50 protein-coding genes (2 of these 50 running past the window's edge) are annotated in these 57,014 nt (G+C 71.3%); 25 read left to right on the top strand and 25 right to left on the bottom strand.

The features are described 5' to 3' along the window. Positions 1 to 89 carry the 5' end (the start) of a LacI family DNA-binding transcriptional regulator gene (locus ABZ794_RS04285; RefSeq protein WP_210785304.1) on the bottom strand. Its footprint begins 931 nt before the window's first position, so 89 of the gene's 1,020 nt are visible here — the first part of the coding sequence; it begins with the start codon at positions 87 to 89; its stop codon lies off the left edge, out of view. Positions 90 to 295: 206 nt separating this feature from the next. On the opposite strand from ABZ794_RS04285, the gene ABZ794_RS04280 reads away from it, so the two are divergent. After that, a complete protein-coding gene (locus ABZ794_RS04280; protein WP_357514142.1) occupies positions 296 to 1,921 on the top strand; it encodes a glycoside hydrolase family 43 protein in 1,626 nt (541 codons plus the stop codon). Positions 1,922 to 1,967: 46 nt separating this feature from the next. Here the strand turns inward: ABZ794_RS04280 and ABZ794_RS04275 are convergent, their stop codons facing one another. Continuing rightward, positions 1,968 to 2,219, bottom strand: coding sequence for a hypothetical protein (locus ABZ794_RS04275; RefSeq protein WP_357514140.1), 252 nt, complete (start codon positions 2,217 to 2,219; stop codon positions 1,968 to 1,970). A gap of 227 nt (positions 2,220 to 2,446) precedes the next feature. Between ABZ794_RS04275 and ABZ794_RS04270 the strand changes: the two genes are divergently transcribed. The 5 genes from ABZ794_RS04270 (at position 2,447) to ABZ794_RS04250 (ending at position 8,517) form a co-directional block, all read left to right on the top strand. Beyond that, entirely contained in the window at positions 2,447 to 3,652 is a 1,206-nt protein-coding gene (locus tag ABZ794_RS04270) for a chitosanase (RefSeq protein WP_357514139.1), read from the top strand. A gap of 130 nt (positions 3,653 to 3,782) precedes the next feature. Then, on the top strand, positions 3,783 to 4,175 hold the full coding sequence (locus tag ABZ794_RS04265; RefSeq protein WP_210785308.1) for a MerR family transcriptional regulator: 393 nt from the start codon (positions 3,783 to 3,785) through the stop codon (positions 4,173 to 4,175). Continuing rightward, complete coding sequence (trxA, locus tag ABZ794_RS04260; protein WP_305076091.1) at positions 4,145 to 4,492, top strand: thioredoxin; 348 nt, start codon at positions 4,145 to 4,147, stop codon at positions 4,490 to 4,492. The genes ABZ794_RS04265 and trxA overlap by 31 nt, the downstream gene beginning before the upstream one ends. 295 nt (positions 4,493 to 4,787) lie before the next feature. Beyond that, positions 4,788 to 6,038: a DUF222 domain-containing protein gene (locus tag ABZ794_RS04255; RefSeq protein WP_357514135.1), complete on the top strand. Its 1,251-nt coding sequence runs from the start codon at positions 4,788 to 4,790 to the stop codon at positions 6,036 to 6,038. Positions 6,039 to 6,624: 586 nt separating this feature from the next. Continuing rightward, positions 6,625 to 8,517: an ABC transporter ATP-binding protein gene (locus tag ABZ794_RS04250; RefSeq protein WP_238689998.1), complete on the top strand. Its 1,893-nt coding sequence runs from the start codon at positions 6,625 to 6,627 to the stop codon at positions 8,515 to 8,517. A 104-nt stretch (positions 8,518 to 8,621) separates the two neighbouring features. Here the strand turns inward: ABZ794_RS04250 and ABZ794_RS04245 are convergent, their stop codons facing one another. From ABZ794_RS04245 to ABZ794_RS04230, 4 genes are all read right to left on the bottom strand, one after another. Continuing rightward, positions 8,622 to 9,149, bottom strand: coding sequence for a PepSY domain-containing protein (locus ABZ794_RS04245; RefSeq protein ID WP_238689997.1), 528 nt, complete (start codon positions 9,147 to 9,149; stop codon positions 8,622 to 8,624). A gap of 106 nt (positions 9,150 to 9,255) precedes the next feature. Next, on the bottom strand, positions 9,256 to 9,810 hold the full coding sequence (locus ABZ794_RS04240; RefSeq protein ID WP_210781415.1) for a DUF5872 domain-containing protein: 555 nt from the start codon (positions 9,808 to 9,810) through the stop codon (positions 9,256 to 9,258). Between the two features lie 28 nt (positions 9,811 to 9,838). Continuing rightward, on the bottom strand, positions 9,839 to 11,125 hold the full coding sequence (locus tag ABZ794_RS04235; protein ID WP_210781416.1) for a HAMP domain-containing sensor histidine kinase: 1,287 nt from the start codon (positions 11,123 to 11,125) through the stop codon (positions 9,839 to 9,841). Beyond that, positions 11,122 to 11,817 carry a response regulator transcription factor gene (locus ABZ794_RS04230; RefSeq protein ID WP_091399570.1) on the bottom strand — a complete coding sequence of 232 codons (696 nt, stop codon included), beginning with the start codon at positions 11,815 to 11,817 and terminating at the stop codon, positions 11,122 to 11,124. Before ABZ794_RS04230 ends, ABZ794_RS04235 begins: the two co-directional genes overlap by 4 nt. A 102-nt stretch (positions 11,818 to 11,919) precedes the next feature. Between ABZ794_RS04230 and ABZ794_RS04225 the strand changes: the two genes are divergently transcribed. Then, entirely contained in the window at positions 11,920 to 12,384 is a 465-nt protein-coding gene (locus ABZ794_RS04225) for a septum formation initiator (protein WP_210781417.1), read from the top strand. Positions 12,385 to 12,420: 36 nt separating this feature from the next. On the opposite strand, the gene ABZ794_RS04220 is transcribed toward ABZ794_RS04225, so the two are convergent. Continuing rightward, positions 12,421 to 12,873 (bottom strand): MarR family transcriptional regulator, encoded by a 453-nt coding sequence (locus ABZ794_RS04220; protein ID WP_210781418.1) that lies wholly within the window; start codon positions 12,871 to 12,873, stop codon positions 12,421 to 12,423. Positions 12,874 to 12,991: 118 nt separating this feature from the next. Between ABZ794_RS04220 and ABZ794_RS04215 the strand changes: the two genes are divergently transcribed. Beyond that, positions 12,992 to 13,306 carry a hypothetical protein gene (locus tag ABZ794_RS04215; protein WP_210781419.1) on the top strand — a complete coding sequence of 105 codons (315 nt, stop codon included), beginning with the start codon at positions 12,992 to 12,994 and terminating at the stop codon, positions 13,304 to 13,306. Here ABZ794_RS04215 and ABZ794_RS04210 read toward each other — a convergent pair. The 5 genes from ABZ794_RS04210 to rpsD form a co-directional block, all read right to left on the bottom strand. After that, positions 13,300 to 14,376: a hypothetical protein gene (locus tag ABZ794_RS04210; RefSeq protein WP_238689996.1), complete on the bottom strand. Its 1,077-nt coding sequence runs from the start codon at positions 14,374 to 14,376 to the stop codon at positions 13,300 to 13,302. The genes ABZ794_RS04215 and ABZ794_RS04210 overlap by 7 nt on opposite strands. Further along, complete coding sequence (locus ABZ794_RS04205) at positions 14,373 to 14,720, bottom strand: PadR family transcriptional regulator (RefSeq protein ID WP_210781421.1); 348 nt, start codon at positions 14,718 to 14,720, stop codon at positions 14,373 to 14,375. The genes ABZ794_RS04210 and ABZ794_RS04205 overlap by 4 nt, the downstream gene beginning before the upstream one ends. 325 nt (positions 14,721 to 15,045) lie before the next feature. After that, positions 15,046 to 15,705 (bottom strand): HAD family phosphatase, encoded by a 660-nt coding sequence (locus tag ABZ794_RS04200; RefSeq protein ID WP_238689995.1) that lies wholly within the window; start codon positions 15,703 to 15,705, stop codon positions 15,046 to 15,048. Between the two features lie 764 nt (positions 15,706 to 16,469). Beyond that, positions 16,470 to 20,417, bottom strand: a complete 3,948-nt coding sequence (locus ABZ794_RS04195) for a ThuA domain-containing protein (protein ID WP_357514129.1) — start codon at positions 20,415 to 20,417, stop codon at positions 16,470 to 16,472. A 255-nt stretch (positions 20,418 to 20,672) separates the two neighbouring features. Beyond that, complete coding sequence (gene rpsD / locus ABZ794_RS04190) at positions 20,673 to 21,281, bottom strand: 30S ribosomal protein S4 (protein WP_357514127.1); 609 nt, start codon at positions 21,279 to 21,281, stop codon at positions 20,673 to 20,675. Between the two features lie 113 nt (positions 21,282 to 21,394). Here rpsD and ABZ794_RS04185 point away from each other — a divergent pair, with 113 nt between their 5' ends. Together ABZ794_RS04185 and ABZ794_RS04180 are read left to right on the top strand one after the other, a co-directional pair. Beyond that, positions 21,395 to 22,054, top strand: coding sequence for a DUF2470 domain-containing protein (locus ABZ794_RS04185; protein WP_357514209.1), 660 nt, complete (start codon positions 21,395 to 21,397; stop codon positions 22,052 to 22,054). 136 nt (positions 22,055 to 22,190) lie between these two features. Continuing rightward, on the top strand, positions 22,191 to 22,481 hold the full coding sequence (locus ABZ794_RS04180; protein ID WP_112678265.1) for a DUF1540 domain-containing protein: 291 nt from the start codon (positions 22,191 to 22,193) through the stop codon (positions 22,479 to 22,481). Between the two features lie 63 nt (positions 22,482 to 22,544). On the opposite strand, the gene ABZ794_RS04175 is transcribed toward ABZ794_RS04180, so the two are convergent. From ABZ794_RS04175 to ABZ794_RS04145, 7 genes are all read right to left on the bottom strand, one after another. Beyond that, entirely contained in the window at positions 22,545 to 23,318 is a 774-nt protein-coding gene (locus ABZ794_RS04175) for an ABC transporter ATP-binding protein (RefSeq protein WP_357514125.1), read from the bottom strand. Then, on the bottom strand, positions 23,315 to 24,388 hold the full coding sequence (locus ABZ794_RS04170) for an iron ABC transporter permease (protein ID WP_210781427.1): 1,074 nt from the start codon (positions 24,386 to 24,388) through the stop codon (positions 23,315 to 23,317). Before ABZ794_RS04170 ends, ABZ794_RS04175 begins: the two co-directional genes overlap by 4 nt. A 2-nt stretch (positions 24,389 to 24,390) precedes the next feature. Beyond that, positions 24,391 to 25,398 carry an iron ABC transporter permease gene (locus ABZ794_RS04165; RefSeq protein WP_357514123.1) on the bottom strand — a complete coding sequence of 336 codons (1,008 nt, stop codon included), beginning with the start codon at positions 25,396 to 25,398 and terminating at the stop codon, positions 24,391 to 24,393. 31 nt (positions 25,399 to 25,429) lie between these two features. Beyond that, a complete protein-coding gene (locus ABZ794_RS04160; protein WP_210781429.1) occupies positions 25,430 to 26,452 on the bottom strand; it encodes an ABC transporter substrate-binding protein in 1,023 nt (340 codons plus the stop codon). A 150-nt stretch (positions 26,453 to 26,602) separates the two neighbouring features. Then, positions 26,603 to 28,063 (bottom strand): GTPase, encoded by a 1,461-nt coding sequence (locus tag ABZ794_RS04155; protein ID WP_238689989.1) that lies wholly within the window; start codon positions 28,061 to 28,063, stop codon positions 26,603 to 26,605. Continuing rightward, positions 28,060 to 29,916, bottom strand: a complete 1,857-nt coding sequence (locus tag ABZ794_RS04150) for a dynamin family protein (RefSeq protein ID WP_238690128.1) — start codon at positions 29,914 to 29,916, stop codon at positions 28,060 to 28,062. The genes ABZ794_RS04155 and ABZ794_RS04150 overlap by 4 nt, the downstream gene beginning before the upstream one ends. A 115-nt stretch (positions 29,917 to 30,031) precedes the next feature. After that, entirely contained in the window at positions 30,032 to 30,913 is an 882-nt protein-coding gene (locus tag ABZ794_RS04145; RefSeq protein ID WP_238689988.1) for an IniB N-terminal domain-containing protein, read from the bottom strand. Between the two features lie 302 nt (positions 30,914 to 31,215). On the opposite strand from ABZ794_RS04145, the gene ABZ794_RS04140 reads away from it, so the two are divergent. The 7 genes from ABZ794_RS04140 (at position 31,216) to ABZ794_RS04110 (ending at position 40,623) form a co-directional block, all read left to right on the top strand. Beyond that, a complete protein-coding gene (locus ABZ794_RS04140; protein WP_210781432.1) occupies positions 31,216 to 32,472 on the top strand; it encodes an Hsp70 family protein in 1,257 nt (418 codons plus the stop codon). A gap of 5 nt (positions 32,473 to 32,477) precedes the next feature. Further along, the gene (locus ABZ794_RS04135) at positions 32,478 to 35,039 is read left to right on the top strand and encodes a LuxR C-terminal-related transcriptional regulator (RefSeq protein WP_357514119.1); all 2,562 of its coding nucleotides are present in this window, start codon (positions 32,478 to 32,480) and stop codon (positions 35,037 to 35,039) included. Continuing rightward, the gene (locus ABZ794_RS04130) at positions 35,036 to 36,988 is read left to right on the top strand and encodes a nitrate- and nitrite sensing domain-containing protein (protein WP_238689986.1); all 1,953 of its coding nucleotides are present in this window, start codon (positions 35,036 to 35,038) and stop codon (positions 36,986 to 36,988) included. Before ABZ794_RS04135 ends, ABZ794_RS04130 begins: the two co-directional genes overlap by 4 nt. Continuing rightward, positions 36,985 to 37,434 carry a roadblock/LC7 domain-containing protein gene (locus tag ABZ794_RS04125; protein WP_210781435.1) on the top strand — a complete coding sequence of 150 codons (450 nt, stop codon included), beginning with the start codon at positions 36,985 to 36,987 and terminating at the stop codon, positions 37,432 to 37,434. The genes ABZ794_RS04130 and ABZ794_RS04125 overlap by 4 nt, the downstream gene beginning before the upstream one ends. After that, on the top strand, positions 37,412 to 37,792 hold the full coding sequence (locus ABZ794_RS04120; RefSeq protein WP_091399588.1) for a DUF742 domain-containing protein: 381 nt from the start codon (positions 37,412 to 37,414) through the stop codon (positions 37,790 to 37,792). The genes ABZ794_RS04125 and ABZ794_RS04120 overlap by 23 nt, the downstream gene beginning before the upstream one ends. A 74-nt stretch (positions 37,793 to 37,866) precedes the next feature. Then, positions 37,867 to 38,604, top strand: a complete 738-nt coding sequence (locus tag ABZ794_RS04115) for a cellulose binding domain-containing protein (RefSeq protein ID WP_210781436.1) — start codon at positions 37,867 to 37,869, stop codon at positions 38,602 to 38,604. Between the two features lie 102 nt (positions 38,605 to 38,706). Continuing rightward, complete coding sequence (locus ABZ794_RS04110; protein WP_357514116.1) at positions 38,707 to 40,623, top strand: glycerophosphodiester phosphodiesterase family protein; 1,917 nt, start codon at positions 38,707 to 38,709, stop codon at positions 40,621 to 40,623. A 50-nt stretch (positions 40,624 to 40,673) separates the two neighbouring features. Here the strand turns inward: ABZ794_RS04110 and ABZ794_RS04105 are convergent, their stop codons facing one another. After that, the gene (locus tag ABZ794_RS04105; RefSeq protein ID WP_357514114.1) at positions 40,674 to 41,270 is read right to left on the bottom strand and encodes a hypothetical protein; all 597 of its coding nucleotides are present in this window, start codon (positions 41,268 to 41,270) and stop codon (positions 40,674 to 40,676) included. Between the two features lie 239 nt (positions 41,271 to 41,509). On the opposite strand from ABZ794_RS04105, the gene ABZ794_RS04100 reads away from it, so the two are divergent. Beyond that, on the top strand, positions 41,510 to 41,890 hold the full coding sequence (locus tag ABZ794_RS04100; RefSeq protein ID WP_210781439.1) for a YccF domain-containing protein: 381 nt from the start codon (positions 41,510 to 41,512) through the stop codon (positions 41,888 to 41,890). Between the two features lie 154 nt (positions 41,891 to 42,044). Next, positions 42,045 to 44,180, top strand: a complete 2,136-nt coding sequence (gene helR, locus ABZ794_RS04095) for an RNA polymerase recycling motor ATPase HelR (RefSeq protein WP_238689981.1) — start codon at positions 42,045 to 42,047, stop codon at positions 44,178 to 44,180. Here helR and ABZ794_RS04090 read toward each other — a convergent pair. Next, entirely contained in the window at positions 44,126 to 44,593 is a 468-nt protein-coding gene (locus ABZ794_RS04090; protein WP_210781441.1) for a hypothetical protein, read from the bottom strand. The genes helR and ABZ794_RS04090 overlap by 55 nt on opposite strands. A gap of 250 nt (positions 44,594 to 44,843) precedes the next feature. On the opposite strand from ABZ794_RS04090, the gene ABZ794_RS04085 reads away from it, so the two are divergent. The 4 genes from ABZ794_RS04085 to ABZ794_RS04070 all read left to right on the top strand — a co-directional run bounded on the left by ABZ794_RS04085 (position 44,844) and on the right by ABZ794_RS04070 (position 49,797). After that, entirely contained in the window at positions 44,844 to 46,880 is a 2,037-nt protein-coding gene (locus ABZ794_RS04085; RefSeq protein ID WP_238689980.1) for a serine hydrolase domain-containing protein, read from the top strand. A 42-nt stretch (positions 46,881 to 46,922) separates the two neighbouring features. Beyond that, positions 46,923 to 48,218, top strand: coding sequence for a histidine kinase (locus ABZ794_RS04080; RefSeq protein WP_357514110.1), 1,296 nt, complete (start codon positions 46,923 to 46,925; stop codon positions 48,216 to 48,218). Continuing rightward, the gene (locus ABZ794_RS04075) at positions 48,215 to 48,871 is read left to right on the top strand and encodes a response regulator transcription factor (protein ID WP_210781444.1); all 657 of its coding nucleotides are present in this window, start codon (positions 48,215 to 48,217) and stop codon (positions 48,869 to 48,871) included. Before ABZ794_RS04080 ends, ABZ794_RS04075 begins: the two co-directional genes overlap by 4 nt. A gap of 128 nt (positions 48,872 to 48,999) precedes the next feature. Continuing rightward, complete coding sequence (locus ABZ794_RS04070; RefSeq protein ID WP_357514108.1) at positions 49,000 to 49,797, top strand: SAM-dependent methyltransferase; 798 nt, start codon at positions 49,000 to 49,002, stop codon at positions 49,795 to 49,797. A 55-nt stretch (positions 49,798 to 49,852) separates the two neighbouring features. Here ABZ794_RS04070 and ABZ794_RS04065 read toward each other — a convergent pair whose 3' ends face one another. After that, a complete protein-coding gene (locus ABZ794_RS04065; protein WP_357514106.1) occupies positions 49,853 to 50,575 on the bottom strand; it encodes a cellulose binding domain-containing protein in 723 nt (240 codons plus the stop codon). 197 nt (positions 50,576 to 50,772) lie between these two features. Between ABZ794_RS04065 and ABZ794_RS04060 the strand changes: the two genes are divergently transcribed. Further along, positions 50,773 to 51,846 carry a hypothetical protein gene (locus ABZ794_RS04060; protein ID WP_357514104.1) on the top strand — a complete coding sequence of 358 codons (1,074 nt, stop codon included), beginning with the start codon at positions 50,773 to 50,775 and terminating at the stop codon, positions 51,844 to 51,846. Positions 51,847 to 51,883: 37 nt separating this feature from the next. On the opposite strand, the gene ABZ794_RS04055 is transcribed toward ABZ794_RS04060, so the two are convergent. The 3 genes from ABZ794_RS04055 to ABZ794_RS04045 all read right to left on the bottom strand — a co-directional run bounded on the left by ABZ794_RS04055 (position 51,884) and on the right by ABZ794_RS04045 (position 53,500). Further along, positions 51,884 to 52,981: a winged helix DNA-binding domain-containing protein gene (locus ABZ794_RS04055; RefSeq protein ID WP_357514102.1), complete on the bottom strand. Its 1,098-nt coding sequence runs from the start codon at positions 52,979 to 52,981 to the stop codon at positions 51,884 to 51,886. Positions 52,982 to 53,108: 127 nt separating this feature from the next. Next, complete coding sequence (locus tag ABZ794_RS04050; protein WP_210781449.1) at positions 53,109 to 53,276, bottom strand: phosphodiester glycosidase family protein; 168 nt, start codon at positions 53,274 to 53,276, stop codon at positions 53,109 to 53,111. Beyond that, the gene (locus tag ABZ794_RS04045; RefSeq protein WP_210781450.1) at positions 53,276 to 53,500 is read right to left on the bottom strand and encodes a hypothetical protein; all 225 of its coding nucleotides are present in this window, start codon (positions 53,498 to 53,500) and stop codon (positions 53,276 to 53,278) included. Before ABZ794_RS04045 ends, ABZ794_RS04050 begins: the two co-directional genes overlap by 1 nt. Before the next feature lie 326 nt (positions 53,501 to 53,826). Here ABZ794_RS04045 and ABZ794_RS04040 point away from each other — a divergent pair, with 326 nt between their 5' ends. Beyond that, positions 53,827 to 57,014: the 5' portion of a carboxyl transferase domain-containing protein gene (locus ABZ794_RS04040; protein WP_357514099.1), read on the top strand. Its footprint extends 2,275 nt past the window's final position; 3,188 of the gene's 5,463 nt are visible here — the first part of the coding sequence; the start codon lies at positions 53,827 to 53,829; its stop codon lies off the right edge, out of view.

The raw sequence follows: 57,014 nt of genomic DNA, 5'->3' as shown, positions 1-57,014 counted from the left end.
TTGATGACCCGGGAGACGGTGGGCACGGAGACTCCGGCCAACCGCGCGATCATGGCGATGGTGACGTTTCGGCCGTTCTCCGTGCCCACGGTCCCCCCTGCGGAGCTATGGATCTCCGAAACTTTCAATGCTTCGCCGGTAATGTCGATCGATGGCCGGCACGCTACGAGCTGTTGTCCCAGCGGTCAAGACCTCTGTCCTATTGCGAAGAGACCAGCTAGCGTAAGCAGGGCTTCCAGTGATCCGGGACCACGATTTTCCGGAAGTTCCAGACAGTCCGTCCAGAGGAGTGCTCGTGTCGACCGACATCGCTAACGTGGCGACCGCTACCCGGTCGATCCGCAATCCCGTCCTCGCCGGGTTTCACCCGGACCCGTCGATCCTGCGCGTCGGCGACGACTACTACCTGGCCACCTCGACCTTCGAGTGGTATCCGGGAGTGCTGGTGCACCACTCGCGTGACCTGGTGAACTGGCGCAGCCTGGGTGGGATCATCACCGACCGGCGCCTGCTCGATCTGCGCGGCTGCGGTGACTCCAACGGGGTGTGGGCGCCAGACCTGACGTACCACGACGGTCAGTTCCACCTCGTCTACAGCGACGTGGCCAGCTTCGCCAGCGGCTACTGGGATCCGCAGAACTTCCTGGTCACCGCCGAGGACATCACCGGCCCCTGGTCCGATCCGGTGAAGCTGCACGGGCGCGGGTTCGACGCGTCGCTGTTCCACGACGACGACGGCACGACCTGGCTGCTGGGCATGAGCGCGGACTGGCGGCCCGGCCGCGACCGCTTCGGTGGCATCGAGATCCAGCAGTACGACCGGGCCGCACGCCGTCTGGTCGGCAGCCCCCGCATCCTGTTCACCGGCTCCCCGGTCGGGGTCACCGAGGGTCCGCACCTGTACCGCCACGACGGCTGGTACTGGCTGATCACCGCCGAGGGCGGCACCAGCTGGGAGCACCAGGTCACAGTGGCGCGGTCCCGGGAGCTGTTCGGACCGTACGAGGTGGACCCGGACGGGCCACTGCTCACCTCCTTCGGGCGGCCCGACCTGCGGTTGCAGAAGGCGGGTCACGGCAGCCTGGTCCACACGCAGAGCGGCGAGTGGTACCTGGCCCATCTGGTCGGCCGCCCGTACTCCCCGCTGGGCAACTGCGTGCTGGGTCGGGAGACAGCGATCCAGCGGGTCGAGTGGCCGTCGGGCGGCTGGCCGCGAATCGCCGGAGGGGTGCCCGCGGACGACGTCGTCGCACCCGACCTGCCCGCGCACCCGTGGCCGGCGGAGCCCGAGACGGACCACTTCGATGGCCCCGAGCTGGGCCGGTGCTGGTCGACGCTGCGTCGGCCGGCAGCCCCGGACTGGGTCGACCTGCACACCCGCCCGTCGTACCTGCGGGTCCACGGCGGGCAGTCGCCGGTCGGTCGACAGGCACCCAGCCTGGTCGGGCGACGCGTCGGCGCACGGGAGTGCTCGCTGGAGACCGTTGTGGAGTTCGAACCGGCCGACCACCGTCAGCTCGCCGGGATCACCGCCTACTACAACACGCTCAACTGGCACCACCTCTACCTGACCCGGGCAGACGACGGCCGGACGGTGCTGGAGCTGCTCAGCTCCGACAACGGGCGGCGCACCGCGTACCCGGAGCTGACAGTCAATGTCGACGGCGTCACCCGGGTCGGCCTGCGGGCCGTCTTCGACGGGCCGGCGGTGCGCTTCGACTACGACCTCGGCGCCGGTTGGCAGCGGCTACCGGCCGAGCTGGACGCGACCATCCTGTCCGACGAGCACGCCGCGCTGATCATCGACGGTGAGCCGGCGGCGTGGGGCTTCACCGGTGCGTTTCTCGGCCTGTGGGTGCAGGACCTGGGCGGCGACGGCGTGCACGCCGACTTCGACCTGGCCACCTACCGGGAACAGTGACCACGCGGACGGCACTCGGCGGGTGCCGTCCGCGTGCCCACTCGTCCTACCTGGCCGGGGCGGCGACCGCCCGCAGCCGGCCGAGAGTGGTGCGGAAACCGTGGCCGGACGCGGCCGGGTCCTCGGCGTTCAGGCCGCTGACGGCAATGGTCTGCGAGCGGGTCGTGGCGACGGCCTCCGCGTCGGACCCGTTCAGGTCGAACACGCCGAAGTCGCCGCTGAGCGTCCGGAACGTCGGGGCAGCCGGGTCCCAGGCGAGGTAGAGCACCACGACCTGGCCGGCCTCGAGCTTCGACATGTGCGCCATGCATGGTGGCGTACCCGCGCAGCCTGCCCTTGATCGGCGAGGGCGCGACGTCGGTCGCCGTCCCGTCACGCCTTGCGGTCGTCGATTGACGAGGAATCGACGTACTGGTATCTGTTAATACAGTTTCCAGATGCTCGCGGGTGCCCGCCGAGGCCGAACCGTCGCGCCGGGCCACCGACCGGCTGGCGGCACGCCGCCCCTTCCCCGAGGAACACCCCATGGTTCACAAGAAAACAGCCGCCTACGTCGTGGGCACCCTGCTGATCGGCGTCGCCGCCGTCGGCTACGGCCTGCCGTCGGCGAGCGCCGCGACCGCCGGGCCGATCACCGGCCTCGGCGGTAAGTGCATCGACGTGGCCGGCGCCAGCTCGGCCAACGGCACGCCCGTCCAGCTCTACGACTGCAACGGCAGCGCGGCCCAGACGTGGACCGTCGGCAACACCGACACCTCGATCCGGGCACTCGGCAAGTGCCTCGACGTGACCGCCGCGTCGACCGCCAACGGCGCCAAGGTGCAGCTGTACGACTGCAACAACACCGGCGCGCAGAAGTGGACCGCCAGCAACGGCACGCTCGTCAACTCCGGCTCCGGCAAGTGCCTCGACGTCACCGACCGCAGCACCGCGAACGGCGCCCGGTTGCAGATCTGGACCTGCGGCGGCACCACGAACCAGCGGTGGACCCTGCCGGGCGGCGGCAGCACCCCCACGCCCACCACCCCGAGCGGGACCAACCTCGACGACCCGGCGAAGAAGAACGTCGCCATGCAACTCGTCTCGGCAGCGGAGAACTCCTCGCTCGACTGGCGCGCACAGTTCTCCTACATCGAGGACATCGGCGACGGACGCGGCTACACCGCCGGCATCATCGGCTTCTGCTCCGGCACCGGCGACATGCTCGAACTGGTCGAGGCGTACACCCGCACCAAGCCGGGCAACGTGCTCGCCGGCTACCTGCCGGCGCTGCGCAACGTCAACGGCACCCCGTCACACGCCGGTCTCGACCCCAACTTCCCCCGCGACTGGCGGACCGCGGCCACCGACTCGGTGTTCCAGGCCGCCCAGGAGGCCGAACGCGACCGGGTCTACTTCAACCCATCGGTACGCGACGGCAAGAACGACCAGGTCCGGGCACTCGGCCAGTTCGCCTACTACGACGCGGCGGTCGTGCACGGGTACGAGGGCATGCGCCAGATCCGCAACCGCGCCCTGAACCGGGCCAAGCCGCCAGCCCAGGGCGGCGACGAGCGGACCTGGCTCAACGCGTTCCTCGACGAGCGGGTCGTCGAGATGAAGAAGGAAGTGGCCCACTCGGACACCTCCCGCGTCGACACCGCCCAGCGGGTGTTCCTCAACAACGGCAACTTCAACCTGAACACGCCACTGGTGTTCGCCGTCTACGGCGACCAGTTCCGCATCGGCTAGTTCGGAGCCCGCAGACGCTCAGGGCGCCGCGAGGCGGCGCCCTGAGCGGTTCTCGGGACCGGGAGCAGCCTTGCCTTGACGCTGACGACAAGGTTTAGCCTGGTTGCGACAGGCTGGTCGAGGAGGTCTGATGCTGATCGGCGAGCTGGCGGAACGAGCAGGCACGAGCACTCGAACGCTGCGCTACTACGAGGCCCACGGGTTGGTACACCCGCAGCGTTCGGCGAACGGCTACCGCGTCTACGACGAGGCGGAGCTGCGGGTCGTCCGGGAGATCCGGGCGCTGCTCGACGTCGGCTTCGGCCTCGACGACGTCCGTCCGTTCGTCGCTTGTTTGCGAGCGGGCAACACGTCCGGCGACGTCTGTCCGGATTCCGTGCTGGTGCTGCGACGCAAGCTCGCCGAGGTCGACGACTACCTCGATCGGCTCGGAGCGGTCCGTCAGCAGTTGCACAGCCAGCTCACCCACGCAATTGCGCACCGGGAGGAACCATGTCCCAGGAGACGAGCGTCAGCTCCCTGATCACCGTCACCGACGACACGTTCGCCGAGCTGGTGCTAGCCAGCAACCGGCCCGTGGTCGTCGACTTCTGGGCGGAGTGGTGCCCGCCGTGCAAGATGATCGAGAAGAGCCTCGTCGAGCTGGCAGGGGAGTTCGGCGACCGGATGACCATCGCCAAACTCAACTCCGACGACAACCCGCAGGCCACGCGGCGCTACGCGGTCATGTCCCTTCCGACGCTACTGGTGTTCCGTGGGGGCGAGGTCGTCGGCTCGGTCGTCGGGTCCAGGCCGAAACTCCATCTGCGGCAGAGCCTGACCATGCACGCCGGCCTGTGACCTGCCACCGCCGGTCGAGTGCCGCCTCCTGCTGTTGAGCGTGGCGACGGTGGTCCTCACGGTGGCGGCACGGGTCCCCGCCGGGCGGGTGGTGGAGACGATTGTCGATGGCGCCGACATCGGCGTCGTGATCTGCGGGTGAGCTGACCCCTGCTGCTGCGACGGTGTCCTCGACCCGTACCACAGTCCCCAACCGCCGCCTGGGAGGAGTCCGGCACCGACGAGTCCCTGACGACCAGCCGGCACATCGATCTTGGTGACTGAAAATGTCGTACACCTGTTCTAGTGTCGGGCCATGGTCGAGGAGTTGGCGCAGGCAGACGATGCGATCGCTGCCTGCGCCGATGCCGCCGCCTGGGCCCTGCCGGAGCACGACCTGATCGCCGCGCTCGACGCCGCGCACCGCCTCCAGCAACGCCTCGCCGCCGTCACCCTCACCCTGATCCGTGAGGTCGACGGCCGCGGCACCGCCCGCATCCACGGCGCCTCCACCACCGCCGTGTGGCTGCGCGAACGCTTGCGACTCACCATCCCCGCCGCCCGCCGCCTCGTCGACCTCGCCACCGCCCTCGACACCGGCAACCCCGGCATCCGGCAAGCCCTAGCCGACGGGCACCTCAGCCTCGACCAGGCCCGGGTCATCACCGACACCGCCACCACCGTCCAGGCCACCGCCGGCACGCAGGCCGCCGACAAGGCCGTCAGCCTGCTCACCGACTGGGCCAGCCAGTTCGACCCCACCCACCTGCGCAAACTCGGCACCCGCATCCTCGACCACGTCGCCCCCGACATCGCCGACGCCGCCGCCCAAGCCGCCCTGGACGCCGAAGCCCGCCGCGCCGCCCGCGACCGGCACCTCACGTTGTCCGAACAGACCGACGGTCGACTGCGACTCACCGGCACCCTCGACGCCGAAACCGCCACCCTGTTCCGCGCCGCCATCGACCCACTGACCGCCCCGTCCGGACCAGACGACACCCGCTCCCCTGGGCAACGCCGCCACGACGCCCTCGCCGACATCTGCCGACTCGCCCTGCGCACCACCGAACTGCCCGAACACGGCGGCGACCCCGCCCAGATCGTCGTCACCACCAGCTACGACGCGCTGACCCGGCAGCTGAGCAGTGGCACCCTCGACACCGGCCTCAACCTCACACCCGAGGCCGCGCGCCGACTCGCCTGCGACGCCACCATCCTGCCCGCCGTCCTCGGCGGCACCGGCCAGGTCCTCGACGTCGGCCGACAACGCCGTCTCATCACCGGGCCACTGCGCCGCGCCCTGGTGCTCCGCGACCGCGGCTGCGCGTTCCCCGGCTGCGACCGCCCACCCCGCTGGTGCGACGCCCACCACATCCACCACTGGGCCAACGGCGGCCCAACCAGCCTCGGCAATGCCGTCCTGCTCTGCGGCCACCACCATCGGCACGTCCACCAGGCCGACTGGGTCGTCCGGCTCGGCGACGACGGACACCCCGAGTTCATCCCACCCGCCTGGCTCGACCCCGAACAACTCCCCCGCCGCAACCACTACCACCGACGAACGTAGGGGTAGGCAGCCGAGAACGATCGTCCATGTCGGGTCGACACCGTCGCCCACCGCACACCGCCTTAGGCATCCTAGGAGGCTGGTTGGCCAGGTACCCACTGTGCAGGCCGAAGCGTCGAGCGGCGCGTCTCGGGCGCATGCCGGCTGGGTCGAGAAGAGAGCTGCTCACAACGGCTCGCGCTGACCCGCAGCAGCTCACGACCACCTGCGACGGGCCGCAACGCCGCGTCGGCCTGCGGGCCAGGTGACGCCGTCGCAGGCCAGCAGGCGCCCGACGACCCGCAACAGCTCACGACCGCCCGCGACGGCCCACCACGACCCCGCAACGCATGCAACTGCCTACGCCGCCGGCGACGGCCCACGACGACCCGCAGCGACCCGCAGCGACGGTTCGTGGGCCAACATCCACGCGCCAACGCTTCACGGACGCCAGCTCGTCGTCGTTGAGCGCGGTACCACATGCCGTCGACGGCATCGACGCGGTCCTTGGCTACGAGCACCGTGAACAACCCGTAGCCACAGACTTGCGTGGCGACTTGACCTCAAGCTCGGGTGAGGTCCTAGCCTCCGGTATCGGAGGTTACGCATGAGCATGGAATTCACGGCGTGGACGTCTTTGCACCACGCGATGAACGCGCAGGAAGAACGACCGCTGTCCCGCGCCACCTTGAAGCGGATCGCGCAGTTCGCGCGGCCGCACCGGGCCCTGATCGTCAGGTTCCTGCTGTTGAGTGTGGTGACGGCGGTCCTCACGGTGGCGGCACCCGTTCTCGCCGGTCGGGTGGTCGACGCGATCGTCGACGGCGCCGACAGCGGCGTGGTGATCCGGTTGGCCGTACTGATCGCCGTGATCGCCCTCGCCGAGGCCGGGCTGGGTCTGGTGACGCGATTTCTCTCCGCCAGCATCGGTGAGGGGCTGATCGTCCAACTGCGGACGGCTGTCTTCGATCACGTTCAGCGCATGCCGGTGGCGTTCTTCACGCGGACCCGCACGGGTGCGCTGGTCAGCCGCCTGAACAACGACGTGATCGGCGCGCAGCGGGCCTTCAGCGACACCCTGTCGAGTGTGGTCGGCAACGCGGTCACGCTGATGCTGACGTTGGCCGTGATGCTCACCTTCTCCTGGCAGATCACGCTGTTGGCGCTCGTCCTGCTGCCCATTTTCGTTCTTCCGGCCCGCCGAATGGGTTCGAGGCTCGCTCAGTTGCAGCGTGAAGCGGCCGAGCACAACGCGGCCATGAGCACCCGGATGACGGAACGCTTTTCCGCACCCGGTGCCACGCTGGTCAAGCTGTACGGGCGGCCGGCCGAGGAGTCCGCCGAGTTCGCGGCGCGGGCCCGTCGGGTCCGGGACATCGGCATCCGCGCCGCGATGCTCCAGTGGGTCTTCATCACCGCGCTCACCGTCGTCGGCTCGCTGGCACTGGCCCTGGTCTACGGGCTGGGTGGTCTCTACGCCCTACGGGGCAGCCTCGACGCCGGGACGGTGGTCGCCCTAGCGCTGCTCCTGTCGCGGCTCTACGCACCGTTGACCTCACTGGCCAGTGCCCGGGTCGAGGTGATGAGCGCGCTGGTGAGCTTCGAGCGGGTGTTCGAGGTCCTCGACCTCAAGCCGCTGATCCTCGACAGGTCCGACGCCCGGCCACTTCCGGAAGGGCCGGTCGCGGTCGAGTTCGACGGGGTCCGGTTCGGTTACCCCTCAGCGGACAAGGTGTCGCTCGCATCCCTTGAGGACGTGGCGAAGCTCGACACGCGTGGCGGTGAGGAAGTGCTGCACGGGGTGTCGTTCCGCGCCGAAGCGGGGCAGATGGTGGCGCTCGTCGGCTCCTCCGGGGCGGGCAAGTCGACTATCGCGCAGCTCGTGCCTCGCCTGTACGACGTCGAGGACGGCGCGGTGAAGCTGGCCGACGTCGACGTACGTGAACTGTCGGCCGAGTCGATCCGAACGGCGTTGGGCGTGGTGACCCAGGACGGGCACCTCTTCCACGAGAGCATCCGCGCCAACTTGGCGTTCGCCCAGCCGGACGCGACCGAGGACGAGATGTGGGAGGTGCTCAGTCGGGCCCGCCTCGACGACCTGATCCGCTCACTTCCCGATGGGCTCGACACCGTCGTGGGCGAGCGCGGATACCGCCTGTCCGGCGGTGAACGGCAACGGCTCACCATCGCGCGCCTGCTGCTGGCTCGTCCGCGCGTGGTCATTCTCGACGAAGCCACAGCGCATCTCGACTCCACCTCGGAGGCGGCGGTTCAGGACGCCCTCGCCGAGGCGCTGACCGGCCGGACGAGCGTGGTCATCGCGCACCGGCTCTCCACCATCCGGGCGGCCGACCAGATCCTCGTCGTGGAGGCAGGACGCATCGTCGAACGCGGGCGACACAGTGACCTGCTCGCGGCTGGTGGCCGCTATCACGAGTTGTACAGCACCCAGTTCGCCCAGGACCAGCCGACGGTCCAGGAGCAACGCGTCGCCATCTGACGCCCGCGGTGGTCGGTCCGCTCACGAGGGACAGCCCGACCACCGCGTCGCAGCGCGCCGCCGCTCACCCCAAGGGAAGCACCCGGGGTGAGCGGCGACCGCGGTCAGTCGTTGTCGTTGTCGTCGTCGTCCTTGTCGTCGTCGTCGTCAGCGTCGTCAGCGTCGTCGGCGTCATCGGCGTCGTTGTCGTCGTCGTCGACCGGCTCCTGCTCGGCCTTGACCACCGAGCCGTTGTCCCGGTCGACGTCCACCTCGTGCTCGGTGTCGCCGACGACGATCTCGACGCTCCACACCGGTCGGCCGTTCTCCTGCTCGGCTTCGACCTCGACGATCTGACCGCCACCGGCCTTGGCGAGCGCGATCTCACCGGCGCGCTTCTCGTCGACAGCGCTACCCGCGGGCGCGCTGCCGGTCGACGGCGTACCGGTCGACGGCGTACCAGATGGGGTTCCGGCCGACGGCGAGCTGGTGACCACCGGCGCGTCGGTGGCCGTCGGCGCGACGGTCGCCGCGGCGAGTGCCGTGCCGCCGGTCCGCGAGTCGTTCGCGGCGTTGACGCCGAGCGCGACCCCGGCCACCGCCAGCACCGCCGACCCGCCGACCGACGCCAGGAGCAGATTGGTGCGCTTCATCGTGGTGTCCACCTTTCCTCGGTTGTCGACTTCGAGGATCGGCCAGATCGGGATAGCACCGCGCTGTCCGGACGCTAACGGCGGGTTAAGGCGGTCGGGGGCCGGGTCAGCCGCGCCGGTTGAGTTCCGCTTCCAGCCGCTGGACGAGCGTCTTGCGGTCCTTGCTGGCGCGCTCGTTGCGCAGCGCGGTCTTGAGCTGGCGCGTGTCGAGGCCACGGACCAGCTTGGCCGCCTCCGCGACCGACATCTCCGTCATCCGTCCGGCCGTGGTGGCGTCCCGACGCGCCCGTTTGGCCGGCCCGGTGTTGGCGACATACTGCTTGCCGGATCGGGACGCTTCGCGCTTCTTCGTGTCGGTCGCGCGCTTCTGGTTCTCCGACATCTCCTCCCATGCCTTCTTGGGCAGGTAGCGACTCGTCGTGGCGCCCTTGCGCGCACGGGTGTCGCCCTCCTTCGTCTGCCATTTCTCGTTGCCCCAGCGCTGGAGAGACTTCTGCCGCTCGTCCTTTTCGCCCAGGAATCCGCCGCCGCGCTTCTTGTACTCCTGAGTGACCAACTGTGACTTGCGCGCCGACCACTGCCCCGGCCGGCCGCCCTTGTCGGAAGCCTTGATCTCTTCCTTGATCTGCTCTCTGAGCTCGGGTTTCGTATACCGCGCCATGACTGGCAGCTACCCGGCACCGCAGGGCCTATGCGTCCCGCGGCGACGTCGCAGGCCCGAGCCGGAGCACCACCTGCGCGCCGCCTTGCGCGCCGGCCCGCAACTCCAGTCGACCGCCGGCGGCCTGCGCCGCGCGTCGGGCGATGTCCAGGCCGAGGCCGGTGGACCCGGCCGCGCTGGCGCCCCGCCGGATCGCGCCGGCGGGCATGCCCGGGCCCTCGTCGGCGACGGTGAGGACAACCTCGCCCGCCTCACGGGCCAGCCGGACGGCGAACGGCGTCCCGTCGGGGGTGTGCGCGAAGACGTTGCCGAGCAGAGCGTCCACGGCCGCCGTCAGGTTGTCGGCGGCCACACCGACGGGAAGAGGGCCGGGCGTCAGGTCGAGGGTGACGGCCCGGCCGGTGTCCTCGGCCAGCACCGACCAGAACGCGACCCGGTCGGCGACGATCGCGGCCGCGTCCGAGGAGGCCGGTTGCGCCGGTGCGTGCCGCCACCGGGCCTGCCGGATCAGCCCGGTGACCGCGCGTTCGAGCCCGTCGGCGGCGGCGGTGATCCGGGCCGCGTCGTCCGGGTCACGCAACGACTCCGCCTCCAGCCGCAACGCGGTCAGCGGCGTACGCAGCTGGTGGGACAGGTCGGCCACCTGTTCGCGCTCCTGCACCAGGAGCACCTGGATGCGGGTCGCGAGATGGTTGAGCGCGCCGGCCACCTCGCGCAGCTCGGGCGGACCGGCCGGCGTGACCCGGGCGTCCAGTTCGGCGTTGGCCAGCCGGTGTGAGACGGCCGAGAGGTCGCTGATCGGCCGGACCAGGGTGCGCGCCAGCCGGTCGGCGACCAGCAGCCCGATCAGCACGAGGATCACGCCGAGCAGCGCCAGCACCAACCAGGCCCGGGTGACCCCGGCGGTCAGCTCGTGCTGCGGCACCGCGATCCGGATCACCCCGGTGCCGTCCGCCCGGCCCTGCACGGCGATGACCACCTCCCGGCCGGCCGCCGACTCACCGGTGAGGCTCTGTCCGCGCGCGGCGAGGGCCACCGCGGGCGTACGCGGTGTCTGGGCGCCGAGCACCGTGCCGTCGGGTAGGAAGACGCTCACCGGTCGACCGGAGTCCACGGCGAGCTGCTCGACGGTGAGCCGGATGGTCGCCGCGTCGGCGGTGCCGACCACCGGCACCAGGCTCTGCGCGTCGGCGGTGGCCCGAACGGTGGCCCGGTCCTCGGCGACGGTGCGCACCAGCAGCGCCAACGGCACCAGGAACGCGATGAGGGTGAGGACGCTGACCGCGGCTACCAGCAGCGCGAGACGTGCCCTCACGGCTGCGCCGCCGGGGCTTCCAGACGCACCCCGACACCACGTACGGTGTGCAGGTAGCGAGGCTGTTGGGCGTTCTCCCCCAACTTGCGGCGCAACCAGGACAGGTGCACGTCGACGGTCTTGTCGGCGCCGCCGTACGGGATCTGCCACACCTCCGTGAGCAGCTCACGTTTGGTGACCACCTGACCCGGTCGGCCGGCGAGGTGGTGCAGCAGATCGAACTCACGGGGCGTCAGCTCGACCGCCACCCCGTCCAGGGTCACCTGCCGCGCCCGGGGGTCGACGCGGAGCCCGCCGACAACGAGCGCCGGGACCTGCCCGTCGGCGCCGGAGGGACCGCGCCGCAGCACCGCCCGGACGCGGGCGTCGAGCTGCGCCGCGGTGAACGGTTTGACCACGTAGTCGTCGGCGCCCGCGTCGAGCACCCGGACGATCTCGGTCTCGTCGTCGCGCGCCGTGGCCACGATGACCGGCACCGAGCTGACCGCGCGCAGCATCCGCAGCAGCTCACGGCCGTCCAGGTCGGGCAGGCCCAGGTCGAGCACGACGAGGTCGGGTCGGTCCTCCAACGCGTCGCGGAGCCCGGCCATCGCGGTCGAGGCCGCCGCCACCGCGTGGCCGCGTTCGCGCAGGGCCCGGATCAGCGGGGTACGGATCGTCAGGTCGTCCTCGATGAGCAACAGGCGGGCCACAGCTGGCAGGCTAACCGCTGCCACCGGCAGTGCGGCGCACGTTAACCACGCCTTAGCGAACGGATGTGCAAACGACAAGGACGGATCGGGGATAGTCAGGGGATGGGCCGTCGTTCGCTCCTCGTCGCCACCGGTTGGGTGGCCACCGCCGCCATCGCCACCCTGATCGGCCTGGGCGCGATCCGGTTGGTGGGCGAGAGCCTCACCGGCACCCCGGGCGGGGTGCGCAGCGAGGCCGAGATCGAGCGGGCGCTCGCCGCACCGGAGCCGGTGCCCACCGGCACCACGGGCACCGCCTCGGCCGGGCCGGGCACCACGGGCCCCGCCCCGAGCGCGAGCGCCGGGGCCCGTCGGGGGTTCGCCACGGACGGCGGCACGGCCGTCGCCGAGTGCGGCGTCGGCGGCGTACGCCTCGTCTCCTGGGCGCCCGCGCAGGGTTACCGGGTCCGCGACGTGGACCGGGGCCCGGACGACGACGTCGAGGTCACGTTCCAGGGGGCGACCCGGGAGTACGAGTTGAAGGTCCGCTGCATCGGCTCGGAGCCGGTGGCCGTCGCCGACGACTGACGACCTGAGAGCAGGTGAGGTGAGTGTCGCGGCGGTTCAGCGGCTCCGCAGCGCGTCCACCAACCTTCGGAGCGTCGCGCGTGCATTCTCGAGATCGCTGAGGCTGAGACCCGCTCGGTCCACGGCGGCCCGGCGGTCGGCGTCCGAGCGTTCCAGGAGGCCGGTGAGCGTGGCCAGCCCTGCTGTCGTGAGTGTCACCAGTGGCGCGCGGCGGTGATCGGGGTTGTCGTGCAACTCCACCATCCCGGCTCGGGCCAGGTCGTCGACCACTCGCTGCACGCTCTGTCGAGCGAGGCCAAGTCTGCGCGCCGCGCTCGCGACGGTGCGGGAGCCGTCGGAGAGCACGCTCATCACGTGCCATCGGGCGGCAGTCTGTCCCTCTTCTCGGGCCAGCTCCTCGCTTGAGCGCCGAGACTCGCCGGCCAGCTCGTACACGTCCGCCATCAGCAGCCGATAGGCGTCGACCCGGTCCTGCTTCCGTTCCGTCATCGGCAGCACGTTACCGAACATTGACAGTCTGGCACCAGACTGACAGCATACTGTCATGATTCTTCGACTGTGGAGCGGGTGGACGGAGCCCGCTCTCGCTGACGCCTACGAACGGTTGTTGACGCAGGACATCGCGCCCTCGATCCTTGCCCGGCGCGTGGCCGGGCTACAGGAGCTTCGGGTTCTGCGTCGTTCCCCGCAGGAGCTGGATCCCGCCAAGGGCAGCGAATTTCTCACCGCCATGACCTTCACCGACTTCGCCGCGGTGGCAGCCTTCACCGGCGGCGATCCGTCAACCTCCGTTGTCCCGCCCGCTGCCCGTGATCTGCTCGGGCGCTTCGATCGGCAGTCCCGGCACTATCTCAGCCGAGCGGTGTTCCCCGAGGGCCATGGGAGACCCCACGGTCGGGTGAGCAGTCTGCCGCTTCACTGACCCATTGGCTGCTCGCGGTCGGCGTTGCGGCCGAGGGCGACCATGCGCAGGGTCTCCTCCCGACGGCGGACGAGCAACGCCCCGGCCAGGAAGGTCACCGGCGCGACGAGCACCAGCATCGCCCACTGCGCCGGCACCAGGGGGACGACGTGTCCCATGTGCATGGTCGAGGTGACCCAACCGGCGAGGGCACTGTCGATCACCAGGGCGAGGGCCGCCACCGGCAGGAGCATGACGACGACCCGTCGGCGTACCTCCGGAGTGAGCGTGGCTACCGCGATCACCATGGCCGACGCGGCGGCCGCCAGGCCCGCGACGTAGAGCCAGAGGACCAGCTCACTGCTCGCCTCGATGTCGTAGAAGACCTGATAGGACGTTCCGCCGACGAATACGAATGCGGGACTGGTCACCCGGTTTGTCACCAGCAGCGCGACGATCGCGGCCGGTGCGAGCAGCAGGGCCAGCAGTCGGCGTACGCCCAGCAGCGTGATCGCCCGGCGGCGCGGCGCCGGCACGGTGAGCGCGGCGGCTACCACCACGGCGAGGGCGAGCTGCGGCAGCGTGTCCACCACGTAGGTCGGGTTGTCACTGGTCTGCGGGGCGACCAGCGCGCCCCAACCGAGCACGCCGGCCCAGGCCAGACCGGCGGCGACCCAACGCCATCCGACCAGCACCGTGGCGCAGACACCCGCCCAGCCGGCGACGCGCAACCAGTCGACGAGATCCGGGCTGCTCGACCCGAACGCGGGCGGCATCTTCGGCGCGAGGACGAGCTGGTCGAGCAGCGCCTTTCCGGCGAGGGCCAGCAGAACGACCCCGACCAGCAGGCCGGTCACCGTCGCCGCGTCCGCCCAGCTTGGCTCGGTGAACCCCCGTGCGCCCACCCGCAACCGCGCCCGCAACCCGGCGCCGACCAGATTCCGCACGTCGGCGGCGGCGGGTCGTCGCTGGCCCGGCCGCGCGCCGGCGAGGAGCACGGCCAACATCTCGTCCTCGTACACCCGACGGTGTTCCCACGGATAGGCGGCCAGCAGCCGCCGGTAGCGGCGCTCCAGATCGTCGCTGCTCACGCCGCTCCCCCGTCAGTCAGGAGGCCACTGCGGCGCAGCCGCACCCGAGCGGCGTCCGCGTTGTGTCGGAGGCGGGACGCCTCCTCGGTGAGCCGCCGCGCGCCCAGGGCGGTGAGGCGGTAGTAGCGGCGCAGCCGCGACTGCACCACCTCTTCGCGCTCGACCTCGATGAGGCCGTCGGCGCGGAGCCGGTCGAGGACGGCGTAGAGGGTGCCGGCGCGTAGGCGCACCCGTCCGTCGGAGATGCGCAGCACGTCCTCGATGACGGCGTACCCGTGCATGGGCGCCTCCGCCAGCGCGGTGAGCACCAGGAACGTCGGTTCCCGCAGTGGAGACTCAGCCATGCCAGGAAGCATATACCGATAGCCGGTATATGCAAGGACGGCGAGAGCTGGGGGACGAACGCGGCCGGCACGAAGATCCGCAGTCGGTGGAAGCATCGCTCCAGCAGTGACGTGAAGCGTCGGATGACGTGTTGCGGTGCTCCATCCGGCCGGGTGTCTCGCATCCGGATCAGTGCGGTGGTCGGGCTGGCGTTCGCCGACTGACGACTCTCACTGGCGCCGGAAGCACTCGGAGGGCAGGCGGCGGAAGTCTCGTGTTCTCTCTCGCTGACGTACCGGGTGCGCAAGTTCCGAGCGGACGCTTCTCCAGCGTTTGATCCGCTTGTCAGCTAGCGGGCAAGGCGATGGTGTCCAGCCAGGCGCTGAGGGCGGGCGCGACGGCATGGAGGTCAGGGCCGTTGACCGTTTCGCTGGCGGCGGCACGAGCTTCGGGGGTCGCGTTGAATGCGATGGCACAGCCGACCACGCCGAACAGCGGTACATCCGAGCGCCCGTCACCGATGGCCGCGCAGTGCCGGAGTTCGACGCCCAGCTCGCTGGCCATCCTGATGGCGAAATCGCGCTTGGCCTGCTCGTCGAACTGCTCGGCGACCTCGCCGCTGTAGCGGCCGTCGACTATGTGCAAGCGCGGTCCGCACGCTCGGTCGAAGCCGAAGCGGCTGCACAGGTAGGCGCCGACGAAGTCCCACGCCAGCGTGGTCAGTACCGGTACGAGCGAATGGGCCCGGCACCACGAAACCGTCTCCGCAATGCCGTCCACCAGTGGCAACGACTCCAGAAAAGCCTGTGCTTCAGCGGGTGTCCTGCTTGCCCACCCACGAGCTTCGAGCACGCACGCCTCGTCACTTCTCAAGGTGCCAGCTGCGTAGCCGGCTTGTATTTGTGCGATCTCCTTGGCATTGCCGACGAGCTCGGCGAGGTGCTGGCCGCTACTGGTCGGCGTCAGCGTTCCATCGACATCAAAGAACGCCGCTCCACGGATCATGGCCGAGACAGTACCCGTCAGACGTGGGCTCCCGGGCAGTCACCTCATGCTGGCGGCTGCCAAGCGCAGGGGCCGCGAGCGCATCAGACCCCTTGAGCGGCATCGCATCCACTGATCCACGGCATCAGCTTCCCTGCGCCGCATCAGCTCCGCTCAGCCAGGAGTTACCGGAATAGCGACGACAGCTCGGGGTCAAGCTGGAGACCGATGACCTACGCCAGTACGGCGCGGCGTACGCGACGCTGGCCGTTGCACAGGAGTCGTACGACTCCGCGACGCCGTGGAGGACGCAGCCAACAAGCTCGATGGCCCAGATGACTCCGACGCCGGCACGAGCCTGTACTACATCTCCGACTGGCTTTAGGACGAACGGCCGTTCGTCAACTGGTGCCCGCCTCGCCGATCATGGGATTGTGGTGGGCGACAAAGCGCCCGTAAAACCCCAAGCCAGGCACCACCGCTCCATGATCGCAGAGCCCGAACCGATCCTGCTCCGCGATCTTGCATTTTCTGTCCCGACGCAAGGGGCACATCCACCCATATCAACAACAGAAACCGCAAGATCGACGCGGTCCTCTTGCTCGCCACACGTTGATCTACCACCAGTCCTTCTCCAGCAGAGGGTGACCCGCCGACCACAGCCCTAACGCAACGGCGTTGAGGAGTATTTGTCAGACGGCCCTCGGAGCTACTGAACATCACGTGATCGAGGCGAGCCCGCCCCCACCGCCCAATCGAGGGTGGGGGCGGACTCCGGTGGTGGTTCAGCTGGCGTACGCCTCCAACTCCCAGAGCGAGTGGCCGTATCCGGTGCCCCGGGCCGTGCCATGGATCCGCAGGTAGCGGCCGTTGGCGCCGAGGGCGGTGTGCTCGTCCACGCCGCCGTCGGCCCCGGTCACCGTCTTCACTGTGGTCCAGGTGGTGCCGTCATTCGAGGTCTGGATCTGGTACGCGCTGCTGTACGCGGCCTCCCAGCTCAGCTTGACCCGGCCGATCGCGGTGGCGCTGCCGAGGTCCACGCGGATCCACTGCGGGTCGGAGAACGTGCTCGACCAGCGGGTGGTGAGGCTGCCGTCCACCGCCTGGGCGCCGGACACGTCGGCCCCCTCGTTGCTGGACGTCGACGTGGGCTTGTTCAGCAGCAGGTTGCCGCCCGTCGGCGTTCCGGTGCCTCCGTACACCTCGAACTCGAACAGCGAGTAGCCCCAGGCGGTCCCCCGGGCCGTGCCGAGCAACCGGATGTACCGGCCGGACCCGCTGAGCCCGGTCAGGTCGTCCACCCCGCCGTCACCACCGGTCACCGTACGGATCGTGGTGAAGGTGACCCCGTCCGGTGAGGTCTGGATCTGGTATCCGCTGCCGTACGCCGCCTCCCAGGTCAGCTTGACCCGGTTGATGGCGTACGTGGCGCCGAGGTCCACGTCGATCCACTGTGGGTCACCGAAGGCGCTGCCCCACCGGGTACCGGCCACGCCGTCGAACGCGTTGGCCGCTGTGAACGCGCCCTCGAAGCTGGACGCGCGCGCCGGCTTGCCCCTGGCCAGGTTGGCGCCCGGCTCGGGATCCGGGTCCGGGTCCGGGTCCGGGTCAGGTCCGGGACCGCCGGGACTGGTGGAGAGAGTGAACTCGTCGATGTCGAAGTACGGGCCGGTGCCCTTGAAGACCAGGAACAGGGTTCGGGTGCCGGTCGGGGCGGTGACCCCACCGGTGACAGTGGCGAAGTTGGCGTACCCGCCGGTCGGCACCACGGTGGCCGAACCGACCAGCGGCCCGGTGGGCGAGTCGACTCGCAACTCCAACGTGCCGCCACCGCCGGCCGGCGCGCCGACCCGGGCGCTGAACGACTGGACGCCGGTCAGGTTGTACGGGCGGAACGAGATCCAGTCGTTGTTGTCGATGTAGCCGACCGCCGCGCCGCCGTGCCCTGCCGCCCCGGCGACGACCTGGACGCCGGACGAGTCACCGAAGTGCTCGGCCTGGCGTACCCGAGGTTGCAGCACCGCCTGGGTGTGCGTGGTCAGGGCGGGCTGGCCGCCTCCACCCAGGTCGGTGTACTCGGCGTCGATGATGCCGAAGATGTTCGCCGCCGTGTCGTGCTCGCCGTCGGCCGAGGTCTGGATGACCCCGGTGCAGCCCTGCACGCTGCCGAGCTGGTGGCCGTGCGAGTCGTGGCCGAGGACGTAGTTCACCTTGACCCGGGCACAGTTGATCGCGCCGTCCTGGGCGTCGCTGACGGTGACGGAGAACGGCACGGCGTCCCCGAAACTGAAGGTCTGCCCGTTCAACGGGGTGTTGACGGTGACCACCGGGGCACTGTTGCCGACCGTGACGACCACGCTCGCCGTGGCTGTCTTGCCGGTGGTGTCCCGGACCGTCAACGTCGGGCTGCGGGTCCCGTTGGTGGTGTACGTGAAGCTCGGGTTCGCCGCGGTCGAGTCGGTGGTGCCGTTGTTGTCGAAGTCCCAGGCGTAGGTGAACGGGTCGCCGTCCGGGTCGAGGGTGCCGGCCGAGGAGAAGGCCACTGTCAGCGGCGCGGTGCCGCTGGTCGGGGTGGCGGACACCTTGGCGATGGGTGCTCTGCCCTCACGCGCGTACTCGATGCGGTAGAGCGCCGAGTTGGCGTCGCCGTTGAACCAGCCGGTGCCGTAGTCGAGCACGTAGAGCGCGCCGTCCGGGCCGAACTCCATGTCCATGACCTGGGTGCCGGTCCACGGGAACGGGTTGATCTTCAGTGGTTGGCCGGACGAGTCGAGCTTGATGTTCTTGATCCAGCGGCGACCGAACTCACCGGCGAAGTAGGTCCCGTCGTAGTACTCGGGGAACGCCACGGGCGAGGTGTTGTTCGGGTCGTACCGGTAGACCGGCCCGCCCATCGGCGACAGGCCACCGCCGGTGAACTCCGGCGGCGAGCCGGAGCCGCCGTACGGCAACCAGGCCGAGACGGCCGGCGGCAGCTGGGTGATGCCGGTGTTGTTCGGCGAGTTGTTCACCGGCCCGCCGGCGCAGTTGAACTTCGCCCCGGACGGCCCGGACGGGAAGGTGTAGTCGTTGTAGGCGTCGTTGCGGGCGGTGCAGTACGGCCAGCCGTAGAAGCCGGGCCGGTCGATGCGGGCGAACTCGACGTTGCCCGCCGGCCCCCGGTTCGGGTCGGCGGTGCCCGCGTCGGGGCCGTAGTCACCGAGGTAGACGATGCCGGTGGCCTTGTCCACGCTCATCCGGAACGGGTTGCGGAAGCCCATCGCGTAGACCTCCGGGCGGGTCCGCGCGGTGCCCGGGGCGAACATGTTGCCGGCCGGGATGGTGTAGCCGCCGGCCGCGCTCGGCTTGATCCGCAGCACCTTGCCGCGCAGGTCGTTGCTGTTCGCCGAGGTGCGCTGCGCGTCGAAGGCCGGATTGCGCCCGGCTCGCTCGTCGATCGGGGTGAAGCCGGCCGAGTCGAACGGGTTGGTGTCGTCACCGGTGGACAGGTAGAGGTTGCCGGCCGCGTCGAAGTCCATGTCACCGCCGACGTGGCAGCACATGCCCCGGCTGGTCGGCACGTTGAGGATCGACGTCTCGCTGGCCAGGTTGATGGTGTTGTCCGCGTTGACGGTGAACCGGGCCAGCCGGTTGACGCCCTCCCAGACGGCGAATTCGGCCGGGGTGCCGGTGGCCGGCGCACCGCCGCCCGGGGTGCTCAGTGGTGGGGCGAAGTACGCGTACACCCAGCGGTTGGTGGCGAAGTTCGGGTCGGCCTTGATGCCCTGCAGACCCTCCTCGTCGCCGGTGTAGACCGGCAGAGTGGCGGCGATCTTGGTGTTGCCGGCGGCGTCGGTGTGCCGGATCACGCCGTTGCGGGAGGTGTGCAGCACGCCCCGGTCCGGCAGGACGGTGAGGCTCATCGGCTCACCGGTCTCGGCCGCGCCCTTGGCCAGCTCCACCTGCTGGAAGCTGCTGGTGACGGTGGGGCCACAGTCGGCGTCGACAGCGCCGGCGGCCGTCCGGATGCCGCCGAGCAGGTGCTGACGGAAGTTCGCCTCGCTGTACGACGCGTCGGTGTGCCCCAGGCCGGTGTACCAGGCCCGGCCGCCGGAGTAGTTCTGGCACCAGGAGATCGGGTGGTCGGCGCCCATGCTCCCCCCGGTGTAGGTGCTCTCGTCCAGGGTGGCCAGCACATGCGCGTTGCCGCGGGGGTTGGTGCGGTAGTTGTACAACTCGTCGAACCGGCTCCACCGCTGCGGCAGCGTCGCGGTGGACGGGTGCACCTGGTCGGCGACCTTCACCGTGACGTTCTGCTCGGCCGGGTGCGAGGCGAAGTACGCCCCGACCAGTCCCCCGTACCACTGCCAGTCGTACTCGGTGTCGGAGGCGGAGTGCACGCCCACGTACCCACCGCCGCCGGTGATGTAGCGCTCGAAGGCGGCCTGCTGGGCGGCGTTGAGCACGTCGCCGGTGGTGGAGAGCCAGATCACCGCGGCGAACCGGTCCAGGTTGGCGTCGGTGAACTGGGCGGCGTCCTCGGTGGCCTCGACGGTGAAGCCGTTGGCCGCACCGAGCTGCTGGATCGCGGCGATGCCCGGGGTGATGGATCCGTGCCGGAACCCGGCGGTCTTGCTGAAGACCAGCACGGTGAACGGTGCGGCGCTGGCCGTGGGTGGTGAGGCGACGATGCCGCCGGCCACGAGGATCGCGCTCAGCGCGAGGCCGAGCCACGATCTCAGGGATCTGCGCACAGTGGGGTCCTTTCGCGGTGCGAGGGACGGCGTGCGCCGATCACGCCTGGCGGTGGTGGGACGAGACATGTGAATGCATCGTTGCGTCCGGATCACGGGCGCGTCAAGCACTCTCCCACCATCCGTGAGAGCGTTATCTCCGCAGGTCAGGGGCGACCGTGTGGAGTGAGATCGAATAACGGTTTTCGGGCCGCGATCCAACCGCGGAGGGCCCCGGCGCAGGTGCCCGCACTCGGGGCCCTTCCCAACCCTCGGTCAGCGCGAGTAGTACTCGACGACGAGTTGCTCGTCGCAGACCACCGGGACCTCCGAGCGGAGCGGGAGCCGGGTCAGCCGAGCGGTCAGGCCGGGCAGGCTCACCTCAAGGTAGGGCGCGAGACGTTCCGGGGCGTGCGCCCCGGCCGCCGCCACGACGAACGGCGCCTTGCCCCGACTGCGTTGCGCCACCTCGATGACGTCACCGGGTTGCAGCCGCGCGGACGGCCGGTCCAGGCGACGGCCGTTCACAGTGACGTGCTGGTGGGTGACGACCTGGCGGGCCTGGTAGATGGTGCGGGCGAAACCGGCTCGCAGCACCAGCGCGTCCAGTCGACTCTCCAGCTCGACGATCAGCTCCTCACCGGTCTTGCCGGGCCGGCGCGCGGCCCGGTCGAACGCGCGCCGGAGTTGCCCCTCGTGCAGGTCGTACTGCGCCTTGAGCCGCTGCTTCTCCAACAGCCGGACCTTGTAGTCGCTGGTGGTGCGTCGGGCCCGGCCGTGCTGCCCCGGCGGGAACGGGCGGCGTTCGAAGTAGCGCACGCACTTCGGGGTCAGCGCGATGCCCAGGGCACGGGAACGCTTGACCTTGGGACGGGTCTGATTCATGCTTCGCCTCTCAAGTAAGGTAAGGCTAACCTTATTAGGAGATGATCGCCTTGAGCAAGCCCTCGACCAGCACGGCGGACCTCACTGACGAGGCGGGTGTCCGAATCCGATCGATGCTCGTCGCCGCCGACTCCCTCACCCTGCACATCCCGGGCGTCGAGGCGTACGTCGTCGGACGACACCTCGTGACGAGCGACGGGCGGCTGCGGATCGACCTACCGGTCGGCTGCCACCTGGTCGAACACCTCGCGCACCAGCGGGAGACTGTCGCGATGGTCGAGGTGACCGACCTGGCGCCCACTCCGGTCCGCGACCGGGTGCGCGGGCGCGCCACGCTCACGGGCTGGCTGACGACCGGGGCCGCCACGGCCGGGAGCGATCAGGAGCTGGTGACTGTCCTCGACCTCGCCACCGCCGAACTGACCGTCGACGGCCGCACCACATGCGTCGACCCGGACGAGTTCGCGACCGCCCAACCCGACCCGATGGCTGCCGTCGAGGCGGATCTGTTGTGCCACCTCGACCACCACCACCCGCACACCGTCGAAGGGCTGAGCCGGCTGATACCCGCCCGCCACCTTCAGGGCGTCCGCCAGGTCCGGCCGGTACGCCTGGACCGCCACGGTGTCGTACTCCGGTTGGAGCTGAGCACTGGTGACCGGGACGTCCGGCTGAACTTCCGGGCGCCACTGCGGCATCCGGCCGAACTCGGCGCGCGGGTCGAGGAACTGCTTCGGCACGCGCGCGGCTGCCGCGCCCGGCACGCCCGCTGACGATCGCCGCTCTCGTCGGCGGTTAGGCAAGGCTGGCCTATGCAAAACATCCCCAAAAGAGACGGCTGATAGGGAGTTGTCCCGTCGAGGCCGGGTATCACGGTGACCCGGCACCACCGACGGAAGCGAGATCGCCATGACCGACATGCTGGAGATGCCGCGGGTACACGAGTGCACAGTCACCGACTGCGGCTACAACCACGACGGTTGCCACGCGTTCGCCATCACCATCGGGCAGCAGAACGCCAGCTGCGCCACGTTCATCGACACCTCGGCGAAGGGCGGGCTGGACCGCGTCATCGCGCAGGTCGGTGCCTGCAAGCGAGACGACTGCCAGCACAACGCCGAGTTGGAGTGCCACGCGCCGTCCATCCGGGTGGGTCCGGGTCAGGACATCGCGGACTGTCAGACGTACGAACCGCGCTGATCCCGGCGCGACGCCAGTGAGGGACGGCCGCCACGGTCGTCCCTCATCCGCGTCCGAGGCCCGCTACGCGGGGACGACCATCGGCGTGCCGGCGATCGGGTCGGGTACGACGAGACAGCTGAGACCGAACACCCGCTCGACGAGGTCGCCGGTGACCACGTCGACCGGCGCCCCCTCCGCGACTATCGCACCGCCGGACATCGCGATGAGGTGGTCGCAGTAACGGCAGGCGAGGTTGAGATCGTGCATGACGATGACGATGGTCTTGCCGGACTCCGCGTTCAGTTTCCGCAGCAGCCGCAGCAGCTCGACCTGGTGGTTGATGTCCAGGTAGGTGGTGGGTTCGTCGAGCAGCAGCAGGTCGGTGTCCTGTGCCAGGGCCATGGCGACCCAGACCCGCTGGCGTTGGCCACCGGACAACTCCCGGATCGGACGGTCGATCAGATCAGCGGTGCCGGTGGCGTCGAGAGCCCGGGCGACGGCGTCGTGGTCGTCGTTGCTCCACCGTCGAAACCACCCCTGATGAGGGTAGCGACCACGGGCCACCAGGTCGGCGACGGTGATGCCGTCGGGCGCGACGGGAGTCTGCGGGAGCAGCCCGAGCACCTTGGCCACGTCGACGTTGCGCAGGTCAGCGAGGGGTTTGTCGTCGAGAAAGACGGCGCCGCCGCGCGGTGCCAGCAGTCGGGCCAGGCCGCGGAGCAGGGTGGACTTGCCGCAGGCGTTGGCGCCGACGATCGCGGTGACCTTGCCGTCGAGCACTGCGACGTCGAGGTGGTCGACGATGGTCCGGTCGTCGTAGCCGAGGGTGAGGCCCTCGGCGCGTAGTCGGGTCATCCACCCGCTCCTTGTCGGTTGGTGGTGGCCAGCAGCCACAGCAGGTAGGGCGCGCCGACCGCACCCGTCACCACACCGGTGGGCAACGGTGTGGGCAGCACGTGCACGGCGACGAGATCGGCGCTGAGCAGCAGCGCGGCGCCGACCAGGGCGGCGGGCAGGACGCCCTGGCCGGCGGGGCCGAGGAGTCGGTTGGCGATCGGCCCGGCCACCAGGGCGACGAAGGCGATCGGACCCGCCACCGACACCGCCAGGGCCACCAGCACGACGGCGGTGCCGAGCAGCCCGGCCCGGCTGAGCTCGGCCCGGACACCCAGCATCCGGGCGGCGTCGTCACCGAGTGCGAGGGCGCTCAGTGGCCGTTGCAGCAACGTGGCGACCGGCAGCAGGACGATCAGGGCACCGGTGAGCACCCACAGCTCCGTGGTGCTGGCCTGCCCGACCGACCCGATCAGCCAGTGCATGGCCTGGCGGGCCTCGAAGAGCTGCGCCCGGCTGAGCACGTAGCCGACCAGGCCCTCGAAGAAGAGCGCCACCCCGATGCCGATGAGGATGAAGCGGTAGCCGCTGACGCCGTCGCGCCAGGCCAGCAGGTACATCGCCAGGGCGGCGGCGACCGCGCCACCGAGGGCGAGACCGCTGACGACGAGCCCGCCGGCCTGGAGGAGCACGATCCCGGTGACGGCCGCCAGCCCTGCCCCCGAGGTGATCCCCACGAAGTCCGGGGACGCGAGGGGGTTGCGCAGCAACTGTTGGAAGATCGTCCCGGACGCGCCGAGGGCGAGCCCGACAGTCACGGCGGCGGCGGCGGTCGGCAGCCGCAGGCCACGGACGACGAAGTCGACGCTGGGATTGTCGGACAGGTGCAGGACCGAGGCGATCACCTCGGCGGCGCCGATGCGGAAGCTGCCCACCATCATGGTGAGCACGAAGAGGGCGGTGACCGTCACGGTCAGGGCACAGGTCACCACGACGGACCGGCCGGCTCGACGCCTCCGGTTGGCGCGCAGCGCCGCTGCCGTGCCCGACGGGGCGGAGCGACGGTCGCTCGTTGTCGTTGTCGTCACCATGTTCAGACCTCCGACAACCGGCCGTAGCGCACGATCGCGATGAACGCGGGCGCGCCGATCAGCCCGAGGATCACGCCGACCTGAACCTCGTCGGGGGCGGCGGCCATCCGTCCGAGCACGTCGGCGAGGAGCAGGACGATGGGCGCCAGCAGCATCGAGTACGGCAGGATCCAGCGGTAGTCGGGGCCGCAGATGAACCGCGCCAGGTGCGGTACGACGAGCCCGACGAAGACGATCGGTCCGCAGGCCGCGGTGGCGGCGCCGGCGAGGATCGCGACCACGGCGAAGGCGGCCACGCGGGTACGGGTCACGTTCTGGCCGAGGCCACGCGCGACGTCCTCGCCGAGCGCGAGGCCGTTGATGGCCCGCCCGAAGCCCAACGACGCGGCGAGGCCGATCAGCAGGAACGGCGCGACCCCGGTCAGGATCGGGGTGTACCGACCGGCGAGCGACCCCACCTGCCAGAACCGCAGCTCGTTGAGGGCGTCCACGTTCGTCATCACGATCCCGCTGGTCACCGAGGCCAGGCCAGCGGTGACCGCCGCGCCCGCCAGGGCCAGCTTCACCGGGGTGGCGCCCTCCCGGCCGAGCGAGGCGACCGCGTACACGAGGGCCAGCGCCGCGATCGCGCCGGCGAAGGCGAACCAGACGTAGACACCGACGCCACGCACCCCGAGCACCGTGATGGCCAGGACCACGAACGCGGCGGCGCCGGAGTTGATGCCCAGGATCCCCGCGTCCGCCAGAGGGTTGCGGGTGACGCCCTGCAGGATCGCCCCGGCCACCCCGAGCGCGGCGCCGACCAGGATGCCGAGCAGCGTGCGGGGTACGCGCATCTCCAGCGTGACGGTGCTGCTGATCGGCCCGTCGCTGTCGAGGCTGAACAGGGCGTGCAGCACCTCGGAGAGCCCGATCGAACGCGAGCCCATTGTCACGCTCAGGAAGCCGACGAGGGCGAGGACCGCGCAGAGGACGGCGAGCCCCGGCCCGAGGGCAGAGGCTCGCCGCACGCCTTCCGTCGAGGTGCGCGTCCCGATCTGGTTAGTTGCCGACATTCGGATCAGCGGCCTTGACCGCCTGGGTCAGCTTGTCCAGCTCGGTGGCGAAGTCCCCGTACGTGTGCAGCCAGAACGCCGGCCAGGAGACGGTGGCACCGACCTTGGCAGCCTTGATCTTGGACCAGGTCGGCTGCTTCGTGGTCCACTCGGCGTTGGCGGTGGGCGTGAAGGATCGGCCGTCCCACAGGATCAGGTCCGGCTGGTACTTGTCGGCGTTCTCCCAGCTGAGGTTCTCCCAGTACGGGAAGGCCGGGTCCGGGCTGGCCGGGTTGATCACCTTCAGGCCCCAGGTCTGCAGGTCCAGCAGCTCGGGCGCGTACTCGGGGTTCGCGACGTAGACCTTCTCCGTCGAGGGCGACATCGCCGCGACCGTCAGGTCCGGCTTGGCCGAGGTGGCCGCCTTGAACGCGGTCACCGCGTCCTCGAAGCGCTTCTTGTTCGCCGCGATCTGCGGGCTGGCCACGTCGGCGCCGAGGCTCTCGGCGAGGTCCTCGTACCCCTCGGCCAGCGCGACGATCGACTTGCCCTGCGTGACACCGACGACGGGAGCCAGTTCGGCGAGCTTCTTGCTCTTCTCGTCGACGCCCTCCTCCATGCCGCTGTGCGCCTTCTCGGCCGGCCACCAGTCGCCGACGATCAGATCGGGACGTAGCGCGGCGGCCTTCTCCACGTCGATCTTGCCCCACTCCTCGCCGAGGATCTGGATCCCGGTGAGGTCGAGGTTCTTCAGGTTCGGGTCGGTCTTGACCGACTCGTCGGCGTAGACGCCGACCGGCTTGATGCCGAAGGACATGAGCGCCGCGGCCTCGCCGGCGTGCGCGATGATCCGCGTCGGTGTCTTGTCGGCCTTGACGACCTTGCCCGAGCCGTCGTTGAAAGACCAGGGACCGGAAGCGGTGGCAGCGGCGGCGGTGTCACCGGTGCCCGTGTCGTTGCCACAACCGGTGAGCCCGCCGAGCACGGCGCTCAGCGCCGCGACGGCCAGGACCGGACGCCATGAGTGCATGGTGAAAGTTCCCGATCTTTCGAAGAGAAGCGAGCCATCCGGCCCGAAAGTTAGGTTAGGCTAACCAATGCTTCCGGTTTTGGCCAATGCCGGGTGCCCCCCACCTCGAAAGACGGTCAACCACCGCCGCGAAAACGGCGATCGGACGCTTCAGCGCCCGCCCGCGGCCAGCTCGGCGATCATCCCCTCGCAACTGCGGACCACGACCTGAGCGCCGCGCCGTTGCGCCAGCGGGAGCAGAGGGTCCTCCGCCCGGTCCCGCCACCGCCACTGCGCGTCGGAGGCGACCTCCCAGAGCTGCCGCACGTCGGCCTCATGCTCGACACCGAGTCGAGCCGCGAGGCCCACCCCGTCGCCGCCGACCAGCCGTTGCGCCTCGGCGGCCAACTCCGCGTCGAACCCCAGCCGGGTGTTCCGCAGTGCCACCAGCAGGCGCAGCTCCCGGAACTCGTGCGCACCGGCGAGGATCTGCTCCACCGCGCCGACCAGCTCGGCGGAGCCCCGGGTGGGCTCGGCCCGCAGCAGCGCCTCCACAGCGGCCAGCGCGGACCGCGCCTTCAGCGCGTCGCGGCGATCGATGAAACAACGCGTCACCGACTCGCGCAGCTCGGTGAGACCGCTGCGACGAATCAACTCCGCGGAGAGCTTCACCCGGCTGTCGAACCCGCTGCGCACCAGCGTGGCCGCCAGCCGGACACCGAAGACCCCGAACCGGCCCAGCAGCGCGGCGCGCACCTCGGTGTCCAGCCGTACCGGCAGCTCGCCACGGAGGAAGCGGTCGGCGGAGATGAGGTGGGTGTCCAGCTCCGCACGGGGCACCTGAGCCACTGTCGCGAGCGCGGCGAAGTCGGACTCACCGAGCATCCGGCCGGCCAGGCCGATCATGCCGCTGCACGCCACGACGTTCACGCTCAGCGCGTTCACCCTCGGGTCGCGGTAGTGCCGGCGGGCGAGCTGGCGGGCCGTGAGCAGACCGTCGATCCGGCCGCCGCCGGTCTCGTCGGCGCGGGACAACACCATGATCACGTTGACCGGAGCGGACTGTCCGACGGCACTGTCCCGTGCGGACTCCAGCACCCGCAGGTCGCTGTCGCGACCGTCGCGGGTCAGGTACAACACCGCGTCCGAGTCGCGCAACACCCGCTCCAACACCGGCGCCCGGCCCTGCTCGGCGCCGCCGGTGACCGCCGGGGTGTCGATCAGCGTGATCTGCCGCAGCGCCCGCGTCGGCCACCGCACCACGATGTCCCGCACCTCCCCCGCACCCCAGCCCAGATCCACCCGCAGCCCGGTCGCCGACTTCACCACTGCCAACTCCTGCGGTGGCTGCCCGACCGGGTAGGCGGTGGCACGCGGCGCGGCCCCGTCCTCGTACCAGGTGAAGGCCCCGTCGGCCCGCTCGACCGGCGCGACCTCCTCGCCCATCAACGCGTTGAGCACAGTCGACTTACCCGATCGCCACGGGCCGACGACGGCGATCCGCAGTGGCTGCTCCAACCGGGCCACCTGTTGCCGAAGCTCGGCGACGGCCCGGGGATTGTCCTGGTACAGCTCGATGGCCTGGTGCAGCAACCCCCACGCCGCCTCGTCCAGACGCACCCCCACCGTCATGCCTGCGGCTCCAGCAGGAGCGGGGCGGACCGGGCACCGGTCAACTGCTGAGCCTGCTCGTACACCGCCGCCAACCGGGTCATCTTCAACCGGATCTCGCGCTGCCGCTGCTCGCGCACTGAGGCATCGGTGTCGGCCTCCTGCTTCGCGCTGCGGAACGACTGCACGATGGCCTCCTGGAGTTCCTCGGTCAGCCCGGTGAAGTGGTCGCGCAGCATCCGCTGCACCTGCCGGGCGGCGTCGCGGCAGTCTCGGATGATCCGGACGAAGAAGTCGTCGACATGCCGCTGGATGGCCGTCTTGACCGTCGCCTGCCGACGACGGAGCAACTGCTTGCTCTCGTCACGGATGCTCTTGCCGCCGAAGAGCGCCCCGATGCCGACCGAGACCGGATTGATCATCGGCATGCCGGCCAGGGTGGTCGCCAGACCGAACATCAGCATGCCGCCGTACGAGCCCTTCATGCCGGTGAACAGCTTCTGGCCGGTGGTGAACCGGTCGATCGTCGGCCGTTGCAGCTCGGGCAGTCGCTCGCCGATGTCGTCCGGCATCGTCATCGACCAGGGCGGCAACACGTCGTAGCCGTACCTGTCGAAGTTGGCGGCCACCCGCCGGGCAATCCAGTCACAGCGCTGGATCAGCCACTCGTGGTTCGCCTCCGCCGCCTCCACCAGGCTCCGCTCCAGCCAGTCCTGGAAGGTGTCCCAGGCGACCAACGGGTCGGCGGTGTCGAACGCCTCGTCCACCGCGCGCAGGATCTGTCGGGTCCGGTCACGCAGGTCGTACTCAAGGTCGGCGAGCAGGTCGGTGATCTCGTCGGTCAACGTGTTCTGCCACCGGGTGGAGCACCGGCGCAGCTCGTCGACCTCGCGCTGCGCCGCGTGCAGCCGGGAGATCGGCCCGGACTGCTCCTCGGCCTCCTGGGTCGCCAACTCGGCACGCAACGGCGCGGCCAACTGCTCCACCACCGTCCGGGACACCGTCTGCACCGCCGCCCGGGCCAGGTGGTCGGCCTTGCCGGTCAGGTCGCGTTGCAGGCGGGCGATCAGCGCCGGGAAACCCGACTCCGCGTTGAGCACACGGTCGTCGGCCGCGGCCGCGCGCAGTCGCAGCGCCGCCGAGACCGGGATCAGCGTCGCCGGAACCCCCGCCTCGGCCAGGTGCTGCCGGTTGCGCTCGGCGACAGTACGCCAGTCCGCGACCAGATCGGTCTTGCTCTGCACCACCACCACGTTCGGATGCGACCGCATGATGTGCAGCAGCATGTTCAGCTCGGCGACCGACAACTCCCGAGTGGAGTCGGAGACCAGCAGCACGGTGTCCGCGCGGGCCGGTGCGGCGACCGAAGCGGCGGCGCCGATGCCGGCGACCTCGTCGGTGCCGGGAGTGTCCACCAGCACCAGCCCGGCACCGAGCAGGGCACGGGGCAGTCCGATCTCGACGTACGCCGGGCCGCCGCCCGGCCGACGTCCGACCAGGCCGGCCACGCCCGCCGCGACCTGGTTGAGCGCCACCGGGGTCCGCTCGACGGCCACCGCGTCGGCGGTGCCGGTGGGGTGCCCCGGGGCTGGTGGCGGCACCTGCGCCACCGCCGCGGTCGGGGCCTCGGCGTGCCGCACGACGGTCGGCAGGACTGTCGTCCGGCCGTCGCCGACCGGGCACGCCGGAGCATTGATGATCGCGTTGATCAGCTGACTCTTGCCCTGGTTCGGCTCGCCGATGACCAGGACACGCAGCGTCGGGTCCAGCAGTTGCGCGCGCTTCTGCCGCACCGTCTGGAGTAGGTCACCGCGACCGTGTGCAGTGCACGTGCGGGCGATCTCGTCCAGCACGTCCAACCAGATCCCGGCCATCACCGCACCAAGTGTGCGGATTTCGGCTTAATTATCAAGAGGGACCGGATGTGGAACCGGGAAGGGCCGGATCGCCCGAGACGATCCGGCCCTCCGCTCCGACCGGAGATCCGGGTCAGAGCAGACCGCCGGTGATACCCAGCAGCCCCTGATCGGACGAGGCGTGTGAGTCGCCGAGCACACCATCGGTGACCCCACCGGTCACGTCACCGACCGTGTCGGTGACACCGGGGAGGAGGCTGTCCACCTGGTGCGTCACGCCGCCCACAGTCGACGGCACGTCGAGCGGCGGGACCCCGCCGACGACACCGTCGCCATGCCCGAGGCCCAGCCCGCTGAGGGTGTCGTCGACACCCAGCGAGCTGACGACCCCGCCGAGCTGACCGTGGGTGCCGGAGAGGACACCACCGGTCAGGTCGCCGCCGATCAGGTTCGGGTCAGTGACGCCGAGCAGACCGCCCGGGTCGCCGACGGTGCCGGTGACGTCACCGAGCACCGGGTCCGCGATCGCGTCCACCGGCTGCACCACGTCGGCGTCGAGGGTGTGCGCCACGTCGGAGACACCGGCCAGGTCGGTGTCAAGGCCGTACGGGCCGACGCCCAGACCGATGCCCGGCAGCACGGTGACCCCGGCGGCGGCGGTCGACGGGTCGACAGCGATGGCGCCGAGCACGCCGGCCTTGACGTCCACGCCACTGGGCGAGCTGGTGACGCTGATCTGCTGCGCCACACTCTGCAACTGACCCACCACGTCGGTGGTGTCGGTGAGCAGCGGGTCCAGCCCGAGCTGCTCGACCGGCGAGGCCAACGGCGCGAGGCCCGCACCCGGCGCGTAGTCGACGACCAGCGGTACGACGTCCTGCACGTCCGCAGCGGTGATGTCGGTGAGCCCGGCGCCCCGCAACGCACCCTCGGGGTCGAGGTCGAAGGCCGACCGCGCGTCCGGGTTCGTCAGTAGGTCGAGCACGAAGTCGTGGAGCGTCTGCTGCGAGTCCATGTGCCGGTTCTCCTCGGATGTGGCATTGGCGGGGTGTCGTACGTCGACAGTGACGACGCTATTGCCGGGGGTCGCCCCCGGGCATCGGGGCTGAGCCCGCATCCGGGCCGGTTGAACTAGGGGCTCCCCCACCTCGTACGTTAGGGGGACAGGGGGAAACCGTCCCGGCGAGATTAGGGTCCCGACCAGGGACTGATCTCTGGTACGAACGTAGGAGCCCGCGGGGTTCGCCGGGGGTGGGTCGTCGGGGCAGCCGACGCCATCGCCACCGACCGGCCGACTCACGGGGAGAGACAGAGACGATGCCGTACGTCCTGGGGATAGACATCGGAAGCAGCAACACGGCCGCCGCCGTCGCACGGCGACGCGGCGCGACCTGGACCCGTCCCGAAGCCGTCCCGCTGAGCGCCGGCTCGCCTCTCATGCCGTCGGTGTTGTGCCTGGCCGAGGACGGTTCGCTGCGCGTCGGCGAGCCGGTGACCGACGACGGCAGCCGCACCACCCGGGACTTCGTCCACCGGATCGGCGACGACGTGCCGGTGCTGCTCGGCGGCGAGCCGTGCGCGCCGCAGACGCTGACCGCCGAGCTGGCGGCGTGGGTGGTGGAGCGGGTCCACGCCCTGGAGGGTGGGGCTGCCGAGGCGATAGTGCTCAGCCACCCGGCGGGGTGGCGCCCCTACCGACGGGAGGTGCTGCACCGGGCCCTGTCGGACCTCGGCCTACGGCACGTGACGTTGCTGCCCCGCACGGTCACGGTCGCCGAGAGCCACGCCGCTCGCGGGTTCGCGGGCAGCACCGCAGTGGTCTACGCCCTCGGGGGCAACAGTTTCGAGGCGGCGCTGGTGCGCCGCACCCCGCGCGGCACGTACGAGACGTTCGGCACCCCGCAGGGTCTCGACTCGATCGGCGGCGTCGACTTCGACGAGGCGCTCGCCGAGCATGCGCGTACCGTGCTGGCCCGGGAGTTGGCCGCGACCGGGCGTCGCGGGGCCCAGGTCGCGCTACGCGGGCTGCGCGCGGAGTGTGACCGGGTCAAGCGGGTGCTGACCGTCGACCTCACTGCCGACGTGGTGCTGACCCTGCCGAGCGGCCCGGCGCGGGTGCCGGTGACCCGGGCACAGTTCGAGGCCATGATCCGCCCGACGGTGCAGGCCACCGTCGACCTCCTGCTCCGGGCCGTGCGTAGCGCCGACCTGACTCCGGCGCAGCTCGACGGCGTCCTGCTGGCCGGCGGCTCCACCCGGGTCCCGCTCGTGACCGAACTGATCGGCGCGGCCCTCCCGGTGCCCGTCGAGGTGGAGCCGGACGCACAGTTGACAGCCGCCACCGGGGCGGCGATGGCCGCTTGCCAGGTGGTGTCACCACGCCCTCGCCAGCCGCCGGCCCGCGTTCCGGCCCCGGTCAGCGGCGCCGGGCGGGCCACCCTCCCGGCACCACGCCGAGCCCATCACACCGTTCCGGGCGATCCGCCACCGCGGCCCCCGGTCCGGGTCCTCCCACTGGAACTGCCGAAGCCGTCCCGCCTGGCGCTGGCCCGCGGCCGCGGACGCGAAGGATAACCCTGATGATCATGAATGACCTCGCCGCACCAGGGATGACCCTGGACAAGGGGTTGCAGGCGCTACTGGACACTGTCGCGCAGGATCCGACCGGCCCCCTCGTCGTCGGCGTCGCCGGCCCGGCCGGTCACGGAAAGACCGCGCTCCTCGCCGAGCTGGAGCGCATTCACCAGCGCGCCGGGATCGCCGTCCGCACGGCCGCCCCGGAGCCGGACGAGCCGGTCGACCCCGACACTGTGGTGCTGGTCGACGACGCGCACCTGCTCGACGACGCGCGGACCGAAGCGCTGCTGCGTCTGGTCGTCGGCCGGCGGCACCGGTTGGTGGTCGCCCACCGCCCGTGGCCCCGGTCGGCGGCGTTCAGTGAACTGGTCGACGCCCTGCGACGCGACGGGCAGGCCGTGCCGCTCACGCCGTTCACCCGGGAGCAGACCGCCGCCCATCTCGCCGCCACGCCCGAGCTGGGCCGCCCCGCCGACCTGGTCGACTACGTCCACACGCAGACCGCCGGCGTACCCCGGGACGTGGAACGGCTGGCCCGCGGCCTGGTCGGCGCGGAGACCCGGACCGGCACTGTGGACCCACCCCGGTCCGTCATCCTCGAATTCGGGCCGGACCTGGACGTCCAGCCCGCCGCGGTACGACGGCTGCTGCTCGCTGTCGCGGCCGGCGGGGCGCTGCCGGTGAGCATGCTCGGCGCACTGCTGGGCCGGGACCCGGCCGGGGTGGACGAACTGATCGCCACGACCAGGGCGGCCGGGCTGCTCGGCGCGGATGGTCGGCTCGCACCGATCGTCCGGCGGGCCGTCGCGACGCTCAGCCCCGCCACCGAGCGGACAGCGGTCTGGCGGCGGCTCACCGAGTTGCAGCTCGCTCGGGGTGGCGCGGTGTTGCCGCTGGTCCGCTCCCTGCTCGCGGTCGGCGCGCTCGGCGACTGCCCGGCCGCGACCCTGGCCGCCGCGGCGGACGAGGCGCTGGCCGACGAGCCGGCCTTCGCCGCCGAGCTGTTCGCGGCGGCCACGGCCGCCGGGCGGCCACCCAACGCGCAGCAGGCGCTCGCCGCCGCGCTCGCCGGTGACCTCGACGACGCGCTTCGGCTGGCGGACCGACTCCTGGCCACCGCCGCTCCCCCGGAGCGCTCCGAGGCGGCCGTGGTCGCCGCCACCGCCCTGGCCCACCGTGGTCACGTCGGTCGCAGCGTCGAGCTGTTCCGGTGGTCGGGCACCGCCTCGGCGGCGGCGTTCGCCATCGTCGGCGGGCTGGCCAGCGGTGACCCGGCCGCCCGCACCGAGTCACCGGCGGGTGACCCGGCCGGTGAACCCCCGACCCTGCACGCCAGCGCCGCCCGACTGATGGCCAACGGTGTACGGGAGAGCGTGACCGGCCCGCCGACCGCCGCGCTCTCCGCGCTCGTGCAGGCCGCCGCGCTGCTGGAGCCGGACGGCCGGGCGGCGCTGCTGCCGGACAGCCCGGCGGCCCTCGCCGCGTTGACGGCGGTGCACTGTGGTGAGCTGGAGATCGCCGAGCGGGTGCTGCACCGCGCCCTGGGCGCCGGTGTCGGTGGCCCGCTGATGGCCCGCCGCCACCGGCTGTTGCAGGCCTGGATCCTGATGGTCCGTGGCGAGATCCACGCGGCCGGTGAGCGGCTCGCCACCGTGACGCTCGACGGGCGACCACTGGAGTCACGCGACCAGCTCTTCGCCGCCGCGATCCGGATGGGAATCGCCCGGCGCAACAGCGACCTCGGGGCGCTGAAGCGGGGTTGGGGGCAGGCGCTGGAGGCCGTGGTGCGGCACCCCGTCGACCTGTTCACCCTGCTGCCGTTGGGTGAGCTGGCCATCGCGGGCGCGCGGCTGGGTGACCTGGCCCGGCTGGAGCCGTACCTGCACCAGGGGCGCGCGTTGCTCGACCGCCTCGACAATCCACCACTGTGGAGTGTGCCGCTGCACTGGAGCGGGCTGCACGCCGCGATCCTGACCGGCGAGCCGACGATCGCCGACGAACACGTCACGGCGCTGCTCGCCGCCGCTGGCCACAGCCGGTACGCGGCAGTGGTCGCCTCCGCCGCGGAGAGCTGGGTGGAGGTGCTCCGCGGGGTCGTCGACCCGGTTCGGGTGGAGGCCGCCGCCCGAGGGCTGCACGACACCGGGTTGTGCTGGGACGGCGCCCGCCTCGCCGGGCAGGCCGCCATCCGTACCGCGGACCGGCGGGCGATGACCACCCTGCTGGAGTGCGCCCGCGCGTTGCAGGGGCGGCCCTCCGGCGGGCAGAGCGGGCAGACACCGACGACCGGTGCGAGCACGGCACGGGTCGCCGGCCCCACGCAGCACGGTCTCAGCGACCGTGAGTACGAGGTCGCCGAGCTGGTGCTTGCCGGATTGACCTACCGGGAGATCGGCGATCGGCTCTTCATCTCGGCCAAGACCGTCGAACACCACGTGGCCCGGATGCGCAACCGGCTCAACTGCGCCAACCGCACCGAACTGCTGGCGTTGCTGCGCACCCTCGTCGCCGACCGGGCCAGCGACACGGCCGGGCAACCGTGGCCGCAGCGGGCGACCCGATGACCCGCAACGACGTTCGGCTGATCCGGACCAGGCTGGCCGTGCTGGCCGCCGTGCTGGTCACGCTCTGGTCGTACGCGGCCTACGTGTCCGGCCAGGACGCCGTCGACCTGCTGCGGGTCCGGGCGCTGGCGGACACACTGGGCCAGCCCATCGACCGCCTGATTCTGAGCCTGCAGACGGAACGCCGGATCACCGCCGAGACGATCGCCGGGGCGGGGCAGACGACGCCCGCGCTGGTCGGGGCCCGCGAAGGCACCGACCGGGCCGCCGCCGAGATCCGCGAGTTCACCAAGGGCCGAGACCTCCGGTTGCTCAGCGCCGGCAGCGTCCGTGACCGGGCCGACGAGCTGGTGCGCCGGCTCGACGGCCTGGGCACGACCCGATCCCAGGTGGACACCGGCCGGCTCGACCAGGGTACGGCGGTCGACGGGTACGACGAGGTCATCGACGTCGCCTTCCGGGTGTACGGCCCGGAGTGGGGCGCGTACGAGAGCGGGTTGGCCGCCGACACCCGCGCGGTGATCGCGCTGGCCCGCGCCCGGGAGTTGCTCGCCCGGGAGGACACAGTGGTCAGCGCGGCCCTGACCGGCGCGCGGTTCGGCGCCGACGAGCAGCGCCGGCTGACCGCACTCGTCACCATCCAGCGGAACGCGCGCACCGAGGCCGTGGCCGGGCTTCCGCCCGACGGCCAGGGCGAGCATCAGCGCCTCGCGGCCGGCCCCGAGTTCGCGGCTCTGCTCGCGCTGGAGGACCGGCTGCTGCTCCAGGCCGGCACCGCCAACGCCCTGGCCGGTCTCACCGTCGAGGGCTGGCGGGCCGCGGCGGACGCCACCCTCGGCGCGCTGCAGACACTGGTGACGAACACCGCCCGCAGCAGCGTCGAGCGGGCCACCCCCGGCGCCGCCGTGCTCATCGCGCGTACCGGGGCCGTGGTGGGGCTCGGCCTGATCGTCGTGCTCGTGCTCCTGCTGAGCTGGGCGGGCACCGTCCGACGCCTGACCGACGAGCTGACCAGGACCGACGCCGACCTCCCGACTCCGGTGCCGGACCCCCCGGCCCCGACCCAGCAACCGGCGACGCCGGGGGGTGACGCCGAACGGGAGCTGTTCCTGGGGCTGACCCGACGCAACCAGGTCCTGCTGCGCGAGCAGCTCAGCCTGCTGGACGGGATGCAACGTCGGGAACGGTCCACCGAGGAGACCGGCGAGCTGTTCCAACTCGACCACCTCGCCACCCGGGTCCGCCGCAACGTGGAGAAACTGATCACCCTGGCCGGCGCGACACCCGCCCGCCGCTGGCGACGCCCGGTGCCACTGCTCGACGTGGCGCGCGGCGCGGTCGCCGAGGTGCCGGACTACCAGCGGGTCCTGATCGCACCGCACTGGCCGTGGTCGCTCGCGGGGCCAGCCGTCACTGACGTCATCCACCTGCTGGCGGAGTTGATCGAGAACGCGCTGGCCTTCTCCGGGGCGGAGACCACCGTCCGGGTCAGCGGCGAACAGCGCCCGCAGGGGTGTGCCGTCCTCGTCGTCGACGACGGGCCCGGCCTGGACCCCGCCACGCTGGCCGAGGCGAACCACCTGCTCGGCAATCCGCCACCGGACGGCCCGCCCGCGGGTCTCGCCGGCTGGTACGCCGCCGCCGTGCTGGCCGGCCGCTGCGGTGCCCACGTCTCGCTGCGCCCCAGCCGGCGCGGTGGGACGGCCGCAGTCGTGCTCATACCCTCCCGGCTCATCACGGTCGCCGACACCGGCCGCACACCGGCCAGCGCACCACCCGACAGCCCGTACCCACCGGCCCGCACCGGCGCCGACCTGACCGACCCCAACGGCAACGGCGCGCTGCCGACGCGGGTCCGCCACCCCGGGCCGACCGGCCCGGAACACGGCAGGACCAGCCTCGACACGGTTGAGTTGCCGGTCGCCAGAACAGCAAGGAGACAACAATGACGTCTGCAGTGGTCACCGAGGACGGCCTGACCGACGCCCTGAACGACCTGGTCGACCGGGTGCACGGCGCGGAGTTCGCCGTGGTGCTCTCACCGGACGGGCTGCCGCTCGGCGGCTCGCGGCAGGTGGGGGCAAAGCTGGCCGAGCAGATCTCCGGCGTGGTCGCCGGACTGATCGCGTTGGGGCTGGCCGCCACCCGGACCTGTGACGCGGGCCGGCTGCGTCAGGTAGTGGTGCAGATGTCGCGAGCGTTCCTCTTCATCGCCACCATCCCGAACGGGACCATCCTCACCGTGCGGATCGCCGGTGACGACGTCGAGGTCGGTGACATGGCGTACGAGGTGGCGCTCTTCGTGGGGCAGGCCGAGCAGCACCTGCCGATCACGCTGGGCCCGGCCTCCTCGGTGACGATCGGGGACACTGGTGCACACCAGCGGCACCACTGACGAGGCGTGGTACGACGACGACGCGGGCCCGGTCGCCCGGCCCTACACGATGACCGGGGGGCGCACCGCGCCCGCACGCGGCCAGTTCGACCTGATCTCGCTGGTCGTCGCCCGGAGGGGGGTCACGCCTCCCACACCGCTCTTCCCCGAACAGGCGCGGATCGTCGAGCTGTGTCACCATCCAGTGTCGGTGGCCGAGGTGGGTGCCGAGTTGGATCTTCCGCTGGGGACGGTCCGGGTGCTGCTCGGTGACCTGCTCGCGGCGGGGCTGATCGAGACGCACGAACCGCCGATGCTGTCGGAGCTGCCGACCGAGGATCTGCTCGAGGCGATACTCGTCGGGCTTCGCGGGTTGTGACCGGGCAGGCGCCACCCCCGGCCCGGACGGCTCGCGGGCGCGCACCCGGCGACGAACTGAAGGAGAGACTGGCAGTGCCGGCAACACCACCCCAACCACGCCGTACCGTGGCGATCATCCTGCTGGATCGGGTCGTGGCCCTCGTCACGGCCACACGGCGGGTGCTCACCGGTCGGGAGGACGTCTCGCGGGCCACCTGGGTGGCCGTCGTCGCGGCGCTCGGGGTGCTGATCGCGACGGCCGTGTCCGTCGTCGGGGTGCTGCGTACGCCGGAGAAGTTGACGCCGGTGACCCTCGACCCGCCGCCGTCGGTCGAGCAGGTGGGCGCTTCGCCGTCGGCTACCCCCCGGGCGCAGGCGCGAGCGGCGGCCACCAGCCCGGCGGTGCCCGCTCCCCCGTCCGCCTCGGCCTCCTCGGTCCCACCGGCCGTCGCGTCGTCGACCCGGCCCACGCCGACCGGTGTGACCACCGGGCCCACCCCGGCGGCCCTGGGCGCGGCCTTCGCTATCACTGACAACGCCCTGCTCAGCTACGGCGCGACAGTGACGATCAGCAATCCCGGCTCGGTCCCGGCGCCGGGGTGGACGCTCGTCGTCACCCTGCCCCGGGAGTCGCTGGGGGTCAGCGGGGTCGAGGGGGCGCAGGCCAGCCGGGACGGTGCGGTGTGGACGTTCGTGCCGGACCCGAACACCGGCCAGGTGCCCGGCAGCGCCTCGGTCCGGGTGACGTTCCGGGTCAACGGATCGTTGACCGGTTCCGCCCCCGAGGCGTGCACCATCGACGGGGTCGCCTGCTCCGGCCTGCCGAACTGACCAATCCGGGTACACCCGGATCGAGCGCGGTACACCCGGCGTTCCGGCGGCCGCCATGCTTGATTGATCATCAGTTCGGGCGCGCTTCGTACCGTCGCGACCATGACTGTCCTACCCGCATCACCGTCGCCTCGCCGCGCCGGGTCACGCCTCGGCGCCCTGGGTACCCGGGCCGCCGCCTCCGTCGCCGCTCTCGCCGTCACCGGCGCTGCCGTCGCGGTCGCCGTCGCGACCTCGTCACCCGCCACCGCCGAGCCGGGCGGCGTCGTCGTCTCGGAGAACTTCTCGGCCGGGTCGCTGCCCGCCGGTTGGCACGCGGTCGACGGCACCTGGAAGGTCGAGAACGGCCGACTGTACGGAACCTCCGCCAGCTCCAGCGAGAACAACAAGATCACCTTCGGTCGGCACCTGAACGACTTCCGCCTCGAGGCGACCATGCGCTTCGAGTCGGTCTCGGCCGCCACCCGCTGGGCCTCGCTGGGCATCGACGTCCCCGCCAGTGGCGCGACCCCCTGGTGGATCGCCACCATGCGCAGCGGGACCACCGCCGCCAACGGGCTCGAATTCGCCCAGCGGACCACTGCCAACGCCTGGGTCGTGACGAACACCGCTTCCGCCCCGTCCGACGCCGGCACCGGCCGGGACGTGCGCGTCGCCGTCGAGGTGCACGGTAACCAGGCCCGCTGGATCTTCGACGGGCGGGAGGCGATGCGGACCAGCAGCCTCCAGCGGTCCGCCGACGGCGTCCAGGGGCTCTTTGTCAACGGCGCGACAGTGTCGTACGACGACGTCACAGTCACCGAGCTGGCCCCGAACGGCTACCTGCGCCCGGAGGGCAGCCCATTCACCGTGATCGCCCACCGGGGCGCGTCCGCAGCCGCACCGGAGAACACCCTCGTCGCCCAGGAGATCGCCCGTAGGGGCGGCGCCGACTGGATCGAGAACGACGTCCAGCCGAGCAAGGACGGCATCCCGTTCATCATGCACGACGGCACCGTCGACCGGACCACCGACGGCACCGGCAACATCCGGGACCTGACCGCCGCGCAGATCAAGGCGCTCGACGCCGGCTCCTGGTTCGGCCCGCAGTACGTCGGCGAGCGGGTGCCCACCCTCGCCGAGCAGCTCGCCGACCTGCGGACCCGGGGTGGCAACCTGCTCGTGGAGATCAAGGGCAGGCACACCCGTGACGAGGTCGCCACGATCATCCAGGTGATCCGGGACGAGCAGATGATGGGCCGGGTCTTCATCCAGAGCTTCGAGGTCGACGCCCTGAAGTACACCTACGAGATCGCCCCCGAGCTGCCGCTCGGCCTGCTCCGCAGCACACTGGACGCCGACCCGGTGGCGATCGCGAAGGAGCTGCACCTGACCGCGTACAACCCGAACGGCAACGCGCTGTTGGCCAAGCCGGAGGTGCTCGCCCCGCTGCACGCCGCCGGGGTCGCCGTGATGGCCTGGACGATGGACTCCGCCGGCCTGTGGCAGCGGCTGGAGCGGATCGGCACCGACGCGATCATCACCAACCGGGCGGCGGAGCTGGTCGGCTGGAACTCGGCGTTCGTCCAGCGGGCCTCCGCGGACCCGACCGTGCAGATCACCTCGCCGGCCAACGCGGCTCGGCTGGACCGGGCGCAGTCCCCGGTCATCGCGGTCGCCGCGACCAACGCGGACACGGTCACCGTGACGCTGGACGGTAAGAAGTCGGCCGCCGGGCGCAAGCTCGACCTGGCCAGGCTGACCGCCGGCCGGCACACCATCACCGCCGAGGCGACCGGGCCCGAGGGCACCGCCACCGCGACCAGCACCTTCACCGTGACGGTGAGCCAGGCCGGCCTCGGCTACCTGATCCTGACCTCGGGCGCGGACCCGGCCGCCGTCACGGCGATGACCACCAAGCTGGCCCACGCCCAGTACGCCGAGCTGGCCACCTACGCCGACCGACAGGCCGGCAAGCTGGTGCCCGCGGAGGCCGCCAGCGTCATCGCCGCCGACGCCCGCACCCTCGCTCTGAAGTAGCGGCTCGAAGGGTGGCGCTGGTCCGCAACGGCCAGCGCCATCCCGCGTCCTCAGTGGACGGCGACCGGCGACTCGGCACGCTCGCCCCGCTCTCGCACCAACGGCAGCGCCGGGGCCAACGCCAGCGCCATGCACAGGCCACCGATCGGAAGCAGGTCGAGGGTGACCACCGGCAGGACGATGCCGACCAGGAGCAGCGGCACACTCCACCACGGCAGCCGCCGCCGGGCGGCGAGCATGCCCGTGAGCACGAGCAGACCGAGGAAGAAGAACTGGGGTACGACATCGTAGAAGGCCACCTCCACGCCGGGGATGTCCTTGAACTCCGCGCCGAGCCTCGACATCTCCGCCCGGTCCGCGGCCAGCAGCCCTTCCACGATGTCGGCGACGAACTGCACCATCGTCGCGGCGAGCCCGACCAACGTGCCGGCCACCACCCCGGTGCGCCACGGACTGCGAGGCAGCAGGCGGGCCAGCGCGAGCACACCCGGGACGAAGCACACCATGCCGGCGAGAGCGACCAGATGGGCGGCCTGCCAGTCGAGCCCGGGGCCGTACACCCCGTCGGATCGTGCCCACAGCCGGACCAGGCCGTAGGCCACGATGCCGACCGGTCCGGCGATAATGTAGAGCGCAGCGCGTTTCATGCCAGCCAGCATGTGGCCGCCGGCGCCGGCCGACCTCCGGGAGCTTCCCTCGGGTCGCCCTGGCTTTCGTCTCAGGTCTTCCACCGGAGCAACCCCGAGACTCCCCGCCGGTGACATCGACCTCGCCCAGCTCTCCGACGGTGGCGAGAGGAACCTCCCCGAGGGCCACGCGGCGGCCGTTCCCCGCGCAGGGAACGGGACGAGCCGACCGGGTGGCGAGCATGTTTCATGCTGGAGTGGTGATTCGATTCGTACTGAATGTGCTGTGGCTCGTCTTCGGCGGTGGCCTCGTGCTGGCGGTCGGCTACGGCATCGCCGCGCTGATCTGCTTCGTCCTGGTCATCACCATCCCGTTCGGCGTCGCGTCGCTGCGCCTCGCGGTCTACTCGCTGTGGCCCTTCGGTCGCACAGTGGTGCCCAAGCCGGGCGCGGGCGTCGGCTCCGGCCTGGCGAACATCCTCTGGATGGTGCTGGCCGGATGGTGGCTGGCGCTCTCCCACATCGTCGCGGGCATCGCCCTCTGCGTGACGATCATCGGGATCCCGTTCGGCATCGCCAACTTCAAGCTCGTTCCGGCCGCGTTCTGGCCCCTCGGCCGCGAGGTCGTCGACGTGCCCTGAACACGGAAAACGGGAGACACTCTGCCTCCCGCCACTTCTAACTTATACCGCACTGGGGGGCTTGCGGCAAGACCCCGTTTATGACGCAGAATCGTCGGCCGAGGCCAAATTCTGCCGAAATGGAAGTCATGAATTGGATTCCTTGCCTACCTCCGTGTTCGAACTTCCCGATCACCTCGCCGCCAAGGCCGACCCGGCGCTCATCGCCCACGACGAGCGGCACTTCGCGGCCATGGCGCAGGGCCTCGCGCAGCTGAGCGCCGAGCTGTCCGACCGTCTGGACACCGCTCGCCGGGCGCCCGGCGGCAAGGGCCGGCAGGCCGTCGACCGGGACGAGGAGGTCCGCCGGCTGACCGCCCGCCTGCGCTCGCTGGGCCGCTACGGGCTGGACCTGTGCCTCGGCCACGTGGTCGAGGCGGACAACCCCGAACCGGTGTACGTCGGACGCCGCGGTCTGACCGACAGCACGGGCCGGCGGCTGCTGCTCGACTGGCGCTCACCCGCCGCCGAGCCGTTCTTCGGCGCGACCCACGCCAACCCGATGGGTCTGGCGAGCCGCCGCCGGTACCGCTGGACCCGCGGTCGGATCAGCGACTACTGGGACGAGGTGTTCACCCCGGACGGGTTCGTGGGGCACGCCGTCGCGCTCGACGACCAGTCCGCGTTCATCGCCAGTCTGGGCAGCGCCCGGTCGGCCCGGATGCGCGACGTGCTCAGCACGATCCAGGCGGACCAGGACGCCATCATCCGGGCGGGGTCGGCCGGCGCCCTCGTGGTCGACGGCGGTCCGGGCACCGGCAAGACCGTCGTCGCCCTGCACCGCACCGCGTACCTGCTCTACTCCGACCCGCGCCTCGGGCAGCGCCGGGGCGGGGTGCTCTTCGTGGGGCCGCACCAGCCCTACCTGGCCTACGTCGGCGACGTCCTGCCCAGCCTCGGAGAGGACGACGTGCAGACCTGCACCCTGCGCGACCTCGTCGGAGAGGGGGCCACGGCAACCGCCGACGCCGACCCGGACGTGGCCCGGCTGAAGTCCTCGGCCGAGCTGCTACGGGCGATCGACGCGGCCGTCCGGTTCTACGAGGACCCACCCGTCGCCCCGATGACGGTCCCGGTCGGCGACTCCGACGTCCGCCTGAGCGCCCACGACTGGGCCGACGCGTTCCAGGCGCCGGGTCCGGGCACCCCGCACAACGAGGCGCGCGAGGAGATCTGGGAGGAGTTGCTCACCATCCTCATCGACCGGTACGACGGCGAGGAGCCGGACGCCGTGCTCCGCGACTCGCTGCTGCGCAACCGGGAGCTGCGGGCGACGGTCAACAGTGCCTGGCCGTTGCTCGACGCGGCCGATGTCGTGGGTGACCTGTGGTCGGTGCCCGCGTACCTGCGCAGGTGCGCGCCGTGGCTCACCGCCGAGGAGGTCCGCAAGCTGCAACGCGACGAGCCCCGGGCCTGGACCGTGTCCGACCTGCCGCTGCTCGACGCGGCACGGCAGCGGCTCGGCGACGCGGAGAGGTCGGGACGCACCCGGCGGCGTGACCCGGCCGCCGCTGTCGAACGCGACCACATGGCCCGGGTCGTCGACGAGCTGCTCGCGGCCGACACCTACGACGACGGCGAGGGTCTGCTGGCGATGCTGCGCCAACCGGACCTGCGCGACGTCCTGGTCGACGAGTCCGCCCTGCCCGACGCCGACCCGGACCTGCTGGCCGGCCCGTTCGCGCACATCGTCGTGGACGAGGCGCAGGAGCTGACCGACGCCCAGTGGCAGATGCTGCTGACGCGCTGCCCGTCGCGCAGCTTCACCATCGTGGGAGACCGCGCCCAGGCCCGGCACGGGTTCACCGAGTCGTGGCAGGAACGCCTCAAGCGGGTCGGGCTCGACCGGGTCACAGTGGCCTCGTTGAGCATCAACTACCGGACGCCCGCGGAGGTCATGGCGCAGGCCGAACCGGTCATCCGGGCCGTGCTCCCCGACGCGAACGTGCCGACCTCCATCCGTGGCAACGGACTTCCCGTCGTCCACGGATCGGTCGCCGACCTGGGGTCGATCCTCGACACCTGGCTCGCCGCGCACGCCGACGGGATCGCCTGCGTCATCGGCGACCCGACGTTCCCGCCCACGGCCCGGGTCCGGTCACTGAGCCCGGAACAGGCCAAGGGGCTGGAGTTCGACCTGGTCGTCCTCGTCGATCCGGAAACGTTCGGCACCGGCATCTCGGGGGCGGTCGACCGCTACGTCGCGATGACCCGGGCCACCCAGCAACTCGTGGTCCTGACCAGCGGCTGAGGGCGTGCCGCCCGACCGGGTGAGGTGTGCATGATGTACAGCCAGCGGTCGCTGGAGCAACGCTCCACTACCCCGCAACGCTCCCAGTTTCCGCTTCCGTCGGCCCTGCGCCACCGACGGGTCTCGGTGCCGCCGTCGAGCTTGCGGACAGTGGCCTGCACGTCCTCGCCAACCACGCGGTACGAGACGAACGTCATGACCCGGTCGCCCAACGGGCTGGAATCGTCGCCCAGAATGACCGGCCACGCGCTGCCGGCTCCCGGAGCGCTCGACGCCGACGGGCTCGGCCGGCTCTCGCTGGTGGACGGAGAGCCGGCGGGTCCGGCGTCGCCGCCGACCCGTTTCAGCGGTGACGTGCAACCGGCGACGAACGTAAGGGTGAGCATCGCACCGACGAGCAGGTTGCCGCGCATGGGTGGTCCTTCCTCCGCGGGGTCTGTCACAGGGTTTGATGCACCGGTACGGGCGGTGGTTCACGCGACCGGGGCGGCACCTCTGCCCACCATCGGTGCACCCGCCCCTCCTCCTCAAGTCGTAAGTGCATTGCCGTCTCACGCCAGATGGCTCGGGGCGATCGCTCGAACAGGCTTGTCCCAAGGCATCGGGTGACGCCGTACGGACCTGCTCCGGACACCCGTTCGCCAGGAAAGGCACTGGCAGACGATGCGCTCTCTCTCCCATCTCGCCACCGATTCACCCCGACCCGCCCGGCCGGTCGTCCGACTCGGCGCGGTGCTGGCGACCGCTGTCGTCATCGCCGTGGGCGCCGCCGGCTGCGGCGCGCCCCAGCACGAACCCGCACCGCACATCGATGCTCCGGCGGCACCCGTCGCAGCGAGCGGGGCGAGTTCCGCCCTGAACGGCGCCGACGTCAACGCCTGGCTCGACGGCCTGCTGCCGGCCGCGCTCGACCGCACCGGCATCGCGGGAGCCACTGTCGCCGTCGTGAACAACGGCAAGATCCTCACGACCCGGGGGTACGGGTACGCCGACACCGGCGCCGGCGGCAACGCGGCCATACCGGTCGACCCGGACCGGCATCTGTTCCGGATGGGATCGGTGTCGAAGCTCGTCACCGCCACCGCGGTACTGCAACTCGTGCAGGACGGGAAGCTCGACCTCGACACCGACGTCAAGACGTACCTCGACTTCGAACTGCCGCTGCGCTACGAGCGGGCCGTCACCCTGCGGCACCTGCTGACGCACACCGCCGGCTTCGAGGAGCGGATCGCCGGCCTCATCGGCACCGACGCCGGCGACCTCAACCTGCGCAAGGCCCTGATGACCGACCCACCGGAGCAGATCTACCAGCCCGGCACCGTCCCCGCGTACTCCAACTACAGCAACGCGCTCGCCGGCTACATCGTCGAACGCGTCAGCGGGACGCGCTTCGAGGAGTACGTCCAACGCAACGTCCTGGACCGCGCGGGCATGCCGTCGTCGACCTTCGAGCAGCCCCTCCCGGCGGCGCTGCGCGACCGGATGTCCAACGGGTACGACACCTCCGCCGGGCCTGCCGCGCCGTTCGAGATCGTCGGCACGCCCCCGCCCGGTGCGCTGAGCGCCCCGGCGACGGACATGGCGCGATTCATGCTCGCCCAGCTCGGCGAGCCGGTGGGCATCGGACCCCTGCTGGACCAACCGACCCGTGAGCTGATGCAGCGGCCGGCGCTCGACGCGACGTCGTTGGGCACGCTGGCCGACGGGCCCCGGATGACCCTCGGATTCTTCGCCGAGGACCGCAACGGCCACCGGATCCTCGGCCACGGCGGCGACACCAAGTACTTCCACTCCCACCTGCAGATCTACCCCGACGACCGGGCCGGCATCTTCCTGTCCCTCAACAGCAACGGCTCCGGCGCCCTCGACAGCCACGAGCTTCGCGAGTCGATCGTGAACGGCTTCGCCGACCGCTACTTCCCCGCCCGCGACGACCAGCCGACCGTCGGCGTGGACCCGGCGACCACCGCCACGCACGCCGCGCTGGCCGCCGGCACGTACGGGTCCTCGCGAGCGATCGGGAGCAACTTCCTGACGGCGATCGGCCTGGTCGGTCGGACCACTGTCAGCGTCGCCGACGGTAACCGGTTGCTGCTGGCGCCGGGCCCGCTGTCGGACTCCCCCGCCCTGTACGAGGAGGTGGCGCCCTGGGTCTGGCGCGAGGTCGGCGGGCAGCGCACGATCGCCATGCGGGCCACCGACGACCGGGTCGAGGCGATCAGTTTCGACTCCGCGTTCGCGTTGCTGCCCGTCGAGCCCGCCCGCGCCTGGGCAGTGGCCGTTCCGGTACTGGCCCTGTCGACAGTCGTGCTGCTGCTCGCCGTCCTGTCCTGGCCGGTCGGCGCGATCGTCCGCCGTCGACTCGGTCGCGCTCCCCGGGAGCGGGCCGGGCGCACCGCGCGGATCCTGAGCCGTCTCGCCGTCGCCGGCACGCTGCTCGCGTTCGCCGGTTGGGTGCTGAGCGTCGGCAGCATCATGAGCCTCCAGGACGTTCCCGGGCCCGTCCTGCGCACCATTCAGGTGCTGCAACTGGTCGGTCTGCTCGGAGTGCTGCCCGCCGCGGTGCGGCTGGTCGACGACGTGCGACGCCACGTCGGCTGGCGGCGGGTCACCGGCAGCGGCCTGATCCTGTCGGCTCTCGCCGGCGCGGGCTGGTTCGCCGTGGAGTTCCAGCTGCTCGCGCCTAGCATCTCCTACTGACCCGCCCGACCCGGGACGATCCGGAGCAAGGACGCGCACCGCATGAGGGACCACACGGACACCGAAATCGGCACACGACGACTGACGAAGTGGCTCGACGGCCGGCTCACCCGGCTCGGGGTGACCGGAGTGTTCCTCCGGGACTGCCTGCTGGCCGCGGTGCTGACCGTCCTGACGTTCGTACTGCTCACCACGCTGTTCTGGTTCGTGGCACCGGAGGACGGGGTGTCGTTCGACCCGGCGCGGGCCTGGCTGCTCGTCGCCATCTGCTGCGCGCAGGCGATGCTGCTGTGCCTGCGTCGGGTCCGGCCACTGCTCTGCCTCGCACTCGTCGTCGGCCTCCAACTGCCCATCATCGGCTTCTCCCTGCCCGAGGCGACCATCCGGGGCCTCGCACCGTTCGTCGTGGCGTACACCGTCGGGTCGTTGCTGCCGGTTCGCCGTGCGCTGCTGGCCGTCGGCGCTGTCGTGGTGGTGGAGTCGATCGGGGCGGCCGTCGTGGTGACCCCGGATCTGCTGACAGCCATCGCGTACGTCTCGGCGAGCGCCCTGACCTACGCCAGCGCGACCTTCGTCGGCGGCTACGTGGCCACCTACCGGCGCTACGTGGAGTTGGTCCGGGTGCGGGCGGACGAGGCGATCCGGGAGCAGCGCACGAAGGTCCAGGCGGCGATCGGCGCGGAGCGTTCCCGGATGGCCCGGGAGTTGCACGACGTGGCCGCGCACCACCTCTCCGGCATGGTCGTGCAGGCAGCGGCGGTCGAGCGGCTGATCGACCGGGACCCGGCAGCCGCGAAGGCCGGTGTGGTCTGGATCCGTAGCCAGGGCAAGGAGACCCTGGACAACCTGCGGCTGGTCGTCGGTGTGCTGCGCGGCAGGCCCGGGCACGAGAGTGGCGACGGTGCCGCTCCGGTGCCCGGGCTGGGCATGCTCGATGACCTCGTTCGCACCGCGGGCAACCTCGCCGGCCCGGTGGAGTTCGTCCGGGAGGGCGAGCAGCGCGAGGTGCCACCGATCGCCGACGTCGCGCTCTACCGGATCGCGCAGGAGTCGCTCAGCAACGCCCGCCAGCACGCCCCGGGCGCTGCGGCGCGGGTGGTGCTCCGCTTCGAACCCCGCTCGGTGTCGCTGGAGGTCGTGAACGAACCCGCCGCGCCGCGACGCGTACCGGCGGCGCGGACCGGTGGCGTCGGCCTGGTGGGCATGCGCGAGCGCGCCCAGCTGATCGGGGCGACGTTCACCGCCGGCCCGACGGCGGCCGGTGGCTGGTCGGTCGCCGCGACCCTCCCGACGAACGGTCCCGCCGCATCCCGGTCGAAGGAAGAGGCACCAGCATGATCAGAGTGATGCTCGTCGACGATCAGGCCGTCGTCCGCGCCGGCTTCCGCGTCATCCTGGAGCAGTCCGGCGAGATCGAGGTCGTGGCGGAGGCGTCGAACGGATCTGCCGCCGTCGAGCTGGCCCGCCGGCTGCAACCGGACGTCATCTGCATGGACGTCCGGATGCCGCACGGTGACGGGCTCACCGCGACCCGGCAGATCGTCGCCGAGGCGACCGGGACGCCGCCCGCGGTGCTGGTCGTGACGACCTTCGACCTCGACGAGTACGTCTTCGGCGCGTTGGAGTCGGGCGCCAGCGGGTTCATCCTCAAGGACTGTGAGCCGGAGGAGCTGATCGAGGCGATCCGTCGCCTGGCGAGCGGGTACGGGCTCGTCGACCAGGCCGTCACCCGTCGGGTGATCTCGGAGTTCGCCAGGCGTACGCCCGCTCCCCGCTCGGACGCGGCGGCGGCGCACCAGCTGACCGCGCGGGAGACCGAGATCGTGGAGTTGCTCGCGCAGGGCCTGTCGAACGTCGAGATCGCCGAGCAGCTCTTCATCGAGACCAGCACCGTCAAGTCGCACCTCGGGCGCGCCATGGCCAAGATCGGCGCACGGGATCGGCTACAGACTGTCGTGTGGGCGTACCAGAACGGGGTGGTCCACCGGTGACAGCGACCCTGATCCCCTGCCTGGTGGCGGTAGGTTCACCCCCGGTCCAGAGTGGACATCGCCAGAGTACGATCCGGACGTACCGCTGTGGTGACCTCCAGTTGACGACCCCTCGATAGGAGCCAGGCATGGCCGGCCCGGACCCCGAACTCGCCGCGAAGCTTCAGCCCGACGTGCCGCACGCGGCACGGATCTGGAACTACTGGATGGGCGGCAAGGACAACTTCCAGTCCGACCGGGCGGCCGGCGACGCTGTCGCCGAGGTCTACCCGGAGATCGTCCTGATGGCGCAGCAGTCGCGCGTGTTCCTGGTGCGGGCCGTGCGTTACCTCGCGGCCGAGGCGGGCATCCGGCAGTTCCTGGACATCGGCACCGGCCTGCCCACCATGCAGAACACGCACGCGGTCGCCCAGGGTGTCGCGCCCGACTCGCGGATCGTCTACGTGGACAACGACCCGATGGTGCTGGTGCACGCGCGGGCACTGCTGGCCAGCACGACGTCGGAGGGTGTCACCACCTACGTCCCGGCCGACTACCACGACCCGGAGAAGATCCTCGCCGAGGCGGCGCAGACGCTCGACTTCGACCAGCCCATCGCCGTGATGTACATGGGCGTGATGGGTTACGAGCCCGACCTGGACGTGGTGCGCTCGATCGTCGGGCGCACGATGGACGCGGTGCCGTCCGGCTCGCACCTGGTGCTCTGGGACGGCACCAACACCAGCCCGTCGGTGGTCTCCGGCGCTGACCGGCTGGCGCAGAGCGGCGGCGTTCCGTACATCCTGCGCAGCCCGGAGGAGCTTGAGAGCTGCTTCGACGGGCTGACGATGGTGGAGCCGGGCCTGGTGCCGATCCCGCTGTGGCGACCGGAGGACTCCGACGCCGTCGGGATCGACGCCTACGGCGCTGTGGCCCGCAAGCCCTGACCGACACGACGTCCGCCCCGCTCCCGCCATCGCGCCGGAGCGGGGCGGACGTCGTTCACCGCGCGCACGTCAGGGTCAGGCCGTCCGGCACCGCGCTGGTCGTCACGAGCAGACCGAACGTGGTAGCCCCGTCCAGTGCCAACGTCCCGTTGTAGGAGGCGTTGCGAACGGTGACGTCGGAGCCGGCCGTCTCGGCCACCCCACCCCAGGCCGCCTGGACCTGCTCGTCACCGGACCACCGCCAGGAGACACGCCACTGGTCCAGCGGAAGCGTCCCGGTGTTGCGGACCGTGACCGTCGCGACGAAGCCGCCGCCCCAGCGGGCATTGATCGTGGCCGTCGCGCGGCACGAGGTCAGCGAGGCGGTCCGGGCCGAGGCGATCACGTACGGGTCCCGTCGGCCCTCGGCGTCGGTGAACCGGTACCAGTACTCGGTGTCGGGAGTGAGCCGGTCGATGGTCACCGAGCCGTTGCGCTCCGGCCCGGAGACGCCCTCGGCGACCGCCGCCCGCCACTGTTGGGCGTCCTCGCGGCTGGTGAAGAGGCTGACGGTCATCGGCGGGTCGTAGCCGCAGGGTGGGCGGAAGAAGATGAAGTACGAGATGGTCAGGCTCGTGGTGGTGGCCCCGGTCACGCTGGCGCTGATCGGTATCGCTGGCGGGCAGGCCGGCGTCGGTGTCGCGGACGGCGTCGGCGCGGGTGTCGCTTCGGCGGCGCTGGTCGTTCCGGTCCAGGCGGCCAGCGCCATGGTCGTGACAGCGAGGAACATGCGAAGCATCGGAACCTCCGTGGTCAGCGCGCGCTGGCTCCCCGAGCACGACCGAACCACAGCATGGCAGTCGGTTGGCATCGATACAAGGCGATCCCGATCCCGTCGAACATCGTCCGCCTTCTGGTCGCCGCGGCGACACCCACCTGGTGCCCGAATCCCGAATGATCCATTGTGGTCTATTCATTCGGACACGGGAGCACACCATGCTCGACGCAAGCAGCACGACCCAGCGACCCCGGGGAGTGAGGGCACTGATCGCGGCAGTCGCGGCGGCGGTGTTGGCGGCCGCCGCGCTGGCCGCGCCAACCCCCGCCGATGCCGCCGTCAGCCGGGCCGAGCTGGCCCTCCGCTGGGCGCCCGTCCACTACCAGGACGTCGATGCCACCGGCAGCCACGCCCTGAGCGGTCAGTCGGACTACCTCACCCGGGTCGACTTCGACGGCGACCTGGACGGACGCGACAACTGGGACCGGGCTGGCCAGACAGGCGCCGCACTCGCCGCGCACGTGTACTACTCCGTCGTCGAGACGAGCACCCACTGGTACATCACGTACTTCTTCTTCCACCCCCGCGACTGGACCGACCACCCGTTCTTCGAGACCGAACACGAGAACGACGGTGAGGGCGCGCTGTTCGCGATCGAGCGCGACGGCTCCACGTACGGCGTTCTCCGCTCGGCTGTCACGGTCGCGCACAGCGACTTCTTCTCCTACACGCCGGCCGGCAGCACCTGGACCAGCGGCGGGGAGAGCATCGACGGCACCCTGCGGTTCCAGGCGTCACCGCACGACAGTTTCCAGCACCCGGTCACGGCGCAGGAGGCACAGGGCCACGGCCTCAAGGCACACCCGCAGTACGACATCAACGGCGACGGCCTGGTCTACTACCCGTCGACCGTCGCCGAGACGCCGAGCAGCAGCAACGACCGCGACGTGCGGTATCAGCTGATCGACATCTTCGCCGCCGGCGGCCTGTGGGCGCAGCGGTCCAACGCGAGCCTCTTCGCCAGCCTGGGCACGTTCGCCGGGGACACGTCCGGCGACTGCGGCGTCGGCACCTGGAGCTGTTCGACCAACTCGGCCAATGCGCCCTGGGGCTGGGACGACGGCAACGACGCCCCAGCGCGTGGCGAGATCGCCAGCGATCCGGCGAAACTGTCGGCCGCGTACTTCACCGTGCCGGCCGGTCTGGCCCGCACCTACAGCTACAACCCGTACGCCGGCGCGGCGGCGGCGCTCGCCGAGGCGGCGAGGACGGCTCCGCCGACCGTCGACTGATCTCTTCGTCTCCCCGGGGGCGGGCCGTCCTGGCCCGTCACCGGGGAGACGAACCGACCCGCACCCGGTCGCTCTCGTTGTCGGAGAGGAAGGACGCCAGGGCCTGCCCCTGCTCGGTCACGGCGGCCCGGTCAGCTCGGGAGAAGCCGCGCAGTGGGTCGACGGTCACCGTGCCCGACTCGACGGTCCAGGTCGCCGCGACCCGGCCGTCGACAAGTACCACGCGCTCGCCGGCCACCGAGAGGAGACGGTGCGCGTCGTCGATGATCCGGCTGCGGTCGTCGTAGCCGAGGATCGCGTTGTCGAACGCCGGCAGGAACCGCACCGGGGCCGGTGTCTCCGGATCGGGGCGGGGCGCGTCGGGGAGGTCGATCAGCTTCCGGCCACGCTCGTCGCGGAAGGTCACCAACTCGTCCCTCATGGCGGTCACCGCGGCGGGCAGCCCGGCGAGGCCGCACCAGGCCCGCAGGTCGGCCGTGGCCGCCGGGCCGAACGCGGCCAGATAGCGGCGTACGAGCAGTTGGCCGACCGGATCGGCACCCGCCACGGTCGGCGGGGCGACCTCGCGGCCGAGCCACGCGGAGAGCAGGACGTAGCGCGCGCCCCCCTTCGCCCGCCACACCCCACGTGGCGGCAGCTGTGTCATCGGGAGCAGCGCGACAGCGATCTCGCCCAGCGCCCGCAGCCCCGGCGTCGGCCAGCGCTCGCTGAGCGCCCGCCCGATCTCGGGCATCGAGCGGGGCTCACCGTCGGCCACCACCGCCCGCGCGGCAGCGGCGAGTTCGTCGAGGTCCACCCCGTCGAGCTCGCCGCGGTAGACCCCGAGCACGCGTTGGCGCAGCATGCCGTCGTGACGGGGGCGCCAGGCCACTGCGTCGTCGGCGACGAGCAGGTGGACGGTGCGGCGCATGAGGTGGGTACGCACCACGTGTCGCTGGGTCAGCAGGGTCGAGAGCACCGTCGGGTCGAACGCGCGCAGCCGCGACCACAGCCCGATGAACGGCTCCTGCGGCTCCTGGGCCTGTAGGCCACCGAGGTGGGCGACGGCGTCGAGCGGCGGCAGGTCGGCCCGGTCGAGCAGCAGTTGACGGGCGAGCGTCGCGCGGTTGAGCGCCCGGGTGTCGAGAACGGTCATCGGGTCCCTTCGGTCGACCTCATTGTCCGACCGGGGCCGACAGTCTGGGTGCCCGGCGTCTCGGGTACGCGAACTCGCCCCGTCCGGTGATGACACCGGGCGGGGCGAATTCGAATGGGGACACCGATCAGTGCTTGCCCACGAAGATGCCGATGCCGTTGGCGACCAGACGCTCCGTACCGTCGGACGGGCTGTTGCGGGCGGTGGCCGCGGTCTGGCCCGGCTCGCGGACGGCGACGGTGCTCGACCCGCCGCCGTCGAGGTTCACGGCGGCGTCCGCGCCGAACGAGCGCATCAGGTCGGCCAGTTCGGCGATCGTGAACCCGGCGCTGGCCGCGCGAACGAGCCGTACGTGACGCCGGGGGCGAGCTGCGCGGTCGAGGTGATGGTGATCGGGGTGCCCGTCGCGGGTACGGTGGCGGTCGCGGCGTGGGCGACGCCGGCCGGCGTGACGAGCGCGGTGAGTCCCGCCGCGAGCAGCAGCGCCAGACGTGGGCGCACGAGGTGCAGTGCCCTCATTGCCGCTCCTTTCCTGGTGCGTTCCTGGCCTGGGCCGGGATGGTCGAGCCGGGCCGGCGGTTGACCGGGCCGGCGATGATCTTCCTGGTCAGCCGATCATCCGGACGTGAACCGCCCGCACCGTCTTGATCAACTGCCGAAGTGGCCGGATCGGGTCAGCACGTCTCCGGGTGTGCCAAAAAGTTTTGTGCATTTCCTACAACTGAGGGACGGTGGGTTCGGTGGTTGCGCCATAGCGCTGGCCGCCGCCACGCGGAAAGGTGATCACTGCTGGGAGCCGTCGTCTCCCGGCACGCAGGTCGAGGTCTAGCTAAGGGGTTCTTCGGGTGTTCAACCGTGTCGCCATCGTCAACCGTGGTGAAGCTGCCATGCGGCTCATCCACGCGGTCCGCGAGCTGGCCGCGGAGACCGGCATCCAGCTCGAAACCGTGGCTCTCTACACCGATGTCGACCGAAACGCCACATTTGTCCATGAAGCGGACATTGCCTACGATCTCGGCCCGGCGTCCGCCCGCCCGTACCTCAACCTGGCGGTGCTGGAGCGCGCCCTGACCGAGACCGGTGCCGACGCCGCGTGGGTCGGCTGGGGCTTCGTCGCCGAGGATCCGGCGTTCGCCGAGCTGTGCGAGAAGATCGGCGTCACCTTCGTCGGGCCGAGCGCGGACGCCATGCGCCAACTCGGCGACAAGATCGGCTCGAAGCTGATCGCCGAGGAGGTCGGCGTGCCGGTCGCGCCGTGGAGCCGCGGCGCCGTCGAGACCCTCGCCGCCGCCCGGGCCTCGGCAGCCGAGGTCGGCTACCCGCTGATGCTGAAGGCGACCGCCGGCGGCGGCGGGCGCGGCATCCGCGTGATCAGGAACGAAGCCGAGCTGGTCGACGCGTACGAGCGCACCAGCCAGGAAGCGGCACGGGCGTTCGGCAGCGGCATCGTGTTCCTGGAGCGCCTGGTCACCGGGGCTCGGCACGTCGAGGTCCAGGTGATCGCCGACGGGCAGGGCACCGCGTGGGCGCTCGGTGTCCGCGACTGCTCGGTGCAACGACGCAACCAGAAGGTCATCGAGGAGTCGGCGTCGCCGGTGCTCGACCCGGCGCAGGCCGCCGAGCTGAAGACGTCGGCCGAGCGCCTCGCCGTGGCTGTCGGTTACCGAGGCGCGGCGACCGTCGAGTTCCTCTACCACCCCGGGGACCGGTTGTTCGCCTTCCTCGAGGTCAACACCCGCCTCCAGGTCGAGCACCCGATCACCGAGCTGACCACCGGGTTCGACCTGGTCAAGGCGCAGCTGCACGTCGCCGCCGGCGGGCGACTCGAAGGTGCGCCGCCGGCCGAGCGCGGGCACGCCATCGAGGCGCGGCTCAACGCCGAGGACCCCGACCGCGACTTCGCCCCGTCCCCCGGCCGCATCGCCCGGCTGGACCTGCCCAGCGGCCCCGGCATCCGGGTGGACACCGGCGTCAGCGAGGGTGACACCATCCCTGCCGACTTCGACTCGATGATCGCGAAGATCATCGCGTACGGCCGTGACCGCGACGAGGCGCTCGGCAGGCTGCGCCGGGCGATGGCGAACACCACGGTGATCATTGAAGGTGGGGCGACGAACAAGAGCTTCGTGCTCGACCTGCTCGACCAGCCCGAGGTCATCGACGCCAGCGCGGACACCGGCTGGATCGACCGCGTCCGCGGCGAGGGCCGCCTCGTCACCCACCGTCACTCCGCTGTCGCCCTGGCCGCCGCCGCCATCGAGGCGTACGAGGAGGAGGAGCGCGTCGAGCGGCAGCGGCTGCTGTCGACGGCGGCCGGCGGGCGCCCGCAGGTGCAGCACGCCAGCGGCCGACCGTTGGACCTCAAGCTGCGCGGCGTCAGCTACCGCACCCGGGTGGGACGGGTCGGCGCGCACCGGTTCCGGGTCGGCATCGAGACCGGCCCCGTCGTGCGCACCGCCGACGTCGAACTCGACCGCTTCGACCGGCACACCGGGCAGATCGTCGTCAACGGCATCCGCTACCGCCTGCTCACCGGCACGTACGGGCCGACCCACCTGGTCGAGGTGGACGGCGTGACGCACCGGGTCAGCCGGGACGAGGGTGGCGTCCTGCGTTCCCCGATGCCCGCGCTGGTCGTCGCCACACCACTGGAGGTCGGCGCGGAGGTCGAGGCGGGCGCGCCGGTGCTGGTGCTGGAAGCGATGAAGATGGAGACGGTGCTGCGGGCGCCGTTCAAGGCGCGGCTCAAGGAGTGCGCCGTGTCGGTGGGCAGCCAGGTGGAGGCCGGTGCGCCGCTGCTGCGCCTGGAGCCGCTCGCGGACGACGCCGAGGAGACCGCTGACGACCCGAGCACCGAGACCGTCGAACTGGACCTGCCCACCGCCACCACGGACATCCCGGCGTACGAGCGCAGCAGGCGCGGCCAGGAGGACCTGCGGGGTCTGCTGCTCGGCTTCGACGTCGACCCGCACGACGACCGCCGGGTGCTCGACGACTACCTCACCGCGCGGCGGACGGCCACCGAAGCCGGTCAGCGGCCCCTGGCCGCCGAACTCGACCTCATCGAGGTGTTCGCCGATCTCGCCGAACTGAGCCGCAACCGGCCGACCGGCGAGGACGGCGGCGCCGCCCACGTGCACAGCGCCCGGGAGTACTTCCACACCTACCTGCAGAGCCTCGACGTCGAGCGGGCCGGGCTGCCGGACGCCTTCCAGACCAGGCTCGGCAAGGCGCTCGGCCGGTACGGCGTCACCGACCTGGACCGCACCCCCGCCCTCGAAGCCGCCGTCTTCCGGATCTTCCTCGCCCAGCAGCGCGCCTCCGCGGACGCACAGGTCATCGCGGCGCTGCTGCGCGCATGGCTGCGGGAGACCCCGCCGGACGAGACGCTGCGCGAGCCGGTCGGCCTCGCGCTGGAGCGGCTGATCGCCGCGACGCAGGTCCGCTTCCCAGTGGTCGCGGACCTCGCCCGCGGCGTGGTGTTCGCCTGGTTCGCCCAGCCACTGCTGCGCCGCAACCGCGCCCGCGTCTACGCCGAGGTCCGTGGGCACCTGCGGCACCTCGACGCGCACCCGGACGCCCCGGACCGCGGCGAGCGTGTCGCCGAGATGGTGCGCAGCACCGAGCCGCTGGTCCGGCTGCTCGGCCAGCGGCTCGTCCGCGACCACCTCGACAACGCGGTCATGTTGGAGGTGCTGACCCGGCGGTACTACGGCAACCGGTCGCTCACCAGCGTGCGTACCCGCGAGGTCGCGGGCTGCACGTTCGTGGTCGCCGAGCGCGCCGACTCCAGCGTGGTCTCCGCCGCGGTCAGCTTCGACGCGCTGGGCAGCGCCCTGCGCGGGCTGGCCGAGCTGGCCACCGGCGAGGACGCCGTGGACGCCGACATCTACCTCGGCTGGGAGAACCAGCCGGAGGACTTCGACGCGATGGCTGCCGCGCTGGCCGAGGTCATCGCCGCGCACCCGCTGCCACCCCAGGTCCGTCGGGTCACCACCACAGTCGCGGGTCGCGGCGGAGCGGTGATGCACCA

The sequence above is a fragment of the Micromonospora sp. NPDC047187 genome (assembly GCF_040643355.1).
In the GTDB taxonomy this organism is placed as follows: Bacteria; Actinomycetota; Actinomycetes; order Mycobacteriales; family Micromonosporaceae; genus Micromonospora; species Micromonospora salmantinae.
The sequence above is the reverse complement of the archived record's forward strand: the minus strand, read 5'-3'. Positions and strand labels throughout refer to the sequence as shown.

Bases quoted from the DNA above. Each gene is read 5' to 3' on its own strand.
- ABZ794_RS04275 (WP_357514140.1), bottom strand. From the start codon at position 2,219: ATGTCGAAGCTCGAGGCCGGCCAGGTCGTGGTGCTCTACCTCGCCTGG.
- ABZ794_RS04270 (WP_357514139.1), top strand. From the start codon at position 2,447: ATGGTTCACAAGAAAACAGCCGCCTACGTCGTGGGCACCCTGCTGATC.
- ABZ794_RS04265 (WP_210785308.1), top strand. From the start codon at position 3,783: ATGCTGATCGGCGAGCTGGCGGAACGAGCAGGCACGAGCACTCGAACG.
- trxA (WP_305076091.1), top strand. From the start codon at position 4,145: ATGTCCCAGGAGACGAGCGTCAGCTCCCTGATCACCGTCACCGACGAC.
- ABZ794_RS04255 (WP_357514135.1), top strand. From the start codon at position 4,788: ATGGTCGAGGAGTTGGCGCAGGCAGACGATGCGATCGCTGCCTGCGCC.
- ABZ794_RS04250 (WP_238689998.1), top strand. From the start codon at position 6,625: ATGAGCATGGAATTCACGGCGTGGACGTCTTTGCACCACGCGATGAAC.
- ABZ794_RS04245 (WP_238689997.1), bottom strand. From the start codon at position 9,149: ATGAAGCGCACCAATCTGCTCCTGGCGTCGGTCGGCGGGTCGGCGGTG.
- ABZ794_RS04240 (WP_210781415.1), bottom strand. From the start codon at position 9,810: ATGGCGCGGTATACGAAACCCGAGCTCAGAGAGCAGATCAAGGAAGAG.
- ABZ794_RS04225 (WP_210781417.1), top strand. From the start codon at position 11,920: ATGGGCCGTCGTTCGCTCCTCGTCGCCACCGGTTGGGTGGCCACCGCC.
- ABZ794_RS04220 (WP_210781418.1), bottom strand. From the start codon at position 12,873: ATGACGGAACGGAAGCAGGACCGGGTCGACGCCTATCGGCTGCTGATG.
- ABZ794_RS04205 (WP_210781421.1), bottom strand. From the start codon at position 14,720: ATGGCTGAGTCTCCACTGCGGGAACCGACGTTCCTGGTGCTCACCGCG.
- ABZ794_RS04200 (WP_238689995.1), bottom strand. From the start codon at position 15,705: ATGATCCGTGGAGCGGCGTTCTTTGATGTCGATGGAACGCTGACGCCG.
- rpsD (WP_357514127.1), bottom strand. From the start codon at position 21,281: ATGAATCAGACCCGTCCCAAGGTCAAGCGTTCCCGTGCCCTGGGCATC.
- ABZ794_RS04185 (WP_357514209.1), top strand. From the start codon at position 21,395: ATGCTCGTCGCCGCCGACTCCCTCACCCTGCACATCCCGGGCGTCGAG.
- ABZ794_RS04180 (WP_112678265.1), top strand. From the start codon at position 22,191: ATGACCGACATGCTGGAGATGCCGCGGGTACACGAGTGCACAGTCACC.
- ABZ794_RS04175 (WP_357514125.1), bottom strand. From the start codon at position 23,318: ATGACCCGACTACGCGCCGAGGGCCTCACCCTCGGCTACGACGACCGG.
- ABZ794_RS04170 (WP_210781427.1), bottom strand. From the start codon at position 24,388: ATGGTGACGACAACGACAACGAGCGACCGTCGCTCCGCCCCGTCGGGC.
- ABZ794_RS04160 (WP_210781429.1), bottom strand. From the start codon at position 26,452: ATGCACTCATGGCGTCCGGTCCTGGCCGTCGCGGCGCTGAGCGCCGTG.
- ABZ794_RS04155 (WP_238689989.1), bottom strand. From the start codon at position 28,063: ATGACGGTGGGGGTGCGTCTGGACGAGGCGGCGTGGGGGTTGCTGCAC.
- ABZ794_RS04150 (WP_238690128.1), bottom strand. From the start codon at position 29,916: ATGGCCGGGATCTGGTTGGACGTGCTGGACGAGATCGCCCGCACGTGC.
- ABZ794_RS04145 (WP_238689988.1), bottom strand. From the start codon at position 30,913: ATGGACTCGCAGCAGACGCTCCACGACTTCGTGCTCGACCTACTGACG.
- ABZ794_RS04140 (WP_210781432.1), top strand. From the start codon at position 31,216: ATGCCGTACGTCCTGGGGATAGACATCGGAAGCAGCAACACGGCCGCC.
- ABZ794_RS04135 (WP_357514119.1), top strand. From the start codon at position 32,478: ATGATCATGAATGACCTCGCCGCACCAGGGATGACCCTGGACAAGGGG.
- ABZ794_RS04130 (WP_238689986.1), top strand. From the start codon at position 35,036: ATGACCCGCAACGACGTTCGGCTGATCCGGACCAGGCTGGCCGTGCTG.
- ABZ794_RS04125 (WP_210781435.1), top strand. From the start codon at position 36,985: ATGACGTCTGCAGTGGTCACCGAGGACGGCCTGACCGACGCCCTGAAC.
- ABZ794_RS04110 (WP_357514116.1), top strand. From the start codon at position 38,707: ATGACTGTCCTACCCGCATCACCGTCGCCTCGCCGCGCCGGGTCACGC.
- ABZ794_RS04105 (WP_357514114.1), bottom strand. From the start codon at position 41,270: ATGAAACGCGCTGCGCTCTACATTATCGCCGGACCGGTCGGCATCGTG.
- ABZ794_RS04090 (WP_210781441.1), bottom strand. From the start codon at position 44,593: ATGCGCGGCAACCTGCTCGTCGGTGCGATGCTCACCCTTACGTTCGTC.
- ABZ794_RS04085 (WP_238689980.1), top strand. From the start codon at position 44,844: ATGCGCTCTCTCTCCCATCTCGCCACCGATTCACCCCGACCCGCCCGG.
- ABZ794_RS04080 (WP_357514110.1), top strand. From the start codon at position 46,923: ATGAGGGACCACACGGACACCGAAATCGGCACACGACGACTGACGAAG.
- ABZ794_RS04075 (WP_210781444.1), top strand. From the start codon at position 48,215: ATGATCAGAGTGATGCTCGTCGACGATCAGGCCGTCGTCCGCGCCGGC.
- ABZ794_RS04070 (WP_357514108.1), top strand. From the start codon at position 49,000: ATGGCCGGCCCGGACCCCGAACTCGCCGCGAAGCTTCAGCCCGACGTG.
- ABZ794_RS04065 (WP_357514106.1), bottom strand. From the start codon at position 50,575: ATGCTTCGCATGTTCCTCGCTGTCACGACCATGGCGCTGGCCGCCTGG.
- ABZ794_RS04060 (WP_357514104.1), top strand. From the start codon at position 50,773: ATGCTCGACGCAAGCAGCACGACCCAGCGACCCCGGGGAGTGAGGGCA.
- ABZ794_RS04055 (WP_357514102.1), bottom strand. From the start codon at position 52,981: ATGACCGTTCTCGACACCCGGGCGCTCAACCGCGCGACGCTCGCCCGT.
- ABZ794_RS04050 (WP_210781449.1), bottom strand. From the start codon at position 53,276: ATGCGCTCGTTCGGCGCGGACGCCGCCGTGAACCTCGACGGCGGCGGG.
- ABZ794_RS04045 (WP_210781450.1), bottom strand. From the start codon at position 53,500: ATGAGGGCACTGCACCTCGTGCGCCCACGTCTGGCGCTGCTGCTCGCG.